The organism is Streptococcus suis, from assembly GCF_017601095.1.
GTDB lineage: Bacteria > Bacillota > Bacilli > Lactobacillales > Streptococcaceae > Streptococcus > Streptococcus suis_Z.
Map to the genome: position 1 here is coordinate 1 of NZ_JAGFUX010000011.1, position 51,034 is coordinate 51,034.

A 51,034-nucleotide genomic window follows, 5' to 3' on the forward strand; every position below is an offset into this window, starting at 1 on the left:
GTTATGCGGTATTAGCTATCGTTTCCAATAGTTATCCCCCGCTATGAGGCAGGTTACCTACGCGTTACTCACCCGTTCGCGACTCATGATTAATGGTGGAGCAAGCTCCGGTATCAATCATGCGTTCCACTTGCATGTATTAGGCACGCCGCCAGCGTTCGTCCTGAGCCAGGATCAAACTCTCATTAAAAGTTTTGATTCAAACTCAAGCTATTGCTAGCTTTCCGTTTTATTGTTTTTGTTTTGTCATTGATGATTTATCCTTAGATAAATCACCCTGCACGTTTGGTTCGTCTTCTTTAATTTTCAAAGGTCTTGTTCGTTATCACTCTCTCGCGACAACTATCTTAGTTTATCATTTCTTGCGAAGCTTGTCAACACTTTTTTGAAACTTTTTTTCGTTTCTTTTCTATTAACGCCCTCAAGAGACAACTCACTTATTCTATCACCTGTGATTGTTGTTGTCAAGAGTTTTTTTAAACTTTTTTATCTTAATCAAAAGAACAACTCCAATTGGAGTTGTTCTTTTGATTATCCAAGACGTTGTTTGGCATCTGCAGCTCTTTGGAAAGCTTGACCAATGTAGTTAATACACAACATCATGACAAGGATAAAGATTGCTGCCGGCAACCAAATCCAAGTTTTGTTTTCCAAGACATCTGCATTTCGTGCATTTGAAATCAAGGTCCCCAAACTTGGAACAGTGGACGGAAGACCGAAACCAAGATAAGTCAATGAGGTCTCAATACCGATGTTTCCAGCAAAGTTCAATGTTAAGTTTACAATTATCAACGAACTTAGGTTTGGCAGAATCTCTCTAAACATAATCATGAAATCGCTCGTTCCAAGTGTTTTCGATGCACTTACATAATCTAACCGTGATTCAGATAGAGTCCTTGTCCGGAACAAACGTGCCTTAAAGGTCCAGTAGAACACACTCATGATTGCCACGAAATGGAAGATTGTGTAGTTCTTAACAACTGTTACAAATACAATAATCATCATCAAGGTTGGCAGAATCATGATAAAGTCAACGACACGCATCAAGAAACCATCCAAGCGGCCACCGTAATAACCGGAAACAACCCCTAAGGACACACCAACAATACTTGTGATAATGGTAATAGAGAAACCGATAATGATAGAATTTCGAGCACCAATGATTAATTGACCAAAGATGTCTTTACCACCTTCATCCGTCCCTAAAATATGACCATCCACACCTGGTGGCAAGTATCGTCCCATCAGGTTTACTTTCATCACTTCTTCTTGATTCAAGAAAAACGCTCCGATGAAAACTGTTAACAAGACTGTTACCAGTATAATCAACGATCCCAAGGCAACCTTATCTTTTAAGAATTCTCTTGAAATGACACGGAATCCTCCTGGAGGAGTTGAAGCCGTGTTTGTTTGTTTGTTTGTATTTTTACTCACTTGACTCCTCCTTACTTCACACGGATCCGTGGGTCAACAATACTCATAATTATATCTGAGAGAAGCGTACCCAAGAGTGTTGCAAAACCAAAAATCAAAATCAAGGCCAAGATAACACTGTAATCACGACTAGAAAGTGATGTGATAAAGAGTTGTCCCATTCCTGGATAGGTATAAATTGATTCTACAAAGACTGCACCACTAATCAAACCTGTCAATTCATAGCCCAAGAATGAGGCGATCGGTAAGATAGAGTTACGGAAAATATGGCGGTTGTAAACCACTTTTCCTGGAACACCTTTTGCACGAGCAGTACGAACATAATCTTGACCCTTAGCATCAATCACTCCCGTACGAAGGTACTGAATAGTACCGGTAGTTGACAAGATGGCCATGGTTAAGGCCGGAAGAATCATATGGTGCAAGCGGCTGAAAATCAGTGCAATGCCTTCAACACCAGATCCAACGGAACCACGAGTTGGGAACCAACCCAAACCAAAACCAAACATCCAGAGCAAGAGTATGGCAAAGATGAAGATCGGTGTTGAGAAGGTCAAGAAGTTATAAATAACGATGATCCGATCAGCTAGAGAGTTTTGATAGCGTCCTGCAATCATACCCAACGGAAGGGCAATTGCATAGGTCATAACCATGGTTAACAGAGACAACCAAATTGTGTTGTTCATCCGTTCCATGATAATGTTCAAAACAGGCTGCTTAAAGACAAAACTTTGACCGAAGTCCCCTTGCAAGAGATTACCAATCCAACGGAAGTATTGGATATGGATGGGATCATAGTAACCTGCTGCAATACGTTTTTGTTCGATAATAGCTGGGTCAATAGATGGGTCAATCATACCAGTGAAGGGATCCCCTGGCATCAACTTAGCAAAAGCAAAGGCGACAATACTAAGAATGATAATTTGAGGAATCATCAGCAGCAGACGACGTAAAATAGTTTTCCACATACTTAGTTACCTCCTTCCTTTGGCAAGGCTACGCTATGTGATGGCGAGATTGCCTGCAAATCAAAGACACGACCATTTTCGTCATAGTAGAACGCTTGTTTGTCCTGGTACTCTTTTTCCGCAGCCAAACGCTTCTCTTTGTTCTTCAACCGGTTAACAGGGTCAATTACTGGAATCGCAGATAGCAGACGCTTGGTATAGATGTGCTGTGGATTGGTATAGATATCTTTCTTGTTCCCGCTTTCCACAAAACGACCACGGTACATAATGAACAACTCATCACACATGTGTTGAACAACACCAAGGTCATGCGAAATAAAGAGGTAGCTCAACTTGTATTCTTCCTGAATGCGTTTCATGTAGTTCAACACTTGCGCCTGAACGGATAAGTCTAAGGCAGAAACTGGTTCGTCAGCGATGATTAAACGTGGGTTACTTGCAAGTGCACGAGCAACTCCGATACGTTGACGCTGACCACCTGAGAATTCATGCGGATACTTAATCAAAGCTTCTTCATTCAAACCAATAATGTCGAGCAGTTCAAGCACACGCTTCTTCTCCTCATCCGGAGACATGCGATCAAAGTTGCGGATCGGCTCAGCAATAATGTCCAAAATACGCTTTTTAGGATTAAAACTTGACAATGAATCTTGGAAGATCATTTGTACATCACGGTTAAAGTTTCCTTTTTTGTTGCGTGATTTGTTAGTCACATTTTGACCTTCGTAAAAGATTTGACCTGATGTGGCACGTTCCAAACCAATGATAGCTTTACCAATGGTTGATTTTCCAGAACCTGATTCACCAACAAGACCATAAGTTTTACCTTCTTCAAATTCAATATTGACACCATCAACAGCATAAACATGGTCTGTGACACGGTTAAAGAAGCCACTACGAATTGGGTAATGAACTTTTAAATCTTTAACTTCAATAAATCCCATTCTTAAGCCTCCTCTTCAAAGTAGAATGTCTCGTGACAGGTACAACGTACGAAATGGTTTGGTGCAACCTCGTGCATGCTTGGATTGTCTTCATGAGCGGATGCTTCAATCCAAGGAATACGTGGGGCAAAGCGGCAACCATTCCGAATCATCTTGGTAATAGGTGGAACAATTCCTTCAATAACGTGAAGGTCACCACCTTCCCCTTCAGATTGTGGGTTTGATTTCAATAATGAACGTGTGTAGGGATGTTTTGGATTGGTAAAGAGCTCCTCAACAGGTGCAACCTCTACAAATTGTCCACCATACATAACTGCCACACGATCAGCTGTTTCTGCCACGACCCCAAGGTCATGCGTGATCAGGATAATTCCAGAGTTGGTTTCTGCTTGAATATCGTTCAAGAGGTCCAAAATCTGCGCTTGAATGGTTACGTCCAAGGCCGTTGTTGGTTCATCAGCGATGATAATCGGTGGTTTACATGAGAGGGCGATGGCGATGATGATCCGCTGACGCATACCACCTGACAATTCATGTGGGTATTGCTTGAAGGTACGTTTTGGATTTGGGATACCTACTTGTGCCAGCAATTCCAAAACACGTTCTGTACGCTCACCAGCTGTCAAGTTTGTATGATAGACCAAAGCTTCATCAATTTGTGCACCAATGGTCATCAAGGGATTAAGAGACGCCAATGGATCTTGGAAAATCATGCCAATATCATTTCCGCGGATGGTGTTGTATTTTTCTTCTGTCAATCCAACCAATTCTTTGTTATCATATTGGATACTACCATCAATTTTTGTATTTAAGGGATTGTGCAAGCCCATAATGGTCGTTGCCAAGGTTGATTTACCACACCCAGATTCACCTACGATGGCCAAAATTTCATTTTTTTGCAATTCCATCGATACGCCGTCGACAGCATCAAAAAACTCGTCGCCAATACGGAATCCGACGTGCAAATCTTTAATTTCTAAAAGCGGTTTTTCCTTACTCACGCTTTTCCTCCTTTTATCGTCAGCTAGTACGCAAAACGCCCTGCTCAGGATTCAAATTTCTATTCTTATTAAAATAGAATATTGCTATTAGTCTATCACAATTCTTAGGTTTGCGCTAGCTATTTTAATAAAAACAAACCGTTTGAATACCAGGTTTTTTTGACCAACTGTTCAATCTTTGTCTAGCATTACCCAACACCAACTCGAAAAAAGCCAACTCTCGTTGGCTTTTTCTCAGAGTTAGTGGCAAAATATTATTCTGCAACGACACCTTTATCAGCAACTAATTCAATTTGCTCCCATCCTGCTTTTGAAGCTGATCCGTAGAGACGGTCATAGTATTTCACACGCTTGTTAACCGCAGTCAATACTTCTGATTCAAATGTAGGAATAACAAACGCTTGCTCGAAAGCATATGTCTGCCATGCTTTATAGTTTTTAAGGTTAGTCGCCTCATCAAATGATGCTTCTGAAGAGATTGCTTCCAATAATTTAGTGTTTTCATCTGATACGAAGTGGCTGAAGTTGAACATTGCATCTGCACCATACAAACCAGTTGGGTTTGGATCGTAACCAGTTGACCATCCACCAGCGTATACATCGATGTTTTGGTCGCTAGCTTGAAGCATATCGTAGAATGAGTTCGACTCAATTGTACGACCTGTGTACAATTCTACATTCAAGCCAACTTCTTTCCACCAAGCAAGGTATTGTTGTACCAAGGTTTCGTTTGCTTCTGTACGTTTACGAGCAGCAAATGTAATCTTGAATTCTTTACCATCTTTGCCTTCACGGATTCCGTCACCATCTACGTCTTTATAACCAGCTTCATCAAGCAATTGATTTGCTTTTTCTGGATCGTAAGTGTAGCCTGCCAATTCTGAATCATGGATATCACCGAAGAATGAGATGATCAATGACTTCGCTGGTTTGTAAAGACCATTGTAAAGACTCTCACCTGCAGTCTTCGTGTCTAGAGCGTAACCCATAGCTTGACGCAATTTCACATCGTTCATCTTGGCATTTTCGTTCATAACGTTTGTTTCAGCTTCAGTATCGTATTTACCAAGGTTGAAACCGATGTACTCGTAGTTAGAACCAATAGCACCTGTCAAGGTGATGTTTGAGAAGTCTTTGTAAGTATCCAATTGATCATTTGGCATCTCAGCGATATCGTAGTTACCGGCTTTCATTTCGGATACGATTGTATCTGGAGAAACGATATCCATCTTCACAGTGTCAACTTTTGGTTGACCTTTGTAGTAGTTAGGGTTTGCTGCAAAGGTTACGGACTCACCACTTACCATTTCTTTGATCGTGAATGGACCCATACCTACGTGCTTAGCTGTACGAGAGTACTCGCTCTTTTCCCAATCTGCAACTGGAATATCTTTATAGATGTGTTCAGGTGCAATGTGAGCTGGCACAGCGCCACCTGCATACATCATAGAAGGCGTCATTTTCTTCATTGTCAAGACAACAGTGTAGTCATCAACTTTTTTGATACCAGAGATGTCAGTTGCAGTACCTTCACGATACTCATCCATACCAACGATGTTTGTATATGTATCATCAAAACGTACACCAGTATAGCCTTTGTCTGCTAATGCCTTGATAGTGAAGATGTAGTCATCGATAGTGAAGGCTTCGCCATCTGACCACTTGTAGTCTTTACCAGTCAAGGTTACCGTTACAGTTTTGTTCTCAGTGTCAAATTCTGGTTTTGCAAGACCTGAATCGTCCAATTTACGGTTTCCATCATAGCCGAAGATCGGTACATCAACCATGCCACCGAAAGTAGAGTCTACATTGTTATCCGTCAACTCATCAATCAACAAACCAGTAGATGGAGATGCAGCAACAATCGCATAGTTCAACTGACCGCCTTTGATAGCTGTACCTTCGTTAGATACTTCAGTAGGGAACGTTGTATTTTGAGCAGCAGTGCTAGAACCTGAACTTGAGCTTGAGCCACATGCCGCAAGGACTGAAGCTGATAAAATTGAGACACCAGCTAAGGCAAGAAGTTTACTTGACTTTTTCATAAAACACCTCTTTTTTCATTTTCATTTTTAACAGTATATTAACTGTTTGTAAAGATTATTCTACCATAAAGTTTTCTTAAAGAAAACCCTTTTGTCAGAAAATTTTGTAAAAACTCTCATTTTCAAATCCTTCCCATTATTTCCAATGATTTTTCGCTGTTTTGTCAGTTTTTTTCATTTTATTTTTTCAAATTATCTATCAAGCAATGTCAGAAATTGAGTATATCCTTAAAATTATTCTATTTATATTTTCCAGTCCCTTTTATGGTATAATGTCGGTATGATTAAATTTTTACGCCATCTCATGTATATCTGTCTTTTTTTTGTTGCTGTCCTACCTTCTGCAGTTTATGCTGAAGAATACCAAGTTGCTGCTGATCACGCCCTTGCTTTTGAGGTTTCAACAGGAAAAATCCTCTATTCTAAAGATCCTGACACCAAAACAAAGGTTGCTTCTGTTAGCAAACTGCTGTCTATTTATTTGTTTTATCAGGCTATTGAAAATGGGACTTTGTCCATGGATACCCAAGTGACCATCTCAGACTATCCATACTCACTAACAGTTGATAGTGCCGTCAGCAATGTTAATTTAGACGCGCGTCAGTATAGTGTTCAGGATCTCTTGCATGCTGTGATTATTTCCTCAGCCAACAGCGCTACTATTGCCCTAGCCGAGGCCATTGCTGGAAGCGAACCAGCCTTTGTGGACTTAATGAAGGCACAGCTTAATGAGTGGGGATTTAACGATTATACCTTAGTCAATGCAACTGGTCTGAGCAACTCGTTTCTAGGTGATAACATTTATCCAGGTTCTAGCACAGATGATGAAAATATGTTATCTGCGACAACCGTTGCCTATATCGCTCGACGCTTGCTTTTGGACTATCCCCAAGTTTTAGATATTAGTTCACGAGCAAGCTACCTCTTTGGTGGATATTACTATGCTTCAACCAATGCCATGCTTGAAGGAGGGACCTATGCTCGTGCTGGTGTAGATGGACTAAAAACCGGTATGTCAGATACAGCTGGAGCAAGTTTCGTTGCCACTACTAAGGAAAATGATATGCGCATTGTCACCGTACTGCTAAACGCAACAGATGGTGTCGAGAATCCTGATAATCGTTTTGTCGCAAGCAATGACCTAATGAACTATGTGTTTCAGTACTTTACTTTAAAAACACTTGTAGCTCAAGGCCAGGCTTATCAGTCTAGTTCTGTTGCTATTTTTAATGGACAGAAAGACCGCATCGGAGCAATCGCAGCTTCCAATCTACACTATGTCCTACGCCTCAAAAATACCGAACCGGTGACTGCTTCTTTCACACCTTCTGCTTCTGTCCTTGATGCTCCGCTTGAAAAAGGCAGCGCTGTCGGCCAATTACAACTGACAGATACTGACTTCATTGGCAACGGCTATATTGGTGAGCAGCCCTCCATCACTATGGTAGCAAAATCAACCGCTGAAGAAGCCAACTGGCCCATTTCCTGGTGGAACCATTTTGTCCGCTATGTAAACGAAAATTTGTAAATTAGCTTTTTATATAGAAGAAAAAGAACACAGATTCCTTCATACCTCTGTGTTCTTTTATATTGGATTGCTTTAGAGTAATTTGATAGGAATGCCTGGGGAACTTCTTTCTATTATCTTCTTATGGAAAGCGACGTTTGTAGGGCAATCTAGTTTCCTAGACTTCCGTTTCTGTAACTATAAAGAAGAGGCGACTACCGTCGCTCTCTATTTCCAATGAGCGTTGGCATTTGTAGTATTCCCTACTTCTCATCTCCCACCTCGGTTGGAGATTGAGTTGGAGAGAGTTCCTGCGGAACTCCTAGCTACATATCGTTTTCTTACAGAAAACGACGAGCGTGGAAGGAATAGGATTTTTATAAGATTACAAAGAAGAGCGATTGCCATCGCTCCTTATCTCCAACCTCGGATTGGAGAGAGTTCCTGCGGAACTCCTCACTACATATCATTTTCTTACAGAAAATGACGAGCGTGGAAGGCATAGGATTTTTATAAGATTATAAAGAAGAGCGACTGCCGTCGCTCCCTATTTCCAACGTCGGTTGGTGAGAGTTCCTGTGGAACTCCTCACTACATATCATTTTCTTACAGAAAATGACGAGCGTGGAAGGTAACAATTCCCCGAATTGTTACCTTAACCCACGCTCCCCTCCATCTCATAGGCAATCAGTCTGTTGAGTTCGACTGCGTATTCCATTGGGAGTTCTTTGGTGAATGGTTCTACAAAGCCCATGACAATCATCTCTGTGGCTTCGGATTCTGATAGGCCACGGCTCATGAGGTAGTAGAGCTGTTCTTCTGAGATTTTTGATACTTTAGCTTCGTGTTCGAGGGCCACTTGTGAGTTGTGGATCTCATTAAATGGAATGGTATCTGATTTGGAAATATCATCCATGATAATAGTGTCACACTCGATGTGGCTGATTGACTTGGCTGAGTTTTTGGCAAAGGTTACTTGACCACGGTAGTTGACTTCTCCACCACCACGGGCAATAGATTTGGATACGATTGAAGATGATGTCCGTGGTGCATTGTGAATCATCTTGGCACCGGTATCTTGGACCTGACCTTTGTTGGCAAAGGCAATTGACAACATGGTTCCACGGGCTCCTTCGCCTTCCAAATAAACCGCAGGGTATTTCATGGTCGTCTTAGCACCAAGGTTTCCGTCAATCCACTCGACTGTTGCATTTTTCTCGGCACGGGCACGCTTGGTTACCAAGTTATAGACGTTATCAGACCAGTTCTGAATGGTGGTATAACGCATATAGGCACCTTCGTGGGCAATGATTTCCACAATGGCAGCGTGGAGGCTAGCCGTCGAGTAAGTCGGAGCGGTACAGCCTTCTACATAGTGAACACTCGCTCCTTCATCCACGATGATGAGGGTGCGTTCAAACTGACCTGTTCCTTCGTTGTTGATACGGAAATAGGTTTGGAGTGGAATATCCAGCTTAACACCTTTTGGTACGTAGATGAAGGTTCCACCTGACCAAACCGCTGAGTTGAGGGCAGCTAGTTTATTGTCTGACGGCGGAACGAGTTTTCCAAAGTATTTTTTGAAGAGTTCTGGATGTTCTTTGAGTGCCGTGTCAGTATCTGTAAAGATAATGCCGTGCTTATCGTACTCTTCCTTCATGTTGTGGTAAACCACTTCTGATTCGTACTGGGCAGAGGCTCCTGCTAGGTAGGCACGCTCGGCTTCTGGAATACCGATGCGTTCAAAGGTTTCTTTGATTTTGTCTGGCACATCGTCCCAGCTGCGTGCTGGCTTATCCGACGGTTTTTGATAGTAAACAATATCATCAAAATCCAGTTCAGACAGGTCAGCTCCCCAGGTCTGCATCGGCATTTTCTTGAAGGTTTCGTAGGATTTCAACCGGAATTCCAACATCCATTCAGGCTCGCCTTTGATTCGGGACATTTCACGAATGACATCTTCGCTCAAGCCCTTACCTGTCGAAGCCACCAGTTCCACGTTTTCATCATGGAAACCGAATTTGTATTCCCCAAGATCAATTGGGGTTGGTTCAATTCTTTCTTCTGACATAATAATAAGATACTAAGCCCCTTAAGAAAGCAAATGAAAAACAGGAAATCGACTTCGTGTGCAAACACACGAGGAGATTTATCTTTTTTCAAAAGCTTAAGGGCCTGTTCAATTCCAATCAGAAACTGAACAATCCTTTCTGTATGATTTTCATTTTTTATTTATTTGTTTGTTGATGCTCAGCAAGCACCTTCACTTCGTTCGATTGCTTTCTTCAAGACACTAAACTTGGTTGGAACTTGATATTCGTATTTTGCAAAACGAAATCAATTTCTACCAATGACACGAACTTCGTTCGCTTCATTTCCAACCTCCAAAGGTTTCCCAAACCTTTGGAGCTAATTCGCTGATTTTGGTAATATCGACCAAAATCGCTCATGTCGCAGTTGCCCTTCATTCAGCACTCTCACTTCGTTCCAGTGCTTTCTTCAGGGCATTCCATGGAAGTGTGGCACATTTAATTCGTTGGGGGAATTTGGCGACACCTGCAAGGAGCGAGGCGTCTCCAAGTTCCTTCTGGCGTTCACCTTCTTGGCCTTGGACCATTTGTGAGAAAATTTCTGCTAGTTCTTGAATCTGACTGATTTCTTTGCCAAGCACTGCTTCAGTCATCATAGAAGCTGATGCGGTTGAAATGGTACAGCCAACTCCGTCAAAAGCAATATCGGTAATCACATTTTTTTCAATCTTGACTGATAGTTCAATCACATCGCCACAGGTTGGGTTGTGGAGTTCCAACGTTTCCACACCTTCTAAACTCCCGCGATGGCGAGGCGACTTGGAGTGTTCTGACACAACTGCCATATAAAGAGAGTCTAGTCTAGATAGGGCCATTGAAAAACTCCTTTGTCTTGATAATTGCTTCAACCAACTTGTCACAGTCAGACTTGGTATTGTAGATGTAAAAACTTGCTCGTACAGTAGCAGGCACCTGCAAGTATCTGAGAAGCGGTTGGGCACAATGGTGACCAGCCCGCACAGCAACACCTTCATAGTCCAGAGCAGTTGCCACATCATGTGGATGCAAGTCGTCCAAGTTAAAGGCGATAACCCCCGTCCGCTTGGACAGGTCCTGACTGCCATAAATGGTCAAGCCTGGAATAGCCTGTAATTTAGGAAAGACGTAGTCAACCAGTTCTGCCTCGTGGGCCTGGATAGCGTCCATACCAATTTCGGTCAGATAATCAACGGCCGCTCCCAGCCCAATCGCACCGGCAATATTTGGCGTTCCAGCTTCAAACTTCCAGGGCAATTCTTTCCAAGTGGCTGACTGCTCATAGACAAAGTCAATCATCTCACCGCCGAATTCAACAGGCGACATAAGATTGAGCAACTCTTCCTTGCCGTAGATAACGCCGATTCCTGTCGGTCCTAACATCTTATGACCTGAAAAGGCAAAGAAGTCCACATCTAATTCTTGTACGTTGACAGCCATGTGGGGAACTGACTGGGCTCCGTCCACCACCAAGTAGGCACCGACTTGATGGACCAGCTCTGCTATTTCCCCAATAGGAGCCACGCTACCCAAGACATTGGACACGTGGGCCAGGGAGACAAACTTGGTCTTTTCGGAGAGCATGGACTTGAGGCAATCCACATCCAACTCGCCGTCTTTTAGGGGTACATAGCGGAGCTTGGCACCTGTTTTCTGACAGGCTTGCTGCCAAGGGATGATATTGGAGTGGTGCTCTTGGACCGAGATAATCACTTCCTGGTCTGGCTGGAGAATTTCTCTGGCAAACTGAGCCACCCAGTTAAGACCGGTGGTCGTTCCTCTGGTGAAGAGGATTTCCTTGCTAGACTTGGCCTGGATAAAATCAGCCACCTTCTGCCGAGCGTCTTCATAGCGAGCCGTTGCCCGTTCCGAAAGGGTGTGGACACCACGGTGGACATTGGCATTATCTTTTTGATAATAATCCACCAGCACATCCAGTACCTGTTGCGGTTTTTGAGTGGTCGCCGCATTATCCAAATAGACCAGCGGCTCATCATTGACCACTTGGTCTAGGATTGGAAAATCCTTGCGAATGCGTTCAAAATCAATCATCTTATCTCTTTGTTAGTTTTTCTTCAATGACGGCAATCAACTCGTCACGGACTTCCTTGACAGGGATTTCTGTGATAACAGATCCTAGGAAACCACGAATGACCAAGCGTTCAGCTGTTGCACGGTCCAAACCGCGACTCATGAGATAGTACATATCCTCTGGGTCAACCTGTCCGATAGAGGCCGCGTGACCAGCTGTAACTTCGTTCTCATCGATGAGGAGGATTGGATTGGCATCTGAGCGTGCCTTATCGGATAGCATGAGAACACGGCTTTCCTGCTGGGCATCTGCACCCTTGGCACCGCGGACAATATGACCGATACCGTTAAAGGTCAGGGTTCCACTTTCAAGGATAACCCCATGTTGCAGGATGTGACCGACTGAATTATGACCGTAGTTAGTCACGCGTGTATCCACACCTTGGACCTGACGGCCTGATGAAAGACCAACAACCTTGAGGTTGGCATGGCTACCATTTCCTTTTAGTTCGCTGTCTAAGTCCGCAATGACATTCCCCTCGTTGAGCAGACCAATCGCCCAATCAATCGTTGCATCGTTTCCAAGATAGCCACGGCGGTTGAGGTAGGTATCCAAGTGCTTGCCAAGGCGATCAATGGCTGCAAACTTGATTTGGCTACCAGCAAGGGCAATCACTTCCACCATAATATTGGCTGAATTCGCTACTGCTCCGTCACCCAGACTTTCAAAACGTTCTAGGTAATTAAACTTGGCATTTTTGCCAGCGATGATGAGAACACGTTTGTTAAAGGCAATCGGGCTAGTGCTATCTTGGTAGAAAAGTGCCTCAACTGGCTGGTCAATTTCAACGTTGTCAGGAACATAGAGAACCGCGGTTGCGTTGAAATATGCTGTGTTATAGGCGGCTAATTTGTGCTCGTCATAGGAGACAGCTGCTCCCAGATACTTCTCGATGACATCTGGAATGACATCCATAGCTGAAGTAAAGTCCGTAAAGACTACCCCTTTTTCGACTAGATCAGCTGGCAACTGTTCTAAAACCGTTTGACTGCCAACCTGGACCAGCATAGGATTGTCACCGATAGCTGTAAAATCTGGCACAGCTCCGATTTCATCATTTGTAGCTAGGCTTCCGTCACCTAGATTCCAACGGTGAAACTTGACCCGCTCGATAACCGGCAAGTCCAGCTCTGCTATTTTGTCAAAAGCCTTAAGACGCAGGTCTGTCAACCAAGTTGGTTCTGCCTGCAAGGCTGAAAATTCTTGAATCTTTTCTTTGGTCATAACTTCCTCCAAAGACTTAAATGTCATCTTCTTTGTAGTCGATGCCAAGCTCTGCTGCGACTTGGACATAGCCTTCTTTTTCCAAGCGTTGCGCCAATTCTGGTCCGCCTGAAAGCACGACACGACCTTCCATCATGACATGGACAACATCAGGAGTGATGTAGTTGAGCAAGCGTTGGTAGTGAGTGATAATCATGGCACCGAAGCCTTCACCACGCATGGCATTGATACCTTTTGATACAACTTTAAGGGCATCAATATCCAAACCTGAGTCAATCTCGTCAAGAAGAGCGAAAGTTGGCTCTAACATGAGCAACTGCAGAATTTCATTACGTTTTTTCTCACCACCTGAGAAGCCTTCGTTGAGGTAACGCTCTGCCATTTCCTCTTTCATGTTGAGGAGTTCCATTTTTTCATCCAGCTTAGTGATGAAGTCGCGGACAGAAATCTTGTCTTCATCTTCCTTGCCAGCGTTCATAGCTGCACGGAGAAATTCTGCGTTGGTTATCCCCGGAATTTCTGACGGATATTGCATAGCCAAGAAGAGTCCCATACGGGCACGTTCATCGACTTCTAACTCCAAAATGTTAACACCGTCTAAGAGCACTTCCCCTTGGGTCACTTCATAACTTGGATTGCCCATGATGGCTGCTGAAAGGGTTGATTTACCGGTACCGTTTGGTCCCATGATGGCTGCAATTTCACCTGTTTTGAGGGTCAAATTGACACCCTTGAGGATTTCCTTGCCTTCAATTTCCACATGAAGGTCTTTGATTTCTAATACTGACATGGTATGCTCCTTTATTTATTATCTTTCTCATTATATCAAAAAAAGAGCCTGACGGCTCTTATCTTGTTTAGAAAGATTCTTATTTTCTTTTCTTAGCTTGCTGCTTACGAAGACAGCGCTTTTCCTTACAATCTGCTATACGTTCTTGACGGTAATCTTTATTTCCCAATAATCGAAGAAGATTCAAGAGCGGTGTCCGATTTTCCCCAAAAATCCCGATTAATTCGCATAAAATCAACACACCCAACAAAAGCGCAATCATTAGCAAAGTGCCACCTAGTCGGCTTGAAACATTGAGTAAGAGTGAAATAAGGGCGAAGACAAAGGAAATAGCATAAATCACCAAAACGGTCCCTCGGTGACTAAGACCTAGCGATAAGAGTCTATGGTGCAAGTGCATTCGATCAGCTTCATAAATCTTTTGACCAGATAATTTACGACGGATAATGGCGACAACTGTGTCTGTAATTGGAACTCCTAAAATAATCATAGGGGTCACAACTGCAACTGCTGTCGAGTTTTTCAAGCCTTGAAGCGATAGAACACCGTTCATAAATCCAATGAACAAGGCCCCTGTATCACCCAGATAAATTACAGCTGGATTATAGTTATAAGGCAAAAAACCTGCAATAGCCGCTACCAAAACAAAGACAGTGACGGTCAAAAAGATATTGCTATCATAAAGAAAGAAATAAGATACAATTCCCATGGTGGATAGGGAAATAATCGACACTCCTGACACCAAGCCATCCAAGCCATCCAGCAAGTTAACAGCATTGGTAATGGCAATGATCCACAAAACTGTCAAACAGAAGGATAGCCACGGTTCAAAATAAAGGACTGGACCTCCAAAAGGAATCTTGAATTGGTCAAAATGAAAATCGGTAAAAAACCAAATGGACGATGCAGCTACGATGATTCCCAACAGCTTTGGCAAAGGTGCCAGCTCAAAAATATCATCGATCAAGCCAAGTACCACTACCAAGCTCCCCGCCAAAAGTAGAGGAGTAATGTAATCTCTGAAATGCCCCAAATAAGGTAGGGGGTAGACAATCTGAGGCAAGAAGAAATAACAAGCAATCGCAAATGATAAAAAGACTGCTAAACCTCCGGCAGAAGGCATGGGAACTTTATTGATCCTCCTTGCGTTTGGCTGATCGACCGCCCCAATTTTAAAGGAGAGCAAGCGTACCAAGGGCGTCAAAATCAGTGATCCCACCAGCGTTCCAATCAGTACCAAAATGTACTTAAGAGCGAATGGAACCATCATCTTAGACCTTCCTCACAGTGGCCAAGGCCGCTTGAGGCAACAAGAGATGTCCATGCTCTTGAAGAACTGCACGGGTCAAGTTGGAATCCTTACTATGTTCCAGCATTCGCGCCAAGACGTACTCTGGGTAGTTTCTAACCTTATGCTCCACATGAATCAAAACTGTCATGTAGTAACGACCATCCATCTTGTAGAGCTCAGACTCCTCGATATCAAAATCAACTGTTTGACTGAATTGATGCAGTTGTTGAAAATCATCAAACTCAAGGATGTAATAGATATACTGTCGATCTCCTTCCTCTTCTTCAGCATCCAAGGCTTCCACTTCTTCCAAAAAATTCACTGCTGCACTGTCCGCTGCACTCTTACTACGCATTGAATCCTCAAAAGTCTTAAATAGCTGCTCTGGAGAAAGCTTAGACACATCATCCAAGTTGGACAAATCTGCCAAGTCTTCAAAATCTAACTGCTGGTCAATTTCTGACTTGGTGACAAAAATATCCACACGATCAGGTTTTGGCGTTACACGAAAACTAAGCATCCCACTTTCCTTGAAATGATTTGGCAAATCCAATTCATCCAAGACAGTATAGAAAAAGTCTTCTGTTTTTTCTTGAGGAATGAGAAAATCAGCAATTTCCATCCCTCTTTCTTCTAAATCGTCTAATAAAATGGTGATTTTTAAGGTCGAATCACTAATTTGCTTGACTTTCATCACATACCTCTTACTTTCATTGCCCTTGCTCGAAAAAAATAAGCCTAGGGCTACACTCATACAGGGTTACTTCCTTCATTATACAAGAAAGAACTGTATTTTACAAAAAAAAAGCAGACGTATCTGCCTTTTACAAAATCAATGTAAAGAGATAATAAATGAGCAAGAGCGTCCCCAATCCGATACGGTACTTGCCAAAAATAGTGAAGTCATGGCGTTTGACATAATCCGTCAAAAAGCGGATGGCTAAAAGAGAAACTCCAAAAGCTGTCACCATAGAAATAAATAGCAAGAACCATTGACTTCCTGTCACAGAAATCCCCTTAGCCAACAATTTGACTATTTTGAGCAAGCTGGCTCCGAACATAATTGGAATTCCCAAGAAAAAGGTGAATTCTGTCGCAACCTGACGGCTAGTCCCTAGTAAAATCCCACCTAAAATAGTAGCTCCTGAACGGCTGGTTCCTGGAATTAGAGCAAGAACTTGGAATAATCCAATATAGAGGGCCGTTTTATAAGGTAGGCGTGCCAAGGAAGTAACTTGAGGTTCACGCGATTGGTTCCATTTTTCAACATAGATAAAGGCAATCCCATAAGCAATCAACATCAAGGCAACGACTACAAAGTTGTAGAGATGCAAGTCCAGCCAATCATCAAACAGAAAACCCAAAACCGCTGCTGGCAGGGCTGCAATGACTACCTTTGCCCAAAGCTGCCAGGTCAAACGGATCTCCTTAGCTGATTTACCAGCCTGAAATGGATTCAGCTTATCAAAATACAGAACCATCACAGCCAAAATAGCTCCCAACTGAATCACAACATTAAACATCGAAGTGAAATCATCACTGACCTTTGAAAACTTGACAAATTCTTGCACTAAAATCAAATGGCCTGTCGAAGAGATGGGCAACCATTCTGTAATCCCTTCTACAATTCCAAAGAAAATCGCTTTTATAATTTCAATCAACATGTCAAACCCCTTTCTTTTTTCATATTATACCATATTCGACTTGTATGTGAATAAAAAAAACAATAGGATTGAAATTTGTCAGAATTTTTTGTAAAATAGACAAATACTTAAAAAGGAGTTCTTATGAAAACAAAGTGGATTGTGTTCCTGCTGACCTTGTTCAGTCTCTTTACGGTGACAACAAGTGTGCAAGCAGATGAGTATTTGCGGGTTGGTATGGAGGCTGCCTATGCCCCCTTTAACTGGACGCAAGAGGACAACAGTAACGGAGCCGTTCCTATCGAAGGAACCAACCAGTATGCCAATGGCTACGATGTCCAAATCGCAAAAAAAATTGCCGAATCCTTGGACAAGGAACTCTTGGTGGTTAAAACCAAGTGGGAAGGTCTTGTTCCAGCTCTTACTTCTGGAAAGATTGATATGATTATCGCTGGTATGAGCCCGACCGAAGAGCGAAAAAAAGAGATTGCCTTCTCAGATAGCTACTACACTTCTATTCCGACCCTTGTAGTTCGTTCAGATAGTGAGTACGCTAATGCAAGCAGCCTAGCTGAATTTTCCGGCGCGAAAATTACTGCCCAGCAGGGTGTCTACCTCTACGATTTGATTGACCAAATCCAAGGAGCAGACAAACAAACTGCCATGGGAGATTTCTCCCAAATCCGTCAAGCACTGGAAGCTGGTGTTATTGATGCCTATGTTTCTGAGCGTCCAGAAGCCCGTACAGCTGAAGCTGCAAACTCTGTTTTTAAAATGGTCGAATTGACGGACGGATTTACAACCAATACTGAAGATGTGACCATCGCAGTTGGTATGCGCAAGGACGATAGCCGTATCAGTCAGGTTAACGAAGTTCTTGCAGGCTTTTCTGAAGAAGACCAAATTGCCCTCATGGACAATATGATTGAAAACCAGCCTGTCGAAGAAGCCAGCGAAGGTGAAACTCCTAGCTTCTTTGCTCAAGTGTGGAACATCATTGTCAACAACTGGCAACAGTTGCTTCGTGGCACTGGAATGACCTTGCTCATTTCCATCTTGGGTACCATTATCGGTACAGCCATTGGTCTATTGATTGGAGTTTTCCGTACAGCGCCAAAAGCAGCTAACAAGGCTCTTGCAATTGGTCAAAGAATTCTCGGTTGGTTTATCAATATCTACATCGAAGTTTTCCGTGGTACACCGATGATTGTACAATCGATGGTTATCTACTACGGCACCGCTCAAGCATTCGGTCTCAACCTTGACCGCACCCTAGCTGCTATTTTCATCGTATCCATCAATACCGGTGCTTACATGAGTGAAATTGTCCGCGGTGGTATTTTCGCAGTTGACAAGGGGCAATTCGAAGCCGCAACGGCTCTTGGATTTACCCACAACCAGACCATGCGCAAGATTGTTTTGCCACAGGTTATCCGCAATATCCTACCAGCTACTGGAAATGAGTTCGTCATCAACATCAAGGATACTTCTGTACTGAATGTTATCTCTGTTGTTGAATTGTACTTCTCAGGAAATACCGTGGCGACACAAACCTACCAGTACTTCCAAACCTTTACCGTCATTGCCATCATTTACTTTATCTTGACCTTTACTGTGACCCGTATCTTGCGGACAGTTGAAAAACGCTTTGACACAGACACCTATACAACCGGTGCCAACCAAATGCAAATCGAGGTGCCTCATGACTAAGAACATCATTCTTGAAATTAAAAATCTAAAGAAATCCTACGGACAAAACCAGGTCCTCAAGGACATTTCTGTGACAGTGGAAAAAGGAGAAGTCATTTCCATTATCGGTTCTTCGGGGTCTGGAAAATCAACCTTCCTCCGTTCCATCAACCTCTTGGAAACACCCACCGAAGGACAAATCCTCTACCACGGTCAAGATGTCTTGGCCAAGGGCTATGATTTGACCACCTATCGTGAAAAACTAGGCATGGTATTCCAGTCTTTCAACCTCTTCAACAACCTCAATGTCTTGGAAAATGCGGTCGTAGCACAGACAACTGTATTGAAACGCGATCGTGCAGAAGCTGAGAAAATTGCCAAAGAAAATCTCAATAAGGTCGGTATGACTGAGCAGTACTGGCAGGCCAAACCAAACCAACTGTCTGGTGGACAAAAACAACGGGTTGCAATTGCCCGTGCCTTGTCTGTGGATCCAGAAGTCATCCTCTTTGACGAGCCAACTTCTGCCCTAGATCCAGAGATGGTCGGCGAGGTGCTTAAGACCATGCAGGATTTAGCAAAATCTGGCTTGACAATGATTATCGTTACGCACGAAATGGAATTTGCCCGCGATGTTTCTGACCGCGTCATCTTTATGGATAAGGGAGTTATCGCTGAAGAAGGCAGCCCACAGCAAATATTTGAAAATCCCCAGGAAGAACGAACCAAGATCTTCTTACAACGTTTCCTCGGTTAGACAAGCAAATAAGGATGGGTATTCCCCATCCTTATTCTCATATAAAAATAGACAGTCTGCAAAGCAAACTGTCTATTTTTATATAGCTAAATCAGATTAGCCTTCAAATTTTTTATGGTTTTTATCGTAAAAATCAATCAAACCCAAAGCAGTTGCAAATGAGATATTGTCGATTTTTGCACGACCTTGTGCAAGAGCAATAACTGACATTTCGCGTGCATTGGTTTCTTTAGAGATACGGTAACCAGTGATTTTTTTATCACGGACCCAGCCGACAACAGCGGCTACTTTTTCGTAACTTGTCATAAAAGACCCCTTTCCATTTTATTCGTGCAGTTTAGTATAATACAAATGACCAAGATTTGTCAAGAGAATTGTTCGTTTTCTACAAGTTTTACAAGGAAATAATTGTTTAATACTCGCCTTGAAAACTTATGTGATGGCGATAACTTGGAGCAATCAGCCTCCTTTCCATTGCAAATCTAGCAGCTTATTCTGCATAAGAGAAACAGAAATCTTAGACCAGCATTTTATAAAGGGAATCATTCTCATGGAGATTGATGTATTGCGGATCAAACTCTTCTAGTCGTTGGACGAAAGACGAATAGTCATTTTTATTCCCCAGTGCAATACCGATAAGAACTGGTCCTGTCCCCTTGTTGGCCCGCTTGATGTACTCAAAACGAGTAATGTCGTCATTTGGTCCCAGGATGTGGTTTACAAATTCGCGCAATGCTCCAGGTCGTTGCGGAAAGTTAACCACAAAGTAATGCTTGATTCCTTCGTAAATCAATGCCCGCTCTTCCATTTCCGGCATACGGTTGATGTCATTATTCCCTCCCGAAATAATACAACAAACAACCTTGCCTTTGATTTGATCTTTGACAACATCAAGGGCTGCAATCGTTGCGGCACCGGCTGGCTCTGCAACGATCCCTTGCTTGGAATAGAGATCAATAATGGTTTCTGAAATCCAGCCTTCATCAACTCCAACTAGTTGATCAACATGCTTACGGGCTACTTCATAGGTAGTTTTTCCAACTTTTTGAACAGCAATCCCATCTGCAAACTTATCAATAGTTTCCAGTTTAACCGGTCTGCCTTTGTCAAAAGCTGCCTTCATTGAGCGAGCACCGCTCGCTTCAACACCTATAATTTTGGTGTCAGGAGCCTGGTCTTTGATATATGCAGAGACACCAGCAATTAGACCACCACCACCAACAGGTACTAATATGGTATCGAAGGAAATAGCTATCTCCCTCGCTTGCTCCAACATTTCAACTGCAACCGTTCCTTGGCCAGCTTGTACATTTTGGTCATCAAAGGGATCGATAAAAATCTTACCAGTTTCTTGTGTATAAGCTTGCGCTGCCTTGGCAGACTCATCAAAGGTATCACCTACCAACTGGATATCTACCTGATTCCCACCAAAGAATCGGACCTGTCCAATCTTTTGCTGGGGAGTGGTCACTGGCATGAAGATAGTTGCTGGAATTCCCATTTCTTTACAGGTATACGCCACACCTTGGGCATGATTTCCAGCCGAAGCACACACAACACCCTGAGCTTTTTGATTCTGACTTAATTCAGAAATGGCATAGTAGGCCCCGCGAATCTTAAAGGAACGAACAGGTTGCTCATTTTCCCGCTTGATGTAAATTTGGGCACCATACTTCTCAGATAAGTAACGATCATAATCCAATGATGTGCGAACAACTACCTTTTGCAAGGTTTCATGTGCTTGTTGAACATGTTTTGCTTGTAAGGTCAATGGTTTTCTCCTCTTCTGGTTCATTATAGCAAATATGCAAAGAAATTTATAGAAATTATGCGCACTTCCGTCTATTTCATTGCATTTTTATCATAGAGTGGCTGAAAAGAGTTGGAAATCCAACTCTTTTCAGCCTTTATTTATTATCAAAGCAAGTACTCGTTAAACTTAGTAACTCACCTAAACTTTCACTCTTAACAACTTCTGTTGATAAGAACACTTCATTTCTAAGCTCAGGATAGAATAGCCTATCCCTAGGATGCCTCGCTTTCTCGTTGTCAGGCGAGGGCGTATGGTCGCTCTCACATTGCTAGGCGACCAGCTGAAAGAGTCTATCCCCAGACTCTTTCACTCCACTTCAACTGCCTTGCTTTCGTATTTCTGGGCAAGGGCTAGAATAGCCTATCCGTAGACCTGCCTCGCTTTCTCGCTTTCAGGCGAGGGCTCTGACAGTTTGGGGAACTGTCAGAGGTTGGAGATGAAACTTGCGATAGCAAGTGTCTCCTAGCCTATCCATAGACTTACCTCGCTCTCTTGTTGTCAAGCTCGGGCTAAAACAGTCCCTCGGACTTTCCTCGCTTTCTCGTTTTTAGGCGAGGGCTAAAACAGTCCACTGGACTTTCCTCGCTTTCTCGTTTTTAGGCGAGGGTTAAAATAGTCCCCCGGACTATTTTAATTATAAATCTTAAACGAATCGTCGTCGTTACGGCTGACGAATGGCATTGCCTTGCGGAGTTCTGCTCCGACTTTTTCGATTTCAAGTCCTTCTGCTTCTTTGCGGTATGCTTCCATACGTGGACGACCTGCCTTGTAGTCGTTGACGAAGTCGTTGGCGAATTTACCTGACTGGATATCTGCAAGTACTGCTTTCATGTTTTCTTTAACTTGGTCTGTAATTACGCGTGGACCTGAAACATAGTCACCGAATTCAGCAGTGTTTGAGATAGATTGACGCATTTTCTTGAAGCCACCTTCGTAGACAAGGTCAACGATAAGTTTCATTTCGTGGAGAACTTCGAAGTAAGCTAATTCTGGTGCATAACCCGCTTCTGTCAAGACTTCAAAACCTGCCTGCATAAGGGCTGTCAAACCACCGCAGAGAACTGCTTGCTCACCAAACAAGTCTTCTTCCGTTTCTTCCTTGAAGGTTGTTTCCAAAAGACCTACACGAGCCGAACCAACGCCTTTTGCCCAGTCCATAGCGATATGCTTGGCATTGCCAGTTGCATCTTGGTACACTGCGTAAAGAGCTGGCACACCGAAGCCTTCTTCAAAGGTACGGCGAACCAAGTGACCTGGACCTTTTGGTGCACACATGAAGACATCCACATCTGCTGGTACCTTGATAAATTCAAAGTGAACGTTGAAACCGTGGGCAAAACCAAGGGCATTTCCCGCTTCCAAGTTTGGAGCGATTTCTTCATTGTAAAGGTCTGCTTGGATTTCGTCTGGAGCCAAAATCATGATAACATCGGCTTGTTTTGCTGCTTCGGCTACTTCAAAGGTTTCAAAACCGTCTTCTTTTGCCTTGTCAAATGACTTACCTGCACGCACACCGATGATAACATCGTGCCCTGTATCACGCAAGTTTTGGGCATGGGCATGGCCTTGTGAACCATAACCGATAACGGCGATACGCTTGCCATCAAGTGCTGCTACTGTTACATCTTTTTCATATTGCATTGCTACTGCCATAATTTTTTCTCTTTTCTGTTTTTTATGTTTAAGGTTGAATGCTCAAAGAAACTGAACACTAGACTGGGCGAGGAAGGCGAGGATAGAACTAAAGTTCATCAAGCCAGGTCAACGCAGTATTGTGTTTATTTTCGAAGAGCATTAATCTCTACTGAAACCAGTTGCTCCCGTCCTTGCGATATTCTTAATGCCATAAGGCTGAATCACACGCAGGAGGGCGTCAATCTTGTCTCCGTCACCAGTCATCTGAATGGTAATGGAATGAGGTGCCACATCGACAACGCTGGCACGGAAGGGCTGGATAATGGCTAAAATTTCTGCCCGCTTAGCTGGCGGAGCAACGATTTTAACCAGAATTACTTCCCGTTCCAAATGGGGAATATCTGTCAAATCGCGGACACGGACCACATCAATCAAGCGATTGAGTTGCTTGATAATCTGTTCCACTTCGTCCATATTGGCCACATCGACAATGACGGTAACTCGAGAGATGTCATCCACTTCAGTCGGACCGACCGATATGGACTCAATATTGATTTGCCGGCGAGATAGGACACCTGTAAAACGGTTGAGGACACCTGATGAATTTCGTAATTTTGCTGTTAACATTCTACGCATTAAACTTCACCCCCAACATCTCTGCATTGCTCTTGCCTGCTGGAACCATTGGTTGAACGTGTTCTGCTTTGGAAATATGCACTTCAATCAACATAGGCTTGTCTTCCAAAATGACCTTCATATCTTCTGTCAGGGTCTCTGGATTGTCAAAACTGTAATGGGCAATACCGTAAGCTTCAGCTAGCAGCTGGAAATTTGGCTCCGCATCAAAAACAGACTGGCTACGGCGTTTGTCATAGAAGGATTCCTGCCACTGACGGACCATACCAAGCGAATGATTGTTAATTAAAACGACCTTAATCGGTACACCATAGCCGTTGAGAATGGCCAATTCCTGGTTGGTCATCTGGAAACCACCATCGCCAACAAATAGAACAACTTCCCTATCAGGGTTGGCTAATTTTGCTCCAATAGCTGCTGGAATCCCAAAGCCCATGGTTCCCATGCCACCTGATGTCACCAACTGGCGGGCATGTTTGTAAGGATAGAATTGAGCCGCCCACATCTGGTGTTGGCCAACATCTGTGATAACAATGGCGTCCCCATTTGTCAACTGACCAATTAGTTCAATCACTTTTTGTGGTTTGATACATTCTCCATCCTGTTCATACCAGAATGGCGCCCGACGTTTGTTTTCCAAGACTTGGGCTGTCCAGTCTGCATAGTCCGTTTCTACTAGTTCCAGCTTGAGAAGTGCTTGGAGAGTCGCCTTGGCATCGCCTACGACTGGAATGGCTGTCTTTTTAACCTTACCAATCTCTGCTGGGTCAATGTCAATATGGGCAACAGTAGCGTTCGGTGCATAGGTCAGAGGATTGCCTGTCAAGCGGTCGTCAAAACGGGCACCAATATTGATAATGTAATCCGCATCGTTCATGGCCATATTTGCTGCGTAGGAACCGTGCATTCCTCCCATCCCAAGTGATAGTTCATGCTCGATTGGCATTGCGCCTAAACCTAGCAAGGTTGAAACAACGGGAATCTTGTAACGATCTGCGAATGCAATCAGTTCCTGATTGGCATCTGCGTAGTTGACCCCACCACCAGCAAGGATAACCGGTTGTTTGGCAAGACTCAAGTGCTTGAGGATTTTTTTGACTTGCAGGCCATTTGGCTCAACGGTCGGTTGGTAGCTTGGCAGGTGAATACTTGGGTCATGGTAGCTACTAACCAGGGTCTCCTGAATGTCTTTAGGAACATCAATGACGACTGGGCCTGGACGACCAGTTGTAGCGATATGCACGGCTTCTGTAATCACGCGCGGAATATCTGCTGTATCACGAATCTGGTAATTGTATTTTGTAATTGGAGTTGTTATCCCAATAATATCTGCTTCCTGAAAGGCATCCTTACCGATCCCTCTTGTCGCAACCTGGCCGGTGAAAACCAGTAAGGGTACGCTATCCCCCATAGCATCAGCAATCCCTGTAATGGCATTGGTCGCTCCTGGACCTGACGTCACCAAGGCAACACCTAATTTACCAGTTGACTTGGCATAGCCCTCAGCTGCATGTACTGCTCCTTGCTCATGCCGTGCCAAAATGTGCTGAATACCTTCAAAACGATAAATTTCATCGTATAGCGGTAAAACAGCTCCACCTGGGTAACCGAAAATCGTATCAATCCCCAGTTGGTTCAAAGTATCTAAGATCAGATAAGAACCCGATCGTTCACGGTCTAATCGAAACTCTTCCAACAAGGTTTCCCCCTTCTATAAATTTGTTTCTACTATAATAACATTTCAGTTTAGATTATACTAGCAATTTGTAGTTATCTTCTATAATAGCACAAAGTAAAATAAAGTCAAACAATTTTCAGAAAATTTCTACATTTGTTCGATTTCTTAAAAATTCCTAAACCAAATCTTAAGTCAAACTTAAGCAAATCCCTTTCCCAGCTTAGTTTTAGGTTCCTTTTAGAAAAGTCCAGTATAGTGATACCATAGAAAAACAAAAGAGGTTATGATTATGTATTATGTTGTAATTCCCGCTTATCAACCCGATCAAAAACTGATACAACTACTGGAACTCATGCAAAATCGTCTTTCCTGTCAAGGCATTGTCGTAGATGATGGCAGTACAGGAGGTGCGGAGCAGGTTATCCAGGAAGCCAAAGCATATGCAACAGTCCTCCATCATTCTGTCAATCAAGGAAAAGGACAGGCCCTTCGAACAGCTTTTCGCTATATCCAAGGGCTACAAAAGAATGCTGTGATCGTCACAGCGGATGCAGATGGACAACATGCTGTCCATGACATCGACCGTGTCGCCCAAGCAGCGACTCAACTACCCAACCGGCTCATTCTCGGTGTCCGACAATTTACCAATGATATCCCTCTTCGGAGTCGCTTCGGTAATAAATTAACCCGACTACTCTTCCATATGCAGACGGGTGTTAAAGTTAGTGATACCCAAACTGGATTGCGTGCTTTCCACTCCAACTTGCTACCATTTATGCTAACAGTTGAAGGTAATCGTTACGAATACGAGATGAACATGCTAACTCAGGCAAGTAAGAAATTCAAGATTACAGAAGTCCCTATTGATACCATCTATATCGATGACAATGCTAGTTCCCACTTCCGTCCCATTCGTGATGGGCTTATGATTTACAAAAATCTCTTCAAATTTGCCCTAGCATCTTTTAGTGGATTTTTAATCGATTATGCAGTCTATGCCCTTTCTCTTCTCTTTCTTGCGGCAACACCGACTGCCATTCGGCTCTTTTTCGCCAATGCCCTAGCCAGAGTGACTAGTTCAATCTGCAATTACTCTTTGAACAAAAAATTGGTTTTCAACAATCAGGATAGCCTGGCAAAAACAGGTAGCAGCTACTTTGCCCTTGTCTTTGTCCTCTTCTTCTGTGACACCGCCTTACTTTACCTCTTCCATCAAGTACTTGGTATCAATCTCTACTTGGTAAAAATTGTGGTCGGCATCCTACTCTTCTTCGTATCATGGATCGTTCAGAAAAAATTGATTTTCAAAGAAAGGAATACATTTTCCCATGAAATTGCTTAAAAAACCCTTTATATACGCATCACTATTCGGCACATTACTCACTAGTGGTTTCACCTACTCCATGCTCAAAACCTTTGTCCTCTCAGAAGCTATTACAACAGTAGAATCCACAACGACAACCGCTGCAGCGACGACAAATTCCAGTACAGTAGCAAGTAGCACCGCTGCAACAACCGCAACCAATGTGACAACAACTGATACCTCTTACGCTGATGACAATATCCAAATCACACTCGAAACCATTACAACCAACAACACGACTGTCTATGTAGCGGATATCCAAGTCAGCTCACCTGAGTACTTGAAAACAGCCTTGGCTCAAAATACCTATGGTACCAATGTAACTGCCAAAACTTCTGAAACCGCTGCGGCCAACAATGCCATCTTGGCGGTCAATGGCGACTACTACGGTGCCAACTCAACAGGTTACGTCATCAAGAACGGTGTCCTCTACCGTGATACTGTCCGTGACAATGCTTCTTATGGTGACTTGGCTATTTATGCTGACGGCTCATTTGAAATTATCTATGAAAATGAAATAACAGCTCAAGAGTTAATTGACAAAGGAGTTGTCAACTTGCTCGCCTTCGGACCAACCTTGGTAGAAAACGGTGAAATCGTGGTGGATACTTCAACAGAAGTTGGACGGGCCATGTCTTCCAACCCTCGTTCAGCCATTGGTATCATCGATGAAAACCACTATATCATCGTTGTGGCAGACGGCCGTACTTCTGAAAGTGAAGGTCTATCCCTCTATCAACTGGCAGAAGTTATGAAACAATACGGAGCAACAACTGCCTACAACTTGGACGGCGGCGGTTCATCAACCCTCTACTTCAACGGTCAAGTGATTAACAACCCAACAACAAACGGAAATACTATTTCAGAAAGGGCGGTGAGCGACATTGTCTACATCGGTTACTAATACAGAAAACAAACGTACTATTCGCACATTTATCACTTATTTAGCACTAACATCCTTCCTCTTCATCTTCAGTCGGGTCTATGAAAGCCTCAGTTATGGAGAAACAGCTTTCCATATGCACTATCTGTTCTGCGTAACCCTGATTGGGGGAAGTCTTCTACTTGGCTTGATGGCAATCCATCGCACACTCTCTCGCCTGACCTATAATCTCTGGAATTCTGGCGTAGCGGTTATCACCGCAGGTTTTCTCCTCCGTGGCATTATCAACCTGTCCGGACGGTCTACAACCCTGGATCAACCTTACTGGTATGTCGGTGCTGGCTTCCTGATTCTAGCTGTGATTAGCCTCTTCATCAAGCAGACCAAAACAGCTGCTCCAACAGTATAATTTCAATAAAGTGAAGCAGTTCCCCACTAATATGTGGGAGCTGTTTCCTTTTGTTTTCAAAAAATTCAGAAATTTCCCATTATTTGTCAAATCCTTTTTCATATCCCTCATAACTATGGTATAATAAGAAAACCAATCACCAGAAAGATAGGAAGCAGAGAAATGACAGATAAAGATACACTTAAAACCCTTCGTCACCGTAGCTCAGTCTACGATTCAATGGTCAAATCACCCAACCGTGCCATGTTGCGTGCCACAGGCATGACGGATGATAGCTTTGAAAAACCGATTGTTGGAGTTATTTCAACCTGGGCAGAAAATACACCCTGTAATATCCACCTTCACGACTTCGGAAAATTAGCCAAAGAAGGGGTCAAAGATGCTGGCGCTTGGCCAGTTCAATTCGGTACCATCACCGTTGCAGACGGGATTGCTATGGGAACTCCTGGTATGCGGTTCTCCTTGACTTCACGTGATATCATTGCAGATTCTATTGAGGCAGCTATGGGAGGGCACAACGTGGATGCCTTTGTCGCAATCGGTGGCTGTGACAAGAATATGCCAGGCTCCATGATTGCCATCGCCAACATGGACATTCCAGCTGTTTTTGCCTACGGCGGAACCATTGCGCCAGGTAATCTCAATGGTAAAGACATCGACTTGGTATCCGTTTTTGAAGGAATCGGAAAATGGAACAATGGCGACTTAACTGCTGAAGAGGTTCGTCAAATCGAGTGTAACGCTTGCCCTGGCCCTGGTGGTTGCGGTGGTATGTACACTGCCAATACCATGGCTACTGCCATTGAGGTAATGGGCATGTCTATTCCTGGCTCTTCTTCTCACCCTGCTGAATCTCCTGAGAAGAAGGCTGATATTGAAGAAGCTGGTCGTGCCGTTGTACGCATGCTAGAACTTGGTATTAAACCATCTGACATTATGACTCGCGAAGCCTTTGAAGATGCCATTACAGTCACCATGGCACTCGGTGGTTCAACCAATGCTACTCTGCACTTACTAGCCATTGCCCACGCTGCCAACGTTGACTTGACCTTGGAAGATTTCAATGATTTCCAAGAACGCGTGCCCCACTTGGCAGACTTAAAACCATCAGGAAAATACGTCTTCCAAGATCTCTACAATATCGGCGGTGTCCCTGCGGTTATGAAATACTTGCTCAAAAACGGCTTCCTCCATGGTGACCGCATCACCTGTACAGGTAAAACCGTTGCTGAAAACTTGGAAAACTTTGCAGATTTAACACCAGGTCAAGATGTCATCATGCCACTTGAAAATCCAAAACGTGCAGATGGCCCACTCATCATCCTCAAAGGTAACCTTGCTCCTGAAGGTGCCGTTGCCAAGGTTTCCGGTGTGAAAGTCCGTAACCATACTGGTCCTGCTAAGGTCTTTGATTCAGAAGAAGAGGCGATTGAAGCTGTCTTGACTGACGAAATCGTCGATGGCGATGTAGTCGTTGTCCGCTATGTTGGGCCAAAAGGTGGGCCTGGTATGCCGGAAATGCTGTCGCTTTCATCTATGATTGTCGGAAAAGGCCAAGGCGACAAGGTAGCCCTTCTGACTGATGGCCGCTTCTCTGGTGGTACCTATGGTCTGGTTGTTGGCCACATCGCTCCTGAAGCCCAGGATGGTGGCCCGATCGCCTACCTCCGCACAGGAGATTTGGTGACGGTGGACCAGGATACCAAGGAAATCACCATGCACGTTTCTGACCAAGAAATCGAAGAACGCAAGAAAACGACGGTCATTCCACCACTCTACTCTCGTGGTGTTCTCGGCAAATACGCCCACACCGTATCCTCTGCCTCTAAAGGAGCAGTTACCGACTTCTGGAGACCTGAACGCAGTGGAAAACAATCATAACATTACAAAACCCTGTCACTGCGACAGGGTTTTCACAAGGAGAAAATCAAATGAAACTACATGTCGAACTATCCCGTTTCCGTGTCAAAGAGGGGAAGTCAGCTGTCGTTGACCAGTGGATGGCCTTTCTCAACGAGCACATGGAAGACACCCTTCTCACTCTTGAAGGAGAGAAAATGTATGTCGAAACCATCTTCCGCGAGGTATTGGATGGCCGCGAATACCTCTACTGGTACTCCGTTCAAGCAGAAAGTGGGGTTGAGGTAGAAGATTCTGAGTCCTACATCGATAAAAAACATTTAGAATATTGGGAAGAATGCATTGATTCCAGCTACGGCATGGTAGACCTTGACCCTCAGGTCATCATGATTCCGAAGCCAATTTATGAAACCATGGAAGAGCTGGACAGACAGTACGATGAGACCTATAAAAAATGAGTTGCGGCAGGCAACTCATTTTATTTAGGACTAATACCTAGTGTAATCCGTCCAAGACGGCTGATACGGGTCATTTTCCAAGCTGGTGACCAGACGATTTCGACCTGGGCATCCTCAATTCCCTCAATGGTTTTCAAGGCCGTAACCAATTCCCCAGGCATGGTATCGGCACAGGAACAGCCTGCATCCGTAAAGGTCATGGTGACCTTACAAAAACCAGCGTCATCCACATTTATCTCATAAACCAAACCTAGATTGTAAATATCTAACTCAATTTCTGGATCATAAATGGTTTCAAGAATTTTGACCAACTGATCCGATAGAGCAGCTGCTCGGTCGTTCAAGAGTATATCGTCTCGCATTTTCCCTCCTATAGTCTATCTCAATCTTTAACTGCTTATTGAAAAAGGGACTGTAACTGCCCCAACAAGGAGAACAAAACAGCAAGCGTCATGATAATAATCAAGATAATGTAGACCAATGGTTTCCGTTTTTTCTCTTTTTTAGGTTCAACATAGCGAGCATTTTGAATGCGTGACTCGATGTCTTTTTTCAATAAAGGATTTTCTTTAGCCATTAACCTCTACCTCTTCACCCAAGGCCTTTTGATAGGCTACCTGAGTCTCTTGTCCAAGTCCAGTACGTTGTTTTACGATAAAGTCACTAGGAGAGTCTACAAAGCGCTTGATTCCCTCAATCATTTTATTGGCTTGACTAAATAGCACAATGTTTTCTGGCAAAGTTAAATGACGATTATGTGCCGTATTTTCAAATGCAAAAATTGCCTGATTGTATTCAAAGGCGCGGCGCACAACTCCTTCTACTTCACTTCCATGGTTAACATCCAAATATATATCACAGGTTTCCAATAAATTGGTCAAGGCATCCTGGCGAACATTTGGATAGAGAGTCACTTGATTTCTAGTCCCATATTGCATCAGGCGACTTGACATCTCGGTCAAGGCAGCAACATGAAAATGATAATCTGGCAAGGAGTCTAGTAAGAAATCAAAATGCTGGATTTGGTCCGAATTGGTCACAATTAGGATATTCTTACTTCCCCCATTCACACGTCTGTCTGGATAAATCATTCCTAAGTGTGAAATACGACTTCTTTGTTCTTCTGGCAGTAGGTCTAGCATTTGCTGATAAGTTGCCTTATCTTGTACCAAAATGCGTTGATTTCGACTTGTCTTAGCTAGTTTCAACTGCATATTTCCTGGAATTGCTCCATTCAAACCTTCCTGCCAAAACAAGATATCTTCCCCAGGTCCTTGTAAAGCATAGGTGATGAAAAATGGATAAGAGAGCGAATTATACAATACACGATTTGTCTCTAGACCCAGTACTTCCAAAAAATAACGGAAGAATGAAGCCTTATCCGGAAACAGTCTGGTTTGCCCTTGCCAGTTCAAGATAATGTCTGCTGTCAAGTAGTTTTCCACAATGACTTCCACTCCTTGGCTGTCATAATAGCTTTTGGTATTGGCTACTTGCTGCTCATTAAAACTGGTCCGAGCAAATAATTTTCCAAAGCGATTGTAGTGATCCGTATACCGAACTTTGCCTGCTCGATCCATCCAATCAACCGCCTTAACCAATCGTCTATAACTTGGCTCAGCAAAGAAAATTTTACCCCGCAAAACATCATAGTCCCAAATCTCACCATCACGACTGGTTCCTGTAATTTCCCAAAAATTTTGAACAGGGACTTGGTTAAAGTACAAGGGCTTCCCAACGCCATCTCCAAAGCCACAGAAATACGAATAGGCAGAAAGCACTCCATCAGGAAGAAATCCATCATCCTGTACAACAATGACTGGGCCGGTAAAACCAGAAACTTGCAATGAATGATGTAAATCTTTTGCTTCCCTATTGAATTGATCTAAGATAGTTATCACTTGGCAACCTCCTGGATGAATGCCATCCACTTCTCTTCTAATTTTCTTGTCAAAAAGTCCTCTGCTCGTCGATAGGAAGCCTGGTGGAAGGATTCTGTTTGCTCAGCTTGCTGATAGAAGGCAATCAACTTCTCCGCAAAGGCTTTCGCATAGGCATCCGCAGCATCCGGACGTAAACGAGGAATCAAATACCCATTTTTCTCATTCTCAATGAAAGTCTGATTGCCATAGGGCACATCCAGTCCAATCATGGCTAGACCAGAGCCAATTGCCTCCATCAAGGTCAATCCAAAACCTTCACTCGTAGAGGCTGATAAATACACCTCATAATTCTGGTAAATAGACTTCAAATCTTGATGGCCTTTCAAGCGGATATAATCTTGAGCCTGGTGCTCTTCTATCAACTGTTGGAGATGACCGCGTTGGCCACCTTCTCCATAGATATCAAAAACCAAATCTGGCAAACTTTCACGAGCCAACACCACTCCCTTCACCAACCAATCAATATGTTTCTCCGTCGCTAAACGAGAACAGGTTAGGGTTGAAAATGGTCTGCGACTTTGCTCAGGATAAGCTAATTGGTCCAAACTTCCTACGGGAATGGTAATCACCTTTGGCGCCTGTCCTTGATAATGGCGGAATTGTTCAGCCAAAGTCTGCGTTTGGGCATCCGTCGATGTGATGAAGGCATCAATTGCCCCAGCATTGGTAAATTGATATTCATAGAAATTATTCCATAAAATCGTATCTTCTGTCACATGCCCATCACTATAATGCTCCGCGTGTACGACAACCGCTACCTTGGCATCTCCTTTATTCCGTAAGACAGCTTGACCAATCTCGGTCGAACGATCCACCAAGAGGATATCCTGGCTCCCAAGATGCAACTGCTGCAACATGCGTTCGATCAACTCTTCTTTCGAATAGAGCAAGGCATCTGGAAAACGGTAGAGACTCTTTTTATCCGAGCAATTCTCCTCATAAGCAACACTACCATTTTCATTATAAAAGACTCTCCGATAGAGTTTTGGTGTGTTTTGATCCGGTGCGTAATACTCCGAAAACATGCGCGTATAGCTATAATAGTCCTTGCGGATTAATTTCCCCCTGCTCAGGTACTCGACACGCTGGACAACAGTTGGATCATCTTTTTTGAAAAAGGCGATGACATGGGCGTCCTGTCCTGTATAACGGTAACGAATCGCTGTTGCAGTATGAGTTTCCACTTCCACCGCTGTATGTAAACTAGCTTGAAAATCCTCTAATCGGTAGGTTGTTGGCGCAATTTTCAAATCCGTGAAAAAGCTGTACAACCAAATGATTTCCTCATCTTCAAAACCGATATTCTTGGTAAAGTGAGCAATATTTTCATTTTGAAACATATCCGTAAAAATAAATTTCGTTTCAAGACCTAGTTTTCGAAAGATACTTGCTCGATAAGCTTGGGCATACTCCACGCCACTACTTGCCCAACCAATTCCTTTGTTTATATTATATATTGTCATTCTTCATCCTTTTTATACATAATAAACAGACTGCTTCCCATTTGGCAGGGTTTCAATCGTACTCAATAGGATATTCCTTGCAATCTTTTGATGTACTTCTTGAGCCATGTTTCCATAGGAATGCAAGGCTTCTTTATAGTACTCATACATGTTATTCCGTTGAGCCAAAACACGCGTATTCACTACTCCTTTTAATTGTTGCAAGCTGTCCACTTCCTCAACCCAGCACTCATCTATGGCTTTCAAGATGGATACCCTATAAAACTCTGACAATTCTTCTTCCGACTGAAAATGAGTCTTTTTAAAGTTCAGTTCTTTTTGGATTAATTTCTGCAAATATGCTGCCACCTCTTGTTGATTGGCGGTCGAAAATCCTTTCGGAAATGCCTTAAAGGAGTAAGTGATATTGTCCAAAATATACCGTCTGACCTGATGGCGACTTGGCTGGGGGTTGGCATCCAGAAATTCCTGGATGGTTTTTTCAAAGATGAGTTGAATCTTCTCCTCATAACCGCCTCCATCCTGCATCAGCCGATTGCGTAAATCGTAAATCTTATTCCGTTGCACTCGCATACTTTCATCGAATTGAACAGTTGAATGCCGAGATTGGATAGCCATATCTTCTGAACGAATTTGGGCGGTCTTGATAATAGAACGAAATCGTCTCCCCTTCAGTGCTTGTCCAAACCGTTTTTGCTCAGTTTGATTGTATCTTCTTAGGTAGCGTTTGGCCCACTCAGGTCCAAAATTTACCAATAGCTCATCCTCTAGGGAAACAAAGAATTGTGACATCCCTGGCTCTCCCTGACGACCAGCTCGCCCTCGCAATTGGCCATCCATACGGCTATTTGCCATCCTCTCAGTTCCAATAACGGCTAACCCACCTAGCTCTGCTACACCAGGACCAAGCTTAATGTCTGTCCCTCGGCCTGCCATCACTGTTGCACAGGTTACCATACCATATTGTCCAGCCTCTTGAATGATCAAGGCTTCTTTTGCAACATTATTTGCAGTCAACGTGTTATGGGCAATCCCTTCTTGCAAGAGCAATTGTGAATAAATTTTGGTTACATCAACAGAACCAGAAATCAAGAGGATTGGCCGGCCTTGTTCATGCAATTCCTTAACCATTTCCATTGTTGCCATGATTTTTTCGGGCAGGGTGGCATACACTTTATCAGGATAATCAATCCGTTGAATCGGAAGGTTGGTCGGAATAGCAATGACTGGAACTTTATAAGTACGGATGAGTTCGTCTTCTGCTTCTCGACCCGTACCTGTCATACCAGACAAAGTTGGAAACATATTGAACAAACTTTGATAGGTAACCGAACCCATGGCACGGTTTTCCTGAGTTTTGGTCACCCCTTCTTTGGATTCAATGGCCTGGTGGATACCCGATTGAAGCCGCGTTCCTTCTAGGATACGCCCAGAACGGTTGTCCAACAATTTTACCTCATCATCATGAACAATATAGTCATAATCACGACGGTATATATAATGAGCTCTCAAGGCCAAATTAATTTGCCGGTTCAATTCCCAAGCCGTTTCATCGTAGAGATCTTCAATAGCAAAATATTTTTCAGCTGCTACCATCCCTTGTTCTGTCAAGTAAACTTCTCGTTTATCAAAATTGAAATAGAAATCCACTTCCTCTTTCAAGGTCAATACGAACTGATTACAGCTATCAAAGAGATTGGATTGCACCCGAGGACTTCCAGAGATAATCAAGGGCGTCTGCGCAATATCCAAAAGGACGGCATCCGCTTCGTCAACGATAACAAAATGAAATTCACGCATAAATTTATTATCGATAGAAGATGCCAAATTTTCCATGAGGTAGTCAAAGCCCAAGGCTGTACCTGTTGTATAGGTAATATCGGCAGCGTATACAGCTCGTTTTTCCTCAACATCTGGATCGTAACCCTCTTCAAAGACTCCAACCCCAACAGTGAGTCCCAAGAAACGATAAACTTCTCCCATTTCCTCAGCATCCCGTTTGGCCAAGTAGTCATTGGTTGTAACCAGAATCGCACCTTTACCAGATAAGCCATTTAAATAGAGAGGCATGGTGGCAGTCAATGTCTTACCTTCACCGGTCTTCATCTCAGCGATATTGCCCTGATGCAAGGCGATTGCCCCCATCACCTGTACATCGTAGGGAAACTTCCCTAAAATGCGGTAACAGGCCTCCCTACACACAGCAAAGGCTTCCACCATCAAGTCGTCCAAACCTTCGCCTTCCAAAAGCCGTTTTTTAAATAAAATGGTTTGTTCTTGTAGTTCTTCATCTGTCATTTCAGAATAATAGGTCCGTAACTTGTTGACCTTTCGTGCATAACGACGAATACCGGCCAGACGCATACTATTAAGAATTGCTGAACTTGATAATTTATTCATTACACTCCTTCATCATTTGCAACTTGAATGAGACTTTTTACCAGGTATAGCGAATCGGGAAGAATCTTCTCCCAGTATTTTCGACTCGGAACATCCTCCAGTTGCAGTTCACCTGCACCTGTGTGACCGTACAAGGACAAGGAATGAAACACCAAATGGTCACAACCTGCCCCCATCAAACTAATCGAGTAGGAATAGGCTTGTTCAGGAAAGACAAAACAATCATCTTCATCCCTCAATATTTGGGTTCCAATCTGTTCATCCTGCCGATTAAAGTACCGCAGTTGCAGATAACAAGTCCCCTCTGGCACAGAAGAAAACTCCTTCAATACTGTATAACTTTCCCCTGGTACCAAAATGGGTAGAGAAGGCGACACACGATGGGCTTGGTAGTTGGTTTTGGATTGCCATGTCTTGATAGCCTTTCCCGCCGCAAAATAAGGATTTTCAAAATATACGCTTCGATCGACAAAACGGATACTGGATCCGTAAAGATAATTTGAGTGACTGGCAACATCACCCCAGTAAATGCGATCAATTAGCTTTTTTTCCACTATTAACTCCTTCCAAAATCATGCGATAAAACCCGCTGATATTGGGTCATGAACCACTTGTTAATCGAAATGCTATTATCATTATGTCGACCTTCATAGCCTTTTGCAAAAATATGCACATCCTCTTCCGCCAAAAAGTCAATGAGACGTATGGTCGCCAAAGGATCATAGTCATCCTGCTCCATATAGGCAATCGCAAATTTAGTATTTTCCAAATTTGCTTGAGAAAATTTTTCCCAAAAACGCAAATTAAAGGCCTTAATCTGATCATCTGCAGATGAGCCTACGACATTTCGAATCATATCTGCACTGGTCTCAAACTCATCTGGTCGCTTTAATTTCAAGTTAGTAACTACATCACCTAAATTGGTAAAGGGTTTCCCTACAATAACCGCATGGGGTTCTAACATAGCGGAATAATAAAGACCACCAAAAGCTCCCATCGACAATCCTGAAAGGACCAACTCCTGTTTGGTAAAGCCTAGGTAGTCAAGACTCTCCTGAATCACAGCGACAATCTGACTCTCTAGCTCCTCCGTTCCCGAGTAGAAACAACCACCCTCCAGACGGGGATCCGATAAGAGCAGGAAAGGAGTTCCTAAACTCTTCATCATAAAGAAACCTTCAAAACCTTCTGCAGGACGATAACCCGAAAAATACACATTAAGTGGCGGCGTGAGATCGCCTGGATGGAAGTAAGAGAAAATTTCTTGCCTTTTAGAATCAACCATACGCTGACCGCCTAAAATAAACCGACCCAATCCATTTCGAGACCGACGCCAGTGACAAGGCCCCATTTTAAGACTTCCCTCACCCTTGGCAGAGACCGAGATAGAATAGTATCCAATCCCTTCCAATTCTGGCAACTGTACAGGTTCTGTAAAATCCTCTTCGTACAGGTAGTAACGATCCATCACATCTGAAACACTTCCCAATCGAATAGAGACAATTTCAAACCGCAAGGAGAGAGAACCCGTTTTGATATATTCTGGCCAAATTTCAAGCCGTGCCTCTTCCGCCACCAAATTATAACGGAAAGTAAACAAAGGAGAATAGTCCTCTCCAAAATGACCTGAAAACTCGACCCCAACATGACCATCATATTGAACAGACCCAGAAAATTGAGGATGGATATCGATGTCTGACACTTTTAGCTTCGCCCCATACTGTCCTGAAAAAAGGTTTTTTGCTAAAAATTGAAGTTTTTCCATTCGTGAACTGAGTAATGGCAAGTTTTGTGGACGCATGGCACGAACATAGCCATCTTGCGTCTGCTCTAGTATCACTCCCTCTTCATCCAAAAAAGTGGCATAGGGGTCTAAATAGTCTTGAAAGACCTGTAAACTTTCTTCTTTGACTGGCGAGGTCACTACTAAACCGGCGAGCTGAAATGGTCGGCGCATAACCGGACCTGCTACGGATTCATCATCCCAAATCAAGCCTGCCTCACGCCAAATATCCAATAAATCTGAAATGGAAGATTCCCTTGCATAGAACCATTCGATCTCTTGAGGTAATTCAAGAGATTGGGACCAATCTGACTCTCCAATTTGTACAATTCTTAATTTTCCCATTTAACTCTCGAAAAATCCCTTCCATTGTTCTACCATATTTCCGCTGGTATAATCGCTCATCATTTCGACCGATTTCACCAAAGAACGGTTCCAATTGGCCAATCCCTGACAGAAATACTGAACTGCTTGTTCCAAATCTCGTGGATGATTCAAAACCCAACCATTTTCCTTATGCTCAACATAGTCTGTTTTTACTGCTGTGATTTGTGGAATACCAGCACTCAAGGCTGCAATCTGCGTATACAAATCTGGCTGCGTTGACAAATCAATCACCAGACGAGCACTATCTAACTCCTGAATAATCTGGTTCTCATTTGAAAGTAATTCGAAACGAATTGACTTTAATTCAAACGAATCTGATTCATCCACTTGGTTTTCACCTGGCCCTTCCGCGGCATTGAAAAATTGATTCGGATCAAAGTTTTGGTGAATTTTTTCAATCACACGGTGCTCTAAATTCTGTAATGGATAAGAGCGATTATAGGTCACGAAGCAAACCTGAAAGAGCGGATTCCCAGCAAGCAGTTGCAAGAGCGAATCAACCACGCTGTCAACACCTTCTAGGTGATCCACCAAACAGTAGAAAATCATCTCGCGGATATTTTGACTTTGCCCCAGCCTCAAGCGGGTATCAAAAGGAGTCATCCGATGGATTTCTACTTCATTTAGACCCTCGAACTGACAAAACTGCAGGAGTCTTTCTTCGTTTGAATCCGTATCTACCAAAACATGCTGCGATTGGCGCAAAATAGCTGACAAGAGGATCTTATCACTCCAATCAAAGCGTTGACCAAAAAATGAAAACATTTTATGGTGTTGCGGAAAAGTCTGTAAAAATAGATTTGTATGCTGTTTATTGGCAGTGATGACAAAAATATCATCCTCCTCAACCACTTGACCTTTGAAAACCCGCAAGCGCTCCAAAATCAACTCCTCCCAGGAAGAGTAGAAGGATTTCTCCATGTTCTTATCAGCCAAGGGATTGATTTCCAATCGATGGTCCTCTGCTCCAAACCATTCCCTCACCTGCCAAACTCCATTTGAATTGAGAAAATCTTGGTAAGCAGGGTGACCATCTTCGTAAATAATTAAACTTGACAGAAAGCCCCGGTCATCAAAAATATACCGTTGCTCTTCTTTTTCCGATGGTCCAAAATGAATATAGAGCAAATTTCCATCTTCTGCAAAATGAATCTCAGCCAGTAGCTTCCCTTCTCGTTGCGCAATAACAGCAAAAGGTGAATAGATAAATTCTGTACCCCTAGGCCAGTCCAACTCCTTGAAGTGGATAGCAGATTGCTGGCTACGGTGCACATTTTGAATATCATCAAAAAAAGACCAATAGCTGACCTTGTGCAAGCCTTGTTTATGGAAAAAATAGCGCAATTGTGGTTGATAGCCCAATAAAATCAGACTGGCTGACTCATCAACCGTTTCAAACATTTTCACCTGATTAATGGTATCATCGAAACTCACTTGTTCAATCGTCCGGTACCAGACTAGTGAATCGGCAACCCATTTATTCTGTTCCCCATACCAAGACGGTACAAAATAATACATCTCTTCTCCTTTAAATTATGTCTTCGTACTGCTTCCACGATTGAATAATATCAACCTGCTCCACAATGGTGAGCATCAAAGTCGTCACAATGTAGATATTGTTAACCATCATACCAAGACCAGTTTCACCATTAAAATACCACACCAGAAAGAGTGGCAAACTTCCCATCATACAGGTATAAACAGCACCCACAAAGGCCATCCGGTTTAGATAACGAGTCAAATAGGCCTGTGTTGCCTTTCCTGGACGGATATTTTCAATGTAATCCCCACTCTTTTGCATATTTTCTGCAACCTCTGACGGATCCATATTAAAGTATGCAAAGCCATATGAGAGGATAAAGAGGACGCCAGTATACAGCAAGATACCTGGTAGTTCACTCACTGAGAGACTGCCTTCCATTCCTCGCAACCCTGCTAACTGCGGTACCACGGCTATCAAGCCTTGTAACAGCAATACTGGCAAGGTCATCAAGGTCATTGCATACATAAAGGGCATACCACCTGCTGGAGTCACCCGAATCGGAATATAGGATGATTTTAACAGATTGGTATTGAGCATGATCCGTCTGGTAGGAATCCGATACTCTGCCTTATAGACAAGAACTGCAATCCAGACAAGAACAAGAGCCGCCAATACAAAAAGAACAATGACGATTGGGTTAGCGAGACGACTATCCGTCATGGCAGAAACGCTCATGATAAAACTTAAAATCATGCTCGCAGCAATGATGGTTGAAGAACCTCCCAAGCCTTTTTCCGTATTCAGATTCCCTAACCACATGAGTACAAAAGTTCCAGCTAATAAGATGACGATGGTTCCCAAACGCTCATAGGTAGAGACCGATGCTGCCGGCATAATCGCTAAGTAGCCAAAGGCTTGAATAAGTCCCACGATCAACATGATAAAGGTTTGACTCAAATGGTTTTGCAACTGAGTAAAGGCAGCGTTTAGTTTTAAGAATCCAACAAACCGCCATAAAATCATACTGGTCATCCAAGGACTCAAGCCCAGTGAAAAAAGATTCAGTTTGGAAAACTCACCACCAGTTACCATAGCAAAGCTATTCAAGGTCATTGCCAAGGCAGTCTGATTTTGGCTTAATTGGTGTGGGTAAGTGGAGATGGGCGTATACTTACCCAGCATATAAATAAATAGAATTAATATAGTCCAAAGTATGCGTTGCATCAGACTAGAACGTAACATTTTTCTCATGAAACCTCAATAGTTTTTATTTCTATTTTATCACAAACCGCAGTTATTCGCACTTCTCACCCATTATGAAAACGAAGCCATCTTTCGATGACTTCGTTTTTAACTGAGGCGAGATGATTACTTCTCACCTTTTCTTCTTCTAGCCGAAATCGCTGTCCCAAGAAGCAATCCTGTTCCTAATACACTTGTGAGAACCGAAGTTGACTCGCCTGTATTTGGAAGTTTATCTTTTGCAGTCGTTTTGACTGCTGGTTTTTCTGGATTTGGAACAACTTCAGTTGAACCGTTTGGCTTAGGTGCCCCTGGGTTAGGATTTGGTGTTGGGATATACGGAATAAGCGTATTTACTCCTGGTGTAGACGGTGTTGGTGGGATGTAGCCCTTAGATGGATCCTCTGGATCAACTGGTTGAAGTGGCTGATTCGTATTTGGATCTACTGGCACGTAACCTGGTACATAAGGGATAACTGTATCAGGCGTTGGTGTTACCGGTACATCTGGATTGTTTGGATCGAATGGATATGGAATCACTGGGTATTCTGTTGATGGAACACCTGGGATTTGTGGAATCCAGTTGGCAACTTTCTGGTAAACGTAAGTTACTGAAGTTTCACCTGCAACGACTTCACCTGTTTCACTACCGACTGTCTTAGATGGAACAAGTACATAACGACTACCGTCAGCTGTCACAATCTCTGCTGGTTTGTTATCGGTTGTATCGTAGCTTGTACCTACTGTCGCATCGGCTGTATCTGTCACAGGAAGTTTGATCACATTACCTTCTGTATCCGTGTAATTAACAACTACTGAACCAGTTTGAACATAAGGAATTTTTGTATCTACACCTGGATTATCCACTGTTGGTGGGATATAGCCCTTAGATGGATCCTCTGGATCAACTGGTTTCAATGGTGTGTTATCCGCTGGGTTCACTGGCACGTAACCTGGTACATAAGGGATAACTGTATCAGGCGTTGGTGTTACCGGTACATCTGGATTGTATGGATCGAATGGATATGGAATCACTGGGTATTCGGTTGTTGGAACACCTGGGATCTGTGGAATCCAGTTGGCAACTTTCTGGTAAACGTAAGTTACTGAAGTTTCACCTGCAACGACTTCACCTGTTTCACTACCGACTGTCTTAGATGGAACAAGTACATAACGAGTGCCATCAGCTGTTACAATCTCATTCGGCTTGTTATCGGTTGTATCGTAGCTTGTACCTACTGTCGCATCGGCTGTATCTGTCACAGGAAGTTTGATCACATTACCTTCTGTATCCGTGTAATTAACAACTACTGAACCAGTTTGAACATAAGGAATTTTTGTATCTACACCTGGATTATCCACTGTTGGTGGGATATAGCCCTTAGATGGATCCTCTGGATCAACTGGTTGAAGTGGCTGATTCGTATTTGGATCTACTGGCACGTAACCTGGTACATAAGGGATAACTGTATCAGGCGTTGGTGTTACCGGTACATCTGGATTGTGTGGATCGAATGGGTATGGAATCTCTGGGTATTCTGTTGCTGGAACACCTGGGATTTGTGGAATCCAGTTGGCAACTTTTTGGTAAACATAGGTTACGGAAGTTTCACCTGCAACGACTTCACCTGTTTCACTACCTACTGTCTTAGATGGAACAAGTACATATTTCGTACCGTCAGCTGTCACAATCTCATTCGGCTTGTTATCGGTTGTATCGTAGCTTGTACCTACTGTAGCATTGGCTGTATCTGTCACAGGAAGTTTGATCACATTACCTTCTGTATCAACATAGTTTACGATAACAGAACCAATATTTGCGAGTTCAGATGCTGAGGTTGATGCTGATTCTGAGACAGATGCGCTTTCTGAAATAGACTTGCTGGTTGATTCTGATTGAGAAATCACAATGCTTGCAGATTCTGAGATAGACCTGCTGGTTGATTCTGATTGAGAAATCACAATGCTTGCAGATTCTGAGACAGATCTACTAGTTGATTCTGATTGAGAAATTACTTTACTTACAGACTCAGAAACTGATTCAGATGCTGATTTTGATGCAGATTCTGATTCGGAAATAGCTTTACTTGCGGATTCAGATACTGAGGTTGAGGTTGACTCTGATTCAGAAATTGCCTTACTTGCTGATTCTGACACTGATGTTGAAGTTGACTCTGATTCAGAAATTGCCTTACTTGCTGATTCTGACACTGAGGTTGAAGTTGACTCTGATTCAGAAATTGCCTTACTTAGGGATTCTGAAACTGAGGTTGACGTTGACTCAGAAACTGAAGCTGACTCTGACGCTGAAATAGATTCTGAAATCGACTTAGACTCAGAAACCGAAGCTGACTCAGATACTGAAATTGACTCAGATATTGATTTAGACTCAGATATTGAGAGTGACTCTGATTGGGAAGCTGACTCTGACTCTGAAATAGCTTTACTTGCGGATTCAGATACCGAGGTTGACGTTGACTCTGATTCAGAGATAGCCTTACTTGCAGATTCTGACACTGACGTTGAAGTTGACTCTGACTCTGAAATCACCTTACTTAGGGATTCTGACACTGACGTTGAAGTTGACTCTGATTCAGAAATCACCTTACTTACAGATTCTGACACTGAGGTTGAGGTTGACTCTGATTCAGAAATTACCTTACTTGCAGATTCTGACACTGAGGTTGAAGTCGATGCTGACTCAGAAATTACCTTACTTACAGATTCTGACACTGAAGCTGACTCTGACGCTGAAATAGATTCTGAAATCGACTTAGACTCAGAGACCGAAGCTGACTCAGATACTGAAATTGACTCAGATATTGATTTAGACTCAGATATTGAGAGTGACTCTGATTGGGAAGCTGACTCTGACTCTGAAATAGCTTTACTTGCGGATTCAGATACCGAGGTTGACGTTGACTCTGATTCAGAAATTGCCTTACTTGCAGATTCTGACACTGAAGTTGACTCTGACGCTGAAATAGATTCTGAAATCGACTTAGACTCAGAAACCGAAGTTGACTCAGATACTGAAATTGACTCAGATATTGATTTAGACTCAGATATTGAGAGTGACTCTGATTGGGAAGCTGACTCTGACTCTGAAATCACCTTACTTAGGGATTCTGAAACTGAGGTTGAGGTTGACTCTGATTCAGAAATTACCTTACTTGCAGATTCTGACACTGAGGTTGAAGTCGATGCTGACTCAGAAATTACCTTACTTACAGATTCTGACACTGAAGCTGACTCTGACGCTGAAATAGATTCTGAAATCGACTTAGACTCAGAGACCGAAGCTGACTCAGATACTGAAATTGACTCAGATATTGATTTAGACTCAGATATTGAGAGTGACTCTGATTGGGAAGCTGACTCTGACTCTGAAATAGCTTTACTTGCGGATTCAGATACTGAGGTTGAGGTTGACTCTGATTCAGAAATTGCCTTACTTGCTGATTCTGAGACAGATTTACTAGTTGACTCTGACTCGGAAATGGCTTTGCTAGCGGATTCTGATACTGAAGTTGACTCAGACGCTGAAATAGATTCTGAAATCGACTTAGACTCAGAAACCGAAGCTGACTCAGATGCTGAAATTGACTCAGATACTGATTTAGACTCAGATATTGAGAGTGACTCTGATTGGGAAGCTGACTCTGACTCTGAAATTGCCTTACTTGCAGATTCTGACACTGATGTTGAAGTTGACTCTGATTCAGAAATCACCTTGCTTACAGATTCTGATACTGAAGTTGACTCTGACGCTGAAATAGATTCTGAAATCGACTTAGACTCAGAAACCGAAGTTGACTCAGATACTGAAATTGACTCAGATATTGATTTAGACTCAGATATTGAGAGTGACTCTGATTGGGAAGCTGACTCTGACTCTGAAATAGCTTTACTTGCGGATTCAGATACTGAGGTTGAGGTTGACTCTGATTCAGAAATTGCCTTACTTGCTGATTCTGAGACAGATTTACTAGTTGACTCTGACTCGGAAATGGCTTTGCTAGCGGATTCTGATACTGAAGTTGACTCAGACGCTGAAATAGATTCTGAAATCGACTTAGACTCAGAAACCGAAGCTGACTCAGATGCTGAAATTGACTCAGATACTGATTTAGACTCAGATATTGAGAGTGACTCTGATTGGGAAGCTGACTCTGACTCGGAAATGGCTTTACTTGCTGATTCAGATACCGAGGTTGAGGTTGACTCAGATTCTGAAATAGCTTTACTTGCTGATTCAGATACTGAGGTTGAAGTTGACTCAGATTCTGAGATAGCTTTGCTGGCTGATTCTGATACTGAAGTTGAAGCGGATTCTGATGTTGAAATAGATTCAGACTCAGAAGTATTAACTTTATACCAATGAGTTGTGACCGTACCAGTAATCGTTGCTGGAGTATTGTTAAAAGTAAACGGTTGGAATGTTCCATGGTAGTTAATTTTTCGAGGCTGTAAATTACCATCTGCATCCAAAATTGGATATTGAGTTTTTCCTTTTGCATCAATCCACGGCGTAGCTCGTGCCATCTCATCTGGCTTGTTTTGGTCTGCAGTATAAATTAAATTCCAATCAATTTTCTCAGGTTCGGCAGGAATCTTATAGTATTCATCGTCATACCCTCTTCTAATCCACTGAGTTTGGATTTGAGAACCATTGGGATTCCGTAACGAAACACGAATTGCATATAGTTCACCAGGTCCTGCAGCAGGGTTTACCACAATATCAAAAGCGCTTTTCTTCAAATCAAATTCTGCAGGATCTGTAATCGGTGTTCCAGTACCAATTTGTCCCTCATTAATATTAGCACCCCCTGGTGTCGTAACAGTGAACTTGGTCAACAATTCTGGATTCAATAATGTATTGGTATTTGTTGTCCCAGGTGCCATTTCACTGGTAGTCAAAAGTTTAACAAAGCCATCAGTATTTGTTGTTAGGAAATCTTTGGTCAATCCAGATGCGCGATCATCGATATAAAGGTCTTTCGTTACAGTGCCATCCGTACCAACTGGATTTGCGATAATTTTAGATGCAACTGGACTACCATATGGTTCTCGTGTTTGATCAACATATCTTATTGCAGCATATTTAGGATAAGATTCAACTGTTGTAGTAGAGGTGGTATAGATATATCCAGGGAATGTACGTACTCCAGATGGCGTAACTTCTAAACCTGGTACAGAAACAAGGTCATATCGTGCCAGGACTGTATCAGTACCTTCTACTTTGTAGTAAGTTGGAACTTCAATTAGACGTGGCACCAAAGTATTAGCCACAACTGTGTTGTTATCAAATGAAAAACTGAGTGTTCCCGCTGTAGTCTCAGTAAGCGATTCCCCAACAAAATTTACAACGATTGGCTTTTTCACACCAGACGTTGCTTGGAATGTTGTAAAGTCCGAACTATCTCCTACATTTAGATAGTCCACTTCAAGGACATTCCCAGTTTTATCTACCAACTCAACAAGAATTGCTGAAAGTGCTGGGTCTGATGAAATAGAAGCACGGAAATAGGAACCGTCACTGTCGCCATCTCCTTCATTTAGGATATAATATCCTGGCCGTACACCATCATACCACGTAGAAAGTGGAGCATAGTGGAATGTATAGTAGCCTGCAACTGTTGTAGCAGTCATGGTATCTTTTGTGATAGATGCTACTGACGCACCGTTAGCATCTCCCATTGATGGTGCAGCAGTTGTTGCATCAACCAGGACACCTGTACCAGAACCGATAGTTGATGAAGCAGTAATAGCCAACATCGCCGTCAAAACTCCGTCTTCATCACGTTTCAAGAGTTCCGTTGCCAAGGCTTCGTTCGCAACTTTTACGGCTAGGATTTGTGCTTCTACTTGTTCGATAGTCGCTGCTGGGTTAGCTAAAACAAGTTTGGCTGTCGAAATTTCAACCTGTGCAGCTGCAACTGCTGATGCAAGACTTGCATCTTCAACTTTTACCAACTCTTTTTGACCAAGGTCAACCAAGATTTCAGCTTCTGATGTTACTTGTTCCAAAACTTGAGCTGGCGTTTCTGTGACAACTTCTTCTGATTCTGCAGGCACTACATTTTCAATAGCAGTTTCAGAACCTGCAACAACTACCGCTTCTGAAACAGCTTCACTCAAGAGAACAGACTCAGATGTTGAAAGTGATTCAGACAGGGAGGAAGAATCAGACTCTGAGCTTGAAACTGATTCTGAAATCGAAATTGATTCAGATACTGAAAGAGATGCAGACTCAGTAGTAGTCTCTGATTGACTTTCTGATTCAGATACAACTTCTGTTGTCGTCCCTTCCAAGACAACTGTTTCATTAGTGACCAATGTTTCACCAGTGAGTACTTTTTCAACTGCAACTTCTTCTGCAAAAATTTGCTCAGCAGCCATCTGTGTCCCGAGTAGTGCACTTGCTGCCACCAAACCTCGTACAAGACCAGAGGAATTTGGTACTAATTTTGAACCATCAATTTTAACGGATTTTCCAGAATCGCTACCTGCATGACGGAATAAGCCAATGCTTGACATGACTGTCCGCACCCAATGCTTCCCCGATTTGTGCATCTTGACACGGCTATTTCGTGAAACTTCCGTAAAATGCTTATTTACTTGTTTTCTCACTTCATGTTTCTCCTTTTATGTTATTTAGATTTGTTTGACAAAGTCAACACTTATCCAATCTACATATTAACATAATTGGACGATTTTTCAACAAATTATATGCAATTTTTACAACAAATTCGCTTTCATTTTTTATCAGAAATAATCAAAAAAAGTTTCTTTCATATTTCGAAAATTAAAGAGATAGCAAACACTTTATCTTACAAAAATGTAAAACTCTTTGTTTACAAATACACAGTCTTTGAAAGACTTATCAGTATTATTCAAAGCAAAAAAAGTTAGAAACAATTTTCTAACTTTTGGGGTGATATTCTAACTCCATAGAGTATTTTATTTTTGACTATCATACCAGTACTATTTACTGTTTTTTAAACTTTGAAATAGAAAAATGTCAGAGTTGTATTTTCAATCTCAAATAAATACTATCACCAGAGCATTATTTAATGTGTTCTATCTTAATTGGATTTTCCAGCGCTTTTTTACCAAATCTAACAAAATAATTCTCTTTTTCATTGTTAGAATTTGTTTTCTGGAAAATGTAAACCCTTATCCTACCAGCACCATCACTAACCTGTTCACAACTATTATCTAAACCAAAGTATTTTATTAAATCAGCAGTCTTTAGATAAATATCAAACTTATTATCCCGTACTTTAAAATTTATATATTGGTTATCTATTAATTGTTGCTTTGTAAATGTATAGTATGTTCTTACTTCCCAACCAGACTCATTATCCGGACCATAGTTTTTACTTAATTTTCTTAATACATCTGATTCTTTATCATCACTCTCTTCCGATATTTTGTCTATACTATCATTTAATATTTTTGATGAAGCAGTTATTTCATTAGCTTCAACAATATCTTCAGTATTTATCTCTAATCCTTGTTTAACTGATTTATATATCTTTGAAATAAATATCGACATTGTATTGTTCCTCATAATAATACTTGCAATTAAAAATAATATTAGCGGTGATATTATATTAGTTAAGATTGGAAAGATTAACTGTTCTACAATATACATATTTTCTCCTTTACCTTTTTATATTATACTATCATGTTTTTCTTTTTTACTCAACATTTAATACTAAAATATTTTTTTGAGGTTTAATAGAGCAATAATGATTGGTAGACTAATACTTTCATTGATATTAAATACAAAAAAAGAAGGTCATAGACCTTCTTTTTTGATCAACCATCTAACGATGATTATTCACCTTTCTTCTTGCGACGAGAAACGAACGCTCCGAAGAGTAGACCCGCACCAAGCAAGCTTGTAAGTGCTGAAGTATTTTCACCAGTGCTTGGAAGTGTTGCTTTCGCTACTGATTTCGGTGCAGCTGGTTTTTCTGGATTTGGAACAACTTCAGTTGAACCGTTTGGCTTAGGTGCCCCTGGGTTAGGAGTTGGTGTTGGGGTAGGGGTTGGAGTTGGGATATACGGAATAAGCGTATTTACTCCTGGTGTAGATGGTGTTGGTGGGATGTAACCTTTAGATGGATCTTCTGGATCAACTGGTTGAAGTGGCTGATTCGTATTTGGATCCACTGGCACATAACCTGGTACATAAGGGATTACCGTATCAGGAGTTGGTGTCACTGGTACATCTGGATTGTTTGGATCGAATGGATATGGAATCACTGGGTATTCGGTTGATGGAACACCTGGGATTTGTGGAATCCAGTTCGCTACTTTTTGGTAAACATAAGTTACTGAAGTTTCACCTTCGACAACTGTACCGTTTTCTGTACCGATAGTCTTAGATGGAACGAGTACATAACGCGTACCGTCAGCTGTTACAATCTCTTTCGGCTTGTTATCAGTTGTATCGTAATTTGTACCTACTGGAGATACTGGCGTATCTGTTACTGGTACTTTAATTACGTTACCTTCTGTATCTACATAGTTTACAACTACTGAACCTGTCTTAGCTGTTTCAACTGGTACATAAGGAATGAGTGTATCAATACCTGGGTTACCTGGTGTTGGTGGGATGTAACCTTTCGTTGGATCCTCTGGATCAACTGGTTGAAGTGGCTGGTTCGTATTTGGATCAACTGGTGTGAAGCCTGGTACATGTGGTACAACTGGCTGCTCAGTTTCTGGGTTTGTAGGGATTACTGGAATCTCTGCATCCGGATTAGTTGGATCAAATGGATAGTCAGTTGTTGGACGTTCGTCAGCTGGAACACCTGGAATCAATGGAATCCACTTCGCTACTTTTTGGTAAACGTAAGTGATTGATGTTTCGCCTTCAACTACAGAACCATTTTCTGTACCGATAGTCTTAGATGGAACAAGCACATATTTCGTACCGTCTGCTGTAACAATCTCATTTGGCTTGTTATCAGTTGTATCGTAGCTTGTACCTACTGGAGAAATTGGCGTATCTGTAATCGGATCTTTAAGAACGTTACCTTCTGTATCTACATAGTTTACAACTACTGAACCTGTCTTAGCTGTTTCAACTGGTACATAAGGAATGAGTGTATCAATACCTGGGTTACCTGGTGTTGGTGGGATGTAACCTTTCGTTGGATCCTCTGGATCAACTGGTTGAAGTGGCTGGTTCGTATTTGGATCAACTGGTGTGAAGCCTGGTACATGTGGTACAACTGGCTGCTCAGTTTCTGGGTTTGTAGGGATTACTGGAATCTCTGCATCCGGATTAGTTGGATCAAATGGATAGTCAGTTGTTGGACGTTCGTCAGCTGGAACACCTGGAATCAATGGAATCCACTTCGCTACTTTTTGGTAAACGTAAGTGATTGATGTTTCGCCTTCAACTACAGAACCATTTTCTGTACCGATAGTCTTAGATGGAACAAGCACATATTTCGTACCATCTGCTGTAACAATCTCATTTGGCTTGTTATCAGTTGTATCGTAGCTTGTACCTACTGGAGAAATTGGCGTATCTGTAATTGGATCTTTAAGAACGTTACCTTCTGTATCTACATAGTTTACGATAACTGAACCTGTCTTAGCTTGTTCAGAAGCTGATTCAGACGCTGATGTGCTTGCTGATTCAGACGCTGATGTGCTTGCTGATTCAGACGCTGATGTCGATGCTGATTCAGATGCACTTGTTGATGCTGACTCAGATGCTGATGTGCTTGCTGATTCAGATGCACTTGTTGATGCTGACTCAGACGCTGATGTTGATGCTGATGTGCTTGCTGATTCAGACGCTGATGTCGATGCTGATTCAGATGCACTTGTTGATGCTGACTCAGATGCTGATGTGCTTGCTGATTCAGATGCACTTGTCGATGCTGACTCAGATGCTGATGTTGAAGCTGATTCAGACGCTGATGTCGATGCTGATTCAGATGCTGATGTGCTTGCTGATTCAGATGCTGATGTTGATGCTGATTCAGATGCTGATGTGCTTGCTGATTCAGATGCACTTGTTGATGCTGATTCAGATGCTGATGTGCTTGCTGATTCAGATGCACTTGTTGATGCTGATTCAGATGCTGATGTGCTTGCTGATTCAGATGCACTTGTT

Annotated in this window: 38 protein-coding genes and 1 rRNA gene; 8 read left to right on the top strand and 31 right to left on the bottom strand. The window is 42.6% G+C overall.

Annotation, left to right across the window (positions count from 1 at the left end; genetic code table 11):
* The 6 genes from J5566_RS08835 to J5566_RS08860 form a co-directional block, all read right to left on the bottom strand.
* Nucleotides 1-190: ribosomal RNA gene (locus J5566_RS08835) — 16S ribosomal RNA — on the bottom strand; the annotation flags it as partial.
* Between the two features lie 341 nt (nucleotides 191-531).
* Nucleotides 532-1,434 carry an ABC transporter permease gene (locus J5566_RS08840; protein ID WP_208562985.1) on the bottom strand — a complete coding sequence of 301 codons (903 nt, stop codon included), beginning with the start codon at nucleotides 1,432-1,434 and terminating at the stop codon, nucleotides 532-534.
* An 11-nt stretch (nucleotides 1,435-1,445) separates the two neighbouring features.
* Nucleotides 1,446-2,402: an oligopeptide ABC transporter permease gene (gene opp4B / locus J5566_RS08845; RefSeq protein WP_208562986.1), complete on the bottom strand. Its 957-nt coding sequence runs from the start codon at nucleotides 2,400-2,402 to the stop codon at nucleotides 1,446-1,448.
* A gap of 2 nt (nucleotides 2,403-2,404) precedes the next feature.
* Complete coding sequence (locus J5566_RS08850; RefSeq protein ID WP_208562987.1) at nucleotides 2,405-3,346, bottom strand: ATP-binding cassette domain-containing protein; 942 nt, start codon at nucleotides 3,344-3,346, stop codon at nucleotides 2,405-2,407.
* 2 nt (nucleotides 3,347-3,348) lie between these two features.
* On the bottom strand, nucleotides 3,349-4,347 hold the full coding sequence (locus J5566_RS08855; protein ID WP_208562988.1) for an ABC transporter ATP-binding protein: 999 nt from the start codon (nucleotides 4,345-4,347) through the stop codon (nucleotides 3,349-3,351).
* Nucleotides 4,348-4,601: 254 nt separating this feature from the next.
* A complete protein-coding gene (locus J5566_RS08860; protein WP_208562989.1) occupies nucleotides 4,602-6,392 on the bottom strand; it encodes an oligopeptide ABC transporter substrate-binding protein in 1,791 nt (596 codons plus the stop codon).
* A 280-nt stretch (nucleotides 6,393-6,672) separates the two neighbouring features.
* Here J5566_RS08860 and pbp3 point away from each other — a divergent pair, with 280 nt between their 5' ends.
* Nucleotides 6,673-7,920: a D-alanyl-D-alanine carboxypeptidase PBP3 gene (gene pbp3 / locus J5566_RS08865; RefSeq protein ID WP_208562990.1), complete on the top strand. Its 1,248-nt coding sequence runs from the start codon at nucleotides 6,673-6,675 to the stop codon at nucleotides 7,918-7,920.
* Nucleotides 7,921-8,554: 634 nt separating this feature from the next.
* On the opposite strand, the gene sufB is transcribed toward pbp3, so the two are convergent.
* The 8 genes from sufB to J5566_RS08905 all read right to left on the bottom strand — a co-directional run bounded on the left by sufB (nucleotide 8,555) and on the right by J5566_RS08905 (nucleotide 17,026).
* Nucleotides 8,555-9,970: a Fe-S cluster assembly protein SufB gene (gene sufB / locus J5566_RS08870; RefSeq protein WP_024377883.1), complete on the bottom strand. Its 1,416-nt coding sequence runs from the start codon at nucleotides 9,968-9,970 to the stop codon at nucleotides 8,555-8,557.
* Nucleotides 9,971-10,363: 393 nt separating this feature from the next.
* Complete coding sequence (gene sufU, locus J5566_RS08875) at nucleotides 10,364-10,804, bottom strand: Fe-S cluster assembly sulfur transfer protein SufU (RefSeq protein ID WP_208562991.1); 441 nt, start codon at nucleotides 10,802-10,804, stop codon at nucleotides 10,364-10,366.
* A complete protein-coding gene (locus J5566_RS08880; RefSeq protein ID WP_244229005.1) occupies nucleotides 10,791-12,017 on the bottom strand; it encodes a cysteine desulfurase in 1,227 nt (408 codons plus the stop codon). The genes sufU and J5566_RS08880 overlap by 14 nt, the downstream gene beginning before the upstream one ends.
* A 1-nt stretch (nucleotide 12,018) precedes the next feature.
* On the bottom strand, nucleotides 12,019-13,281 hold the full coding sequence (gene sufD / locus J5566_RS08885) for a Fe-S cluster assembly protein SufD (protein WP_208562992.1): 1,263 nt from the start codon (nucleotides 13,279-13,281) through the stop codon (nucleotides 12,019-12,021).
* A gap of 16 nt (nucleotides 13,282-13,297) precedes the next feature.
* The gene (sufC, locus tag J5566_RS08890) at nucleotides 13,298-14,071 is read right to left on the bottom strand and encodes a Fe-S cluster assembly ATPase SufC (protein WP_208562993.1); all 774 of its coding nucleotides are present in this window, start codon (nucleotides 14,069-14,071) and stop codon (nucleotides 13,298-13,300) included.
* A gap of 79 nt (nucleotides 14,072-14,150) precedes the next feature.
* Nucleotides 14,151-15,338 (bottom strand): glycosyltransferase family 4 protein, encoded by a 1,188-nt coding sequence (locus tag J5566_RS08895; protein WP_208563024.1) that lies wholly within the window; start codon nucleotides 15,336-15,338, stop codon nucleotides 14,151-14,153.
* A 4-nt stretch (nucleotides 15,339-15,342) separates the two neighbouring features.
* On the bottom strand, nucleotides 15,343-16,056 hold the full coding sequence (gene mecA / locus J5566_RS08900) for an adaptor protein MecA (protein ID WP_208562994.1): 714 nt from the start codon (nucleotides 16,054-16,056) through the stop codon (nucleotides 15,343-15,345).
* A gap of 130 nt (nucleotides 16,057-16,186) precedes the next feature.
* Nucleotides 16,187-17,026 carry an undecaprenyl-diphosphate phosphatase gene (locus tag J5566_RS08905; RefSeq protein ID WP_208562995.1) on the bottom strand — a complete coding sequence of 280 codons (840 nt, stop codon included), beginning with the start codon at nucleotides 17,024-17,026 and terminating at the stop codon, nucleotides 16,187-16,189.
* 123 nt (nucleotides 17,027-17,149) lie between these two features.
* Between J5566_RS08905 and J5566_RS08910 the strand changes: the two genes are divergently transcribed.
* Together J5566_RS08910 and J5566_RS08915 are read left to right on the top strand one after the other, a co-directional pair.
* Entirely contained in the window at nucleotides 17,150-18,715 is a 1,566-nt protein-coding gene (locus J5566_RS08910; protein WP_208562996.1) for an ABC transporter substrate-binding protein/permease, read from the top strand.
* A complete protein-coding gene (locus J5566_RS08915) occupies nucleotides 18,708-19,451 on the top strand; it encodes an amino acid ABC transporter ATP-binding protein (protein WP_208562997.1) in 744 nt (247 codons plus the stop codon). The genes J5566_RS08910 and J5566_RS08915 overlap by 8 nt, the downstream gene beginning before the upstream one ends.
* Nucleotides 19,452-19,547: 96 nt before the next feature.
* Here the strand turns inward: J5566_RS08915 and J5566_RS08920 are convergent, their stop codons facing one another.
* The 5 genes from J5566_RS08920 to J5566_RS08940 all read right to left on the bottom strand — a co-directional run bounded on the left by J5566_RS08920 (nucleotide 19,548) and on the right by J5566_RS08940 (nucleotide 25,231).
* Nucleotides 19,548-19,757 (bottom strand): hypothetical protein, encoded by a 210-nt coding sequence (locus J5566_RS08920; RefSeq protein ID WP_158457303.1) that lies wholly within the window; start codon nucleotides 19,755-19,757, stop codon nucleotides 19,548-19,550.
* A 211-nt stretch (nucleotides 19,758-19,968) separates the two neighbouring features.
* Complete coding sequence (ilvA, locus tag J5566_RS08925; RefSeq protein ID WP_244229006.1) at nucleotides 19,969-21,222, bottom strand: threonine ammonia-lyase IlvA; 1,254 nt, start codon at nucleotides 21,220-21,222, stop codon at nucleotides 19,969-19,971.
* A gap of 672 nt (nucleotides 21,223-21,894) precedes the next feature.
* A complete protein-coding gene (gene ilvC, locus J5566_RS08930) occupies nucleotides 21,895-22,917 on the bottom strand; it encodes a ketol-acid reductoisomerase (protein ID WP_105118310.1) in 1,023 nt (340 codons plus the stop codon).
* A 141-nt stretch (nucleotides 22,918-23,058) separates the two neighbouring features.
* Nucleotides 23,059-23,535, bottom strand: a complete 477-nt coding sequence (gene ilvN, locus J5566_RS08935; protein ID WP_208562999.1) for an acetolactate synthase small subunit — start codon at nucleotides 23,533-23,535, stop codon at nucleotides 23,059-23,061.
* Nucleotides 23,528-25,231 (bottom strand): acetolactate synthase large subunit, encoded by a 1,704-nt coding sequence (locus J5566_RS08940; protein WP_208563025.1) that lies wholly within the window; start codon nucleotides 25,229-25,231, stop codon nucleotides 23,528-23,530. Before J5566_RS08940 ends, ilvN begins: the two co-directional genes overlap by 8 nt.
* A 265-nt stretch (nucleotides 25,232-25,496) precedes the next feature.
* On the opposite strand from J5566_RS08940, the gene J5566_RS08945 reads away from it, so the two are divergent.
* The 5 genes from J5566_RS08945 to J5566_RS08965 all read left to right on the top strand — a co-directional run bounded on the left by J5566_RS08945 (nucleotide 25,497) and on the right by J5566_RS08965 (nucleotide 30,186).
* Nucleotides 25,497-26,555, top strand: coding sequence for a glycosyltransferase (locus tag J5566_RS08945; RefSeq protein ID WP_208563000.1), 1,059 nt, complete (start codon nucleotides 25,497-25,499; stop codon nucleotides 26,553-26,555).
* Complete coding sequence (locus J5566_RS08950; RefSeq protein ID WP_208563001.1) at nucleotides 26,542-27,480, top strand: phosphodiester glycosidase family protein; 939 nt, start codon at nucleotides 26,542-26,544, stop codon at nucleotides 27,478-27,480. The genes J5566_RS08945 and J5566_RS08950 overlap by 14 nt, the downstream gene beginning before the upstream one ends.
* Nucleotides 27,461-27,868, top strand: a complete 408-nt coding sequence (locus J5566_RS08955; protein WP_172059661.1) for a hypothetical protein — start codon at nucleotides 27,461-27,463, stop codon at nucleotides 27,866-27,868. The genes J5566_RS08950 and J5566_RS08955 overlap by 20 nt, the downstream gene beginning before the upstream one ends.
* 162 nt (nucleotides 27,869-28,030) lie before the next feature.
* A complete protein-coding gene (ilvD, locus tag J5566_RS08960; protein ID WP_208563002.1) occupies nucleotides 28,031-29,749 on the top strand; it encodes a dihydroxy-acid dehydratase in 1,719 nt (572 codons plus the stop codon).
* A 50-nt stretch (nucleotides 29,750-29,799) separates the two neighbouring features.
* On the top strand, nucleotides 29,800-30,186 hold the full coding sequence (locus J5566_RS08965; protein WP_208563003.1) for a DUF6176 family protein: 387 nt from the start codon (nucleotides 29,800-29,802) through the stop codon (nucleotides 30,184-30,186).
* A 20-nt stretch (nucleotides 30,187-30,206) separates the two neighbouring features.
* Here J5566_RS08965 and J5566_RS08970 read toward each other — a convergent pair whose 3' ends face one another.
* From J5566_RS08970 to J5566_RS09025, 12 genes are all read right to left on the bottom strand, one after another.
* Nucleotides 30,207-30,548: a metal-sulfur cluster assembly factor gene (locus tag J5566_RS08970; RefSeq protein ID WP_208563004.1), complete on the bottom strand. Its 342-nt coding sequence runs from the start codon at nucleotides 30,546-30,548 to the stop codon at nucleotides 30,207-30,209.
* A gap of 35 nt (nucleotides 30,549-30,583) precedes the next feature.
* Nucleotides 30,584-30,763, bottom strand: coding sequence for a hypothetical protein (locus J5566_RS08975; RefSeq protein WP_208563005.1), 180 nt, complete (start codon nucleotides 30,761-30,763; stop codon nucleotides 30,584-30,586).
* The gene (gene gtfB, locus J5566_RS08980; protein ID WP_208563006.1) at nucleotides 30,756-32,087 is read right to left on the bottom strand and encodes an accessory Sec system glycosylation chaperone GtfB; all 1,332 of its coding nucleotides are present in this window, start codon (nucleotides 32,085-32,087) and stop codon (nucleotides 30,756-30,758) included. The genes J5566_RS08975 and gtfB overlap by 8 nt, the downstream gene beginning before the upstream one ends.
* A complete protein-coding gene (gene gtfA, locus J5566_RS08985) occupies nucleotides 32,084-33,592 on the bottom strand; it encodes an accessory Sec system glycosyltransferase GtfA (RefSeq protein WP_208563007.1) in 1,509 nt (502 codons plus the stop codon). The genes gtfB and gtfA overlap by 4 nt, the downstream gene beginning before the upstream one ends.
* Nucleotides 33,593-33,604: 12 nt before the next feature.
* Nucleotides 33,605-35,992 carry an accessory Sec system translocase SecA2 gene (gene secA2, locus J5566_RS08990; RefSeq protein ID WP_208563008.1) on the bottom strand — a complete coding sequence of 796 codons (2,388 nt, stop codon included), beginning with the start codon at nucleotides 35,990-35,992 and terminating at the stop codon, nucleotides 33,605-33,607.
* Nucleotides 35,992-36,546 (bottom strand): accessory Sec system protein Asp3, encoded by a 555-nt coding sequence (gene asp3, locus J5566_RS08995; RefSeq protein WP_208563009.1) that lies wholly within the window; start codon nucleotides 36,544-36,546, stop codon nucleotides 35,992-35,994. The genes secA2 and asp3 overlap by 1 nt, the downstream gene beginning before the upstream one ends.
* A 2-nt stretch (nucleotides 36,547-36,548) precedes the next feature.
* A complete protein-coding gene (gene asp2 / locus J5566_RS09000) occupies nucleotides 36,549-38,120 on the bottom strand; it encodes an accessory Sec system protein Asp2 (RefSeq protein WP_208563010.1) in 1,572 nt (523 codons plus the stop codon).
* Nucleotides 38,121-39,680, bottom strand: a complete 1,560-nt coding sequence (asp1, locus tag J5566_RS09005) for an accessory Sec system protein Asp1 (protein ID WP_208563011.1) — start codon at nucleotides 39,678-39,680, stop codon at nucleotides 38,121-38,123.
* A gap of 10 nt (nucleotides 39,681-39,690) precedes the next feature.
* The gene (gene secY2 / locus J5566_RS09010) at nucleotides 39,691-40,896 is read right to left on the bottom strand and encodes an accessory Sec system protein translocase subunit SecY2 (RefSeq protein WP_208563012.1); all 1,206 of its coding nucleotides are present in this window, start codon (nucleotides 40,894-40,896) and stop codon (nucleotides 39,691-39,693) included.
* Between the two features lie 117 nt (nucleotides 40,897-41,013).
* Nucleotides 41,014-47,520, bottom strand: coding sequence for a MucBP domain-containing protein (locus J5566_RS09015; protein ID WP_208563013.1), 6,507 nt, complete (start codon nucleotides 47,518-47,520; stop codon nucleotides 41,014-41,016).
* 436 nt (nucleotides 47,521-47,956) lie between these two features.
* Nucleotides 47,957-48,547 (bottom strand): hypothetical protein, encoded by a 591-nt coding sequence (locus J5566_RS09020; protein ID WP_208563014.1) that lies wholly within the window; start codon nucleotides 48,545-48,547, stop codon nucleotides 47,957-47,959.
* A 185-nt stretch (nucleotides 48,548-48,732) separates the two neighbouring features.
* Nucleotides 48,733-51,034 (bottom strand): MucBP domain-containing protein (locus tag J5566_RS09025; protein ID WP_208563015.1); only part of this gene is annotated, 2,302 nt, incomplete at its 5' end.

Coding starts and splice junctions, on each gene's coding strand:
- opp4B (WP_208562986.1), bottom strand. CDS start 2,402: ATGTGGAAAACTATTTTACGTCGTCTGCTGCTGATGATTCCTCAAATT.
- J5566_RS08850 (WP_208562987.1), bottom strand. CDS start 3,346: ATGGGATTTATTGAAGTTAAAGATTTAAAAGTTCATTACCCAATTCGT.
- J5566_RS08860 (WP_208562989.1), bottom strand. CDS start 6,392: ATGAAAAAGTCAAGTAAACTTCTTGCCTTAGCTGGTGTCTCAATTTTA.
- pbp3 (WP_208562990.1), top strand. CDS start 6,673: ATGATTAAATTTTTACGCCATCTCATGTATATCTGTCTTTTTTTTGTT.
- sufB (WP_024377883.1), bottom strand. CDS start 9,970: ATGTCAGAAGAAAGAATTGAACCAACCCCAATTGATCTTGGGGAATAC.
- sufU (WP_208562991.1), bottom strand. CDS start 10,804: ATGGCCCTATCTAGACTAGACTCTCTTTATATGGCAGTTGTGTCAGAA.
- J5566_RS08880 (WP_244229005.1), bottom strand. CDS start 12,017: ATGATTGATTTTGAACGCATTCGCAAGGATTTTCCAATCCTAGACCAA.
- sufD (WP_208562992.1), bottom strand. CDS start 13,281: ATGACCAAAGAAAAGATTCAAGAATTTTCAGCCTTGCAGGCAGAACCA.
- sufC (WP_208562993.1), bottom strand. CDS start 14,071: ATGTCAGTATTAGAAATCAAAGACCTTCATGTGGAAATTGAAGGCAAG.
- J5566_RS08895 (WP_208563024.1), bottom strand. CDS start 15,338: ATGGTTCCATTCGCTCTTAAGTACATTTTGGTACTGATTGGAACGCTG.
- mecA (WP_208562994.1), bottom strand. CDS start 16,056: ATGAAAGTCAAGCAAATTAGTGATTCGACCTTAAAAATCACCATTTTA.
- J5566_RS08905 (WP_208562995.1), bottom strand. CDS start 17,026: ATGTTGATTGAAATTATAAAAGCGATTTTCTTTGGAATTGTAGAAGGG.
- J5566_RS08910 (WP_208562996.1), top strand. CDS start 17,150: ATGAAAACAAAGTGGATTGTGTTCCTGCTGACCTTGTTCAGTCTCTTT.
- J5566_RS08915 (WP_208562997.1), top strand. CDS start 18,708: ATGACTAAGAACATCATTCTTGAAATTAAAAATCTAAAGAAATCCTAC.
- J5566_RS08920 (WP_158457303.1), bottom strand. CDS start 19,757: ATGACAAGTTACGAAAAAGTAGCCGCTGTTGTCGGCTGGGTCCGTGAT.
- ilvC (WP_105118310.1), bottom strand. CDS start 22,917: ATGGCAGTAGCAATGCAATATGAAAAAGATGTAACAGTAGCAGCACTT.
- ilvN (WP_208562999.1), bottom strand. CDS start 23,535: ATGCGTAGAATGTTAACAGCAAAATTACGAAATTCATCAGGTGTCCTC.
- J5566_RS08945 (WP_208563000.1), top strand. CDS start 25,497: ATGATTATGTATTATGTTGTAATTCCCGCTTATCAACCCGATCAAAAA.
- J5566_RS08950 (WP_208563001.1), top strand. CDS start 26,542: ATGAAATTGCTTAAAAAACCCTTTATATACGCATCACTATTCGGCACA.
- ilvD (WP_208563002.1), top strand. CDS start 28,031: ATGACAGATAAAGATACACTTAAAACCCTTCGTCACCGTAGCTCAGTC.
- J5566_RS08965 (WP_208563003.1), top strand. CDS start 29,800: ATGAAACTACATGTCGAACTATCCCGTTTCCGTGTCAAAGAGGGGAAG.
- J5566_RS08970 (WP_208563004.1), bottom strand. CDS start 30,548: ATGCGAGACGATATACTCTTGAACGACCGAGCAGCTGCTCTATCGGAT.
- J5566_RS08975 (WP_208563005.1), bottom strand. CDS start 30,763: ATGGCTAAAGAAAATCCTTTATTGAAAAAAGACATCGAGTCACGCATT.
- gtfA (WP_208563007.1), bottom strand. CDS start 33,592: ATGACAATATATAATATAAACAAAGGAATTGGTTGGGCAAGTAGTGGC.
- secA2 (WP_208563008.1), bottom strand. CDS start 35,992: ATGAATAAATTATCAAGTTCAGCAATTCTTAATAGTATGCGTCTGGCC.
- asp2 (WP_208563010.1), bottom strand. CDS start 38,120: ATGGGAAAATTAAGAATTGTACAAATTGGAGAGTCAGATTGGTCCCAA.
- asp1 (WP_208563011.1), bottom strand. CDS start 39,680: ATGTATTATTTTGTACCGTCTTGGTATGGGGAACAGAATAAATGGGTT.
- secY2 (WP_208563012.1), bottom strand. CDS start 40,896: ATGAGAAAAATGTTACGTTCTAGTCTGATGCAACGCATACTTTGGACT.
- J5566_RS09020 (WP_208563014.1), bottom strand. CDS start 48,547: ATGTATATTGTAGAACAGTTAATCTTTCCAATCTTAACTAATATAATA.